This is a genomic window from Kaistia defluvii (assembly GCF_026343955.1).
GTDB lineage: Bacteria > Pseudomonadota > Alphaproteobacteria > Rhizobiales > Kaistiaceae > Kaistia > Kaistia defluvii.
Genome location: NZ_JAPKNI010000001.1, coordinates 344,191 through 397,731 on the forward strand (window position 1 = coordinate 344,191; position 53,541 = coordinate 397,731).

The following is a 53,541-nucleotide window of genomic DNA, read 5'->3' on the forward strand; positions in this document are numbered from 1 at the left end:
CTCGGCTCGAACGGCGCCTTTGCCGACAGGCTCTGGGAAAAGGGCGTCGATGTCACGCCGCTGCGTCCGGCCAATGTCGGCTTCCGGGCAAGCTGGTCCGACCTGTTCAGGACCCGCTTCGCCGGCACGCCGCTGAAGGCGCTCTCCATCGGCTTCCAGGACATCACGCTGCGCGGCGAAGCGATGGTGACGGCACATGGGCTGGAGGGCGGCCTCCTCTACGCGCTCTCGGCGCCCTTGCGCGACGCGATCGCCCGGGATGGCCAAGCGACGATCCATCTCGACCTCGCGCCGGGCCGCGGCGCGGCCGAGCTTTCGGCGCGGATCGCGGCGCAGAAGCCGGGCCAGTCGCTGTCCAACCTGCTGCGCAAGGCGGCGCATCTGCCGCCCGTCGCCATCAACCTGATGCGCGAAGGAAACGGCGCGGCGGCCTTGCCGCGCGACGCGGACGCGTTGGCCAGCCTGATCAAGGCCGTTCCGATCCGGCTCACCGGCACGGAAGGGCTCGAGCGCGCGATCTCCACCGCGGGAGGCGTTGCCTGGAGCGGTATCGATGACGGCATGATGCTGAAGGCGTTGCCCGGCGTGTTCGTCGCGGGCGAGATGATCGACTGGGAAGCGCCGACCGGCGGCTATCTGCTGCAGGCGAGCTTCGCCACGGGCATTGCCGCCGCCAGGGGCATTCTGGCGCGCCTGGACGCCATGCCGGCCAAGGCCTGAGGCTCAGCCTTCGTCGCGCAAAAGCCCGCGCAACTCCGCGACGCCGGCGGCGATGCGCGCATTCGTCTCCGCCTCCATGGCGCGGTAGCGATCGAGCACCATCCGGCCGACCGGCGTCAGCCGCGCGCTGCCCCCGCCGCCCGTGCCGCCCTTCTCGGTCTCGACCAGCGGATCGCGAAACGCCGTGTTCATCTCGCGAACCAGGCCCCAGACACGCTTGGGGCTCATGGCGAGCCGCGCCCCGGCGCCGGACAGCGAGCCGGTCTCCGCAATCGCCTCCAGCAGATCCGCCTTGCCCGGGCCGAGCGCAAAGCCCGGCTTGAGCACGAGGCGAAAACGAAGGCCTTCAGTCTGGTTGGGGAGTCTCATGCGGTTCTTAGGATTCCATCGGCACGGGACGCGCATTCTGGCGCATGCCCCGGCCGACCGTCGAGGGAGTTCCACGCCTATCCGCCGGATCGGCGCGCCCGGCCTTCTTTATCTTCCCCTCTCCCTCAGGGAGAGGTGAGAAAACGCCGCGTGAGAACTCCGGGCGCCGGCACGATACGGCGCCCGGAGTCCAAGTCAGTCCGACTGGCGGAAGCTGCGGATTCGGTCGAAGGCCACCGCGATGACGATGAAGCTGCCGACGAAAGCGCCCTGCCAGAAGGTCGAGATGCCCAGCAGGATCAGGCTGTTGCGGATGACCTCGATCAGCGCGGCGCCGACCACCGCGCCAAACGCGGTTCCGACGCCGCCGGCGAGATTCGCGCCGCCGATCACGGTTGCCGCGATCACGGTCAGTTCCATGCCGGTGCCGAGATTGGTGGTCACGCTGCCGAGCCAACCGGTCATCAGCACGCCGGCGATGCCCGCCGTCAGCGCCGAGATGACATAGACGCCCACCTTGATACGCTTCACCGGCACGCCGGTCAGCACCGCCGCCTGCTCATTGCCGCCAATGGCGAAGATGTGCCGCCCCCAGCCGGTCCAGCGGAACACGAAGCCGGCGATCAGCGCCATCACGGCCAGCACGATGAGCGGATTGGCGATGCCGAGCGTGGTGCCGCCGCCGAGTTGCAGCAGCAGCGCCTGGTCCGGGCCGAACTGGTAGACCATCTTGTTGTTGGACAGCACCAGCGCCATGCTTCGGGCCACCGAAAGCATGCCGAGCGTCACCACGAAGGGCGGCATCCCGACATAGGCGATCAGCACGCCATTGACGATACCGACGAGAATGGCGGCGACCAGCGCCAGCGCAATGCCAACCGCGAGCGGATAGCCGGCGCTCATCACCAGGCCGGTGACGATCGCCGAGAGGCAGAGCGTCGAGCCGACCGAAAGGTCGATGCCGCCGGAAATGATGACCACGGTCATGCCGATCGCGACGATGCCGACAAAGGCAAAGTTGCGCGTCACGTTGAACAAATTGTTCTTCGTCGCGAAGGTGTCGGTCATGAAGGTCAGCGCGATGCAGGCCAGCACCGCCGCCAGGAAAACCCAGAAGGTCTGGCGCGACAGCAGCCAGCTCAGCGTGCTGTGCGTCTGGTGATTGATGGTGTCGTCGAGCGAAACAGCCATTTGTAACGTCCTCCCTCTTCCTTTCGCTCGATGTCAGGCGCGCTCGAGCGCGCCGGTGATCAAGGCCGTCACCTCTTCCGGGGAACTGTCGGCGATCCGCTTGTCCGCCACTTTCGTGCCACGCCGCAGCACCACGATCTTGTCGCAGACGGAGAACACGTCCGGCATGCGGTGGCTGATCAGGATCACGGAGATGCCCTGGTCGCGCAGGCGCCGGATCAGGTTGAGCACCTCGGCAACCTGGCGCACGCTGATCGCCGCCGTGGGCTCGTCCATCAGCACGATCTTCGAATCGGAGAGCCGTGTGCGGGCGATCGCGACTGCCTGGCGCTGCCCGCCCGACATCTGCTTCACCAGGTCGCGCGGCCGCGTCTCCGACTTCAGTTCCTTGAACAGCGCCGCGGCGCGCTTGTACATCGTCGCGTAGTCGAGGATGCGGATCGGACCGAACCCGCGCTTCAGTTCGCGGCCGAGAAAGACGTTGGCCGCCGCCGTCAGATTGTTGCAGAGCGCGAGATCCTGATAGACGACCTCGATGCCGTTCTCGCGCGCCTCGACCGGCTTGTGGAAGTGGACCTCCCGGTCCAGCACCCGCATGGTGCCATGCGACGGCGGAAAATTGCCGGCGATGATCTTCACCAGCGTCGACTTGCCGGCGCCATTATCGCCCATGAGCCCGACGACTTCGCCGGGTCCGATGGTGAGCGAAACGTCGTTCAGGGCCTGAATCGCCCCGAAATGCTTCGATATGCCCTTGAGTTCCAGGACAGTCATCCCGGCGCTCCTCCCTGCAACGCGGGCCGTTGGCCGGCCCGTCATTTCCCTGATGTCCGGTGCGGCGACGCCGCCCGGGTCTCTTTTTACCCATATTGGCGCGCCCGACCGCCGTCAACTTTAACATCAGACAAATACCGGAACGATGCCGTAGAGGCAGACAAGCTCTATTTCGCCGACCTGGACCTACGGTCGAAAATTCGCCCACCCAGATAGTATACTGATATGAATATAGGCCTGCCACGCCACGCAACTGCATTGCAACAAATCTTCTCGCAACGCAGCATTGAACTTTCGTAGGATTAATCGGATTGACTTTGTTCGCTTTCGGAATTTAGTTGGTTGCGTCCGCCGATATGTCAGAGGGCCCCAACTCGTTCGCGCCTCGATGACCGGGAACACCCGGGATCGGGCAATGCGAGACTTGCGTCGGGTGGCGGACGACGGATTTCTATTGTCTCGGGAGGACAACAGCATGAAGAAGACACTCGCGATACTGTCGCTTGCCACAACCTGCCTGGCGCTGAGCCTGGGTGCGGCACGCGCGGAAGACAAGGTCCTTGCCATCGTTGTGAAGGGCCTCGACAACCCCTTCTTCGAGGAGATCAACAAGGGCTGCCAGAAGTGGAACGCCGAGAACCAGGGCAAGGGTTATACTTGCCTTTACACGGGTCCTGCTTCCAGCAACGATGAAGCCGGCGAAGTGCAGATCGTCGATGACCTGCTGACGAAGGGCGTCGCGGCGATTGCCATCTCGCCGTCCAACGCGCCGGCCATGGCCAATCTGCTGAAGCAGCGCGCGCCCACCATTCCCGTGATGACGGTCGATGCCGACCTGAACAAGGAAGATGCCGCGCTCCGCAAGGCCTATCTGGGGACCGACAACTACCTGATGGGCGTCAAGATGGCCGAGGAACTGCAGAAGCTCAAGAAGGGCGGCACCGTCTGCCTTCAGCTCGGCAACGTCGCCGCCGCCAACATCGCCGCCCGCGCCGCCGGCGTGCGCGACACGCTGGCGGGCGCCAAGGATGTCGACAAGCTGACCGGGCAGAACGGCTGGACCGAACCGGCGGGCTGCCCGCTGTTCACCAATGACCAGTCGGACCTTGCCAACCAGCAGATGAGCGACACCTTCACCGCCAATCCGAAGCTCGATGCCTTCGTGCTGGTCGGCGGCTGGGCCCAGTTCGCCCCGCAGGCCTATGCCCAGGTCACCGATGGCGTGATGGATCGGCTGAAGAGCAAGGACCTCGTGATCATCGCCGGCGACACGCTGCCGCCGCAGATCGACGCGCTCAAGGCGGGCCGCAGCATGGCACAGATCGGCCAGCGGCCGTTCGAAATGGGCTACAAGGCGCCGGACGCCATGATCAAGCTGATCAACGGCGAGCCGGTCGACGAGATCCTGTTCACGGGTCTCGATGTCTGCCTGCCGGAGAATGTCGATACCTGCCTGGCCAAGTAGGCCCGGACAGCCCGGACTAAGCCCGGACAGCCCGACGGACCGAGGCAGGCCCGGGGCATCGACCAACCACTTCAGGGGCGCCCTCGGCGCCCCTTTTCTATTCCGGCCTGGCCGCCGGACGTGCATCGCACGGCCCGAGGCTCTATATCGGGACGGGGACTGGCTTCAAGACGAGGATATCAGACGATGCGCCGTACCATTCTGGCTCTATCGCTCCTTCTGGCCGCGACACCGGCCTTCGCCTGCACCGAAGAGGAGCTTCAGGCCAAGTCCATTTCGCTCGCCGAACTGGTCAAGCAGATCACGACCAAGGATCCGAGCCAGGCGGCCGAATGGCGCAAGCGCCAGGTCGAGGTCGACCGCGTCGCCGAGCGGACCACGAGTTTCGACGAGATCTGCGCCGCCTATGACAAGGCGATCGCCGAGGCGCAGGCCCAGCAGTAAAACTCTCGCGAGCATGAGCCGGACTCATTCCCTTGGGTTGGACGAAGGTTCACTGTCGTCCCGCCCGGCGATCCGCCGGATCCGAGCCGGGCGATCGGGGCGTCCGCGCCCGAAGGGAGGACCTCATGGCTCACTATCTTCTGCAGGTCTCCTACGCCACCAACGCCGTCAAGGCGATGGTGGCCAATCCGCAGAACCGCGAAGACCCGGCCCGCAAGGTCGTGGAATCGATGGGCGGCAAGCTGCACGCCTTCTACTTCGCGTTGGGAGAATTCGATGTCGTGATGATCGCCGAATTCCCAGATAACGTGTCGGCAGCCGCCGTCTCGCTGGCCACCGGCGCGACAGGAGCCCTGTCGCGATTCGAAACGACAGCGTTGATGACCACGGCCGACGGGATGGAGGCGATGCGCAAGGCGAAGGCCGGTGCCTATTCGCCACCGGCCTGACGAAGCCGCCTTCCCGCAAGGCGGTCCGGCCCAGGCACGCGCGCGAACGGGCGCCCTTCATTCCTCAACATCGCACGGCTAGGGCAATCCAGCCGTGCGATCCGCACCGGATCAACCGGAGCGGCCCCGGCGTGGGGGGCTCAGCGCTGCGGCAGGCTGATGCGCGGCAGCGTTCCGTCGAAGACGAACGACACACCGGAAAGCATCATCGACCGCTGCGAAGTAACACTGTGATCGGCCCAGATGATCGGGCCGGCCCCGGCCTTGTTGGCAAGCAGAAAGCCGGCGACGAGCACGAATGCGACAGCTAGTCCAAACTGGAGATCCATCATTACCCCCGTTCTCTGCTAGGTGATTCTAGCACAAGTCGCGTGCCGCTGCGACACCCCCTGCCGAACGACGCGCTGCCATGTTATGGGTCCGCCTGGAAGGCTGCCCATGATCCGTATCAGTGACGACATCGCCCTCGACGACAGCGAGATCGAGGAGAGCTTCATCCGCTCTTCCGGACCGGGTGGGCAAAATGTGAACAAGGTGTCGAGCGCGGTTCAGCTGCGCTTCGATGCGCGGCGTTCGCGCGCGCTGCCCGATGCGGTCGCGGTGCGCCTGATGCGGCTTGCGGGGTCGAAGCTGACGCAGAACGGCGTCATCGTCATCACGGCCCAGCGCTTCCGCGATCAGGCCCGCAACCGCGCCGACGCGCTGGAGCGTCTGGTGGCGCTGATCCAGGAGGCCCTGATTCCGCCGACGCCGCGCCGCGCGACCAAGCCGACCCTGGCATCGAAGAAGCGTCGGCTGGAAGGCAAAGCCAAGCGTTCCGGCGTCAAGGCCATGCGCGGTGGCGTCAAGGTCGATTAGCCCTCGCCAAATCAGCCAAACCCGTGCAACATTTTGTCGCGGCCGCTGCTGCGGCACCATCACGGGGAGCGCCTCATGGGCATCATCTGGACCATCATCATCGGCTTTGTCGCCGGCGTCATCGCCAAGTTCATCACCCCCGGCAGCAATGAGCCAAGCGGCTTCATTCTGACAGTCATACTCGGCATCGCCGGCGCCTTCCTGGCGACCTATCTCGGCCAGGCCATCGGCTGGTACGGCCCCAACGACCAGGCCGGATTCATCGGCGCGATCGTCGGAGCAATCATCGTCCTGCTGATCTGGGGCTTCATCGTCAAGAAGCGCGCCTGACGGCACAACGGAAAGCCGGGCCTAGCGACCCCGGCTTTCCCATTCCGGACAATGATCGTGCACCGCCTTTGTCAGCGGGCAGTGACCGGTTGCGCCGCGATAGGCCAGATAGGAGCCGGTCGCCAGCGCCAGGACCGACAACAGCCGGTTCGGCCTCGGCTTGACCGCGGCCGCTGCCAGGATCAACCCGGCCACGACCGACACGATGCGACCTTCCGTCGAGACTTCCGGTACGACAACGGGGGGTTTTGCCCGAAACATGATTTTTCTCCGATTACTGACAGAGGTTGAACGCGCCAGTGCCCTACCCGTTCCAATGGAGCCACGATAGATGATCCGTGTGGGCATAGGCGGCTGGACGTTCGAGCCTTGGCGGGACAATTTCTACCCGGCCGGGCTGCCGCAGAAGCGCGAACTTGAATATGCCAGCTCCAAACTGACCTCGATCGAGATCAACGGCACCTATTACGGATCGCAGAAGCCGGAGAGCTTCCGCAAATGGGCCGAAGAGACGCCGGACGATTTCGTCTTCGCGCTGAAGGGGCCGCGCTTCGCCACCAACCGCCGGGTGCTCGCCGAGGCGGGCGAGTCGATCTCGCGCTTCTTCGCCAGCGGCGTCACCGAGCTCGGCCCCAAGCTCGGGCCGATCAACTGGCAGTTCATGGCGACCAAGAAATTCGACCCGGAGGATTTCGACGGCTTCCTCAAGCTGCTGCCGAAGACGGTCGACGGCATCGCCATCCGCCATGCGGTGGAAGTGCGGCACGAGAGCTTCCAGACGCCGGAATTTATCGCGCTGGCGCGCACGCATGGCGTCGCGGTGGTGGCAGCCGATTCTGACAAGCATCCCCAGATTGCCGACCCGACGGCCGACTTCGTCTATGCGCGCCTGCAAAACGCATCGGAAGAGGAAAAAATCGGCTATCCGGAGTCCGCGCTTTTCGAGTGGAAGAAGCGCGCCGAGCGCTGGGCGGACGGCGGCGTCCCCGACGACCTGCCGCGGCTCGCGGAGAAGCCGGCCAAGTCCGGCAAGCGCGACGTTTTCATCTACATGATCAATGGTTTCAAGCCGAAGGCCCCCTTCGCCGCCATGGCGCTGATCGAGAAACTAGGCTCCCCCTGAGTCAACTCGACGTCGCGGAATCACCTCCCGATTCAAGATCGGTTGCATTCGGTTGCAGCTATTTTGTGAACAATCCAGCGCCCAATTCTCGCCTTTTTCCGCTGTTGATAAACAACCAACGAAGCTTGTTTCGGTTTTGGGTGCAATCCGCGTCGGCGAACGCGAAAACGAAGAGATCCAGTGTGCAGGTAAAATTGCGTATCGCGGCCGTGACGGCCGCTCTCGTAGCCGCGGGTGCGGCCCTCTCCTTCGGGAGCCTTCCGGCCGAAGCCGGAACCCAGTGCGGGCGCGCCTCCTGGTACGCCCTCGGCGGCAAGACCGCCAACGGTGAACGCAACAACCCCAACGCCCTGACTGCCGCCCACCGCAAGCTGCCCTTCGGCACCCGCGTCCGGGTCGAAAACCTCAAGAACGGCAAATACGTCGTCGTCCGCATCAATGACCGAGGCCCCTTCACCGGAGGCCGCGTGATCGATGTCTCGCGCGCCGCGGCGCAGCAGCTCGGCATGGTCAAGTCCGGCACCGCCAAGGTCCGCCTCGTCGTCGACGGCGCCACCCTGAAGAATTCCTGCCCCGCCTGATCTCCGGAAGGCGCGGCCCCGCCGCCGATCGGCGCGAGCGAGCCTAGATCCCGTCCAGCGCAACGGCCTTCACCAGCGCGATGACGGCTAGGCCCGGGACCAGTTCCAGATCCCGCACCGCGTCGCGCGTAACCCGTGCCAGCATCGGCTCTCCCCCGACGCTGAGGCGGATGCCGACATCGTGGCCGCGCCCCTCGCCGATCGAGACGATCTCCGCCCTGAGGCGGTTTCGGACCGAGAGTCGGCCGGGCTCGCCCACGGCCAGCGTCACGTCACGGGCGCGAATGCGGATGCGCAGCCGCTTGCCGATCGGCGCATCGATCGAAGGCACGACCAGCGAGCCGGCCGGATGGTCGAGCCGGGTGACGCCGGCTTCCGGATCCTGCGCCAGCACGGTTGCCTCCAGCACGGCGCCGGCCTCCCACTCTCCGATCGCGTCGAGTCGCGCAAACACCTCGCCGACAGGCCCGATCGCCGCCACGCGCCCGGCTTCGATCAGCGCCACCGTATCGGCCAGTCGCGCCACTTCCTCGACCGAATGGCTGACATAGACGATCGGCAGTCTCTTGGCGTCGCGCAGCCGTTCGATGAAGGGCAGGATCTCGGCCTTGCGCTCGCGATCGAGCGCCGCCAGCGGCTCATCCATCAGCAGGCAGTCGGGGCTCGATAGCAGCGCCCGACCGATCGCCACGCGCTGCTTCTCGCCGCCCGAGAGATCCCGCGGCATCCGCGCCATCAGCGCGCCGATGCCGAGCAGGTCCACGACCTCGTCGAGACCGCCCCAGCGGCGGGCCTGCGGCGTCAGCCAGCGGCCATAGAGCAGGTTGGATCGCACCGAGAGATGCGGAAACAGCCGCCCCTCCTGGAAGACGTAGCCGATGCGCCGCTTTCCCGCCGGCACGAAGATCGAACGCTCGGTATCGACCAGCGTCCGCCCGTCGAGCACGATCCGGCCCTGGTCGGGTCGGGACAGACCCGCCACCAGGTTCACGAGCGAGGTCTTGCCCGAGCCCGAGCGGCCGAACAGCGCCGTGACACCCGGCCCTGTCTCCAGCGCGACATCGAGCGAGAACGGTCCCAGTTGCTGGCGGATGGCGATCGAGAGCGTCACGCCGCGCCTCCCCGCGTCACGCGGCGGGCGAGGAACTCGGACAGGACCAGCGCGGCCAGAGAGATGGCGATCGAGATCGCGGTCAGCCGCAGCGCCGCCGCATCGCCATCCGGCGTCTGGATCAGCGCGTAGATGGCGGAGGGCATCGTCTGCGTCTGGCCGGGAATGTTGGAGACGAAGGTGATGGTGGCACCGAACTCGCCCAGCGCGCGGGCAAAGGAAAGCACGACGCCGGCCAGGATGCCCGGCAGCGCCAGCGGCAGGGTGACCGTCAGAAAGACGAGCGCCCTGCCCGCGCCGAGCGTCGAGGCCGCCTGTTCGAGCTTATGGTCGATGCTCTCGATCGACAGGCGGATCGCCCGCACCATCAGCGGAAAGCCCATCACGCCGCAGGCGAGCGCGGCGCCGGTCCATCGGAAGGCGAAGACGAGGCCGAAGGTGTGCTCGAAAAACGCACCGAGTGGCCCCTTGCGGCCGAAGGCGAGCAGCAGCAGGTAGCCCGTGACGACGGGCGGCATCACCAGCGGCAGATGAACCAGGCCATCCAGCAAGGTACGGCCGAAGAAGCGCCCGCGCGCCAGCAGCATCGCCATGGCGATGCCGACCGGCAGGCTGACCAGCGTCGCCACGGACGACACCTTCAGGCTAAGGCCGATGGCGGTCCATTCTTCGGGAGAGAGAAAGCCGTTCATCCATCAGCCGCTTGGGGAATCGCCAATATGGAGACTAGGTCGCCCGCCGGGCGACATCCAGCCGTCTAGCTGCGTCCCTCGAGCCAGGTGAACCCCTGTGCCTCGAAGCTCGGGCGCGCATCCTGGGAAACCAGCCAGTCCAGAAAGGCCTTGGCATCCGGGCTGGTCGAGGCCGCGACGCGGGCGACCGGGTAGACGATCGCGGGATGGCTCGTCTCGGGGAAGATCCCCACCACCCTGACGCTGGGCTCGGCCTTGGCATCGGTGCCATAGACGATGCCGAACGGCGCCTCGCCCCTGGCGACAAAGGCGAGCGCGCTGCGGACATTGTCGGCCTGCGCGACCTTTGGGGCGACCGGATCCCAGACGTCGAGCGCGACCAGCGCCGCCTTGCCATATTTGCCGGCCGGCACCGAATCGATAGAGCCCATGGCAAGCTTTCCGTCCGGCCCCAGCGCGTCCGCCAGCGGGAAGCCCCTGGCGATCGTCAGCTCGGCGGCGGAATCCCTGGGTGCGACCAGAACCAGCGTATTGCCGAGCAGCGTCACGCGCGACGCCGGATCGATCTGCTCCTTCCGGGCCAGATAGTCCATCCAGTCGAGATCGGCGGAAAAGAAGATGTCGGCCGGCGCACCGGCTTCGATCTGCTTGGCGAGGTTGGACGAGCTCGCATAGCTGATAGCGACGTCCTTGCCGGTCCTGGCCTTGTAGGCGGCCGCGGCGCCGTCGAGCGCATTTTTCAGGCTTGCGGCGGCGAAGACGGTGACGTCGGCCGCCTGCGCGGTCGCGGCGGCGAACGGGGCAAGCAGCGGCGCGGCGAGAAAGACGAGGCTGCCGAGAAGGACAAGCCCGCGGCGGAGGCGATCGATCGACATGAGGAACTCCTGAAATCGGAGCGATATTTCTGCACGGAAATATCGCTCCGATCAACGCCCACGAACGGATCACCGCCATTGATGCCTGTCGCACGAATTGGAATTGGACGCGGCGCGCCCGGCGCGGCTAGCCTGATGCAAAGCAAAGAGGGATGATGATGGTCGCCGAATACACGCTCTATTCGATGCAGTTCTCGGGCAATTGCTACAAGCCGCGCCTTGCGATGCACGAACTCGGAATCCCCTTCCGGATCGTCGACTTCGTGAAGGGCAGCGGGCAGACGACGAGCCCGGAATTCCTGGCGCTCAACCCGAATGCCCAGGTGCCGCTGCTGATCCTGCCGGATGGCCGGCCCTTGGCCGAATCGAACGCCATGCTGCTGCATCTGGCCGAGGGCAGCGCGCTGATCCCTGTCGACGCTTACGATCGCGCCATCTGCTACCAGTGGCTGTTCTTCGAGCAGTACAGCCACGAGCCGGTGATCGCCGTGGCGCGCAACTGGCTGCACTACATCCCCGGCGGTCGCGAGACGATGGCGCATCGGATCGACGAATGGCAGGAGAAGGGCAACCGCGTCCTCGCCATCATGGAATCGTTCCTGGCGAAGCATGACTTTTTCGGCGGTCCGGCCTTCTCGGTCGCCGACATCGCGCTCTACGGCTACACCCATGTGGCCGAGGAAGCCGACTATGATCTCGGCCGCTATCCGGCGATCCGCGCCTGGCTCGCGCGCGTCGCGGCCAGGCCCCGGCATGTCGGACTCGACTGGCGGCCGTGACCCCGGTGACGGCGTTCACAGACAGGTTTGCCGGTCACCGTCTATGAACGGCTTTCACGGATTTTTAACCGTGATTCCAAGCCCTTACTTTCGACACGATATCTGTCGGGCAAAGCCACAATCCATCCGGATCAGCGCCGTAGTCGAGGCTCTGAATAGGGGCGTGGGACGGGCGAGGCTGACGGCGAGACCGACGGGAAAAGACGATGAACATGGACGACAAGAACAGGAGCTTCAGCGGAAGCCGTAGGCGCGAGCGGGCGACGCGCGGAGCCTTCTATCTCTGGATGGCGGCCTATGCTGCCGTCGTCGTGGCGATCGTTGCCGTCCATGCCATTGGCGGAGCAGCCCCCGCGCCGGACGCCGAACACACGCGGCAAGCGGCGCGGAGTGGCGTTTCGCTCGGTCCCGTCATCCCGGCAATCGCCCGCGCGGATGTGAACGGCTGATGCAACGGCGCCCCTCCCGACCGCATGAGCGCGTGCACGTCCGCCGGCCGATCGCCGGCGGCGAGCGGCGGCAGCACCACGACTCGTTCGAGATCGAACAATTCTGGCTGGCGGCCCCGCTTCGATCCTGTGAAAAATGACGCCGCCGGCGGCCGCGATCCGCGGGATGGCGATACACGCGATGCGGGTCCCTTCCCATTCTGCCCGGTTCGGTTATGGTCGCGCCGGATAGGGGAAGACAGATGCCGCTGACGACCGAACAACAAATGCTGATCGAGATGCGCGTGGCCAATGAAAGCCCGAGCACGGCCACCGCCTACCTGCTCTGGCTGTTTCTCTGGTTCGTCTCGGCCCACCGCTTCTACCTGGGGCGGCCGGGAACCGCGATACTGCAGATCCTCAGCTACTTCATCCTCATCGGCTTCATCTGGGTGCTCATCGATGCCTTCCTGATTCCTGGCATGATCCGGGAGCGCCAGAACGAGATTCGCCAGCGGATGATGGCCGGGATGTTCTGAACCGCGTCAGGGACGGTTCACGCGCCTCGCGGGAAATGCCGGCAGTCCGGAAGGGTCCGGCCAGGGCATCTGGACAATCCGGCGCGGGCGTCCTTAGCTACGCGCCCATTCCAAAACCCGGACGCCACGCCATGACCCACCCCGCGCTCGCCCCGAACCATGTCGCCGTCATCACCGGCGGCGCCTCCGGCATCGGCCTCGCCGCCGCCAGGAAGTTCCTGGCGATGGGCATGAAGGTCGCCATCGCCGACTATCGCCAGGATGCGCTCGACGCCGCCGCGGCCGAACTCGGCCCCGACGTTCTGGCGGTGCGTACCAACGTCGCCAGCCGCGACGATGTCGAGCGCCTGAAGGACGCGGTCTACCAGCGCTTCGGCAAGGTCAACGTGCTGATGAACAATGCCGGCACCGACGGCGCCGGCCCGGTGCTCGGATCGTTCGAGAACTGGGAGCGCGTGATCGGCACCAATCTGTTCGGCGTCGTGCACGGCATGCAGGTCTTCGTGCCCGAAATGCTGAAGGGCACCGAGCCGGGACTGGTGATCAACACCGGCTCCAAGCAGGGCATCACCACACCGCCGGGCGATGCAGGCTATAATGTCTCCAAGGCCGGCGTGAAGGTGGCAACCGAAGCGCTGGCGCATGAACTGCGCAACATCGAGGGCGCCCGGGTCACGGCGCATCTGCTGATCCCGGGCTTCGTCTGGTCCTATCTGACCAAGGGCGACCGCACCGAGAAGCCGGCTGCCGCCTGGACGCCGGAACAGACGGTCGACTTCATGCTCGCCTCGCTCGATCGCGGCGATTTCTACATCCTCTGCCCCGACAATGACGTCGATCGCGCCACCGACGAGAAGCGCATCCTCTGGGCCGCCGGCGACATCGTCGAGAACCGGCCGCCCCTTTCGCGCTGGCACAAGGACTTCGGCGACAAGTTCAAGGCGTTTCTGAAGGGGTGAGGCCGAGACCAGGCGCTGCATCCAGACAGGCAAGCCCCTCACCCACCCCTCTCCAGAAAGCGGGCGAGGGCTTTTCGGGCGGCGCCGCGCCAGAACGGCCGGGCTCGGCGAGCCCCCTCTCCCGCGCGCGGGACAGGGTTGGGGTGAGGGTCTTCCGTCTCCCCGCCACCCGAGCAACAAAAGAGCCCCCGCTCGACCGAGCGGGGGCTTTCTCATTCGTGCACTGCCGCAGCCTGGAGGCCGTCAGCCCTTGTTCTTGTTGTAGACGTCGAACACCACGGCGCCGAGCAGGACGAGGCCCTTGACCACCTGCTGCCAGTCGACGTTCACGCCCATGATGGACATGCCGTTGTTCATCACGCCCATGATGAAGCCGCCGACGACGGTGCTGATCACCTGGCCGACGCCGCCCATGGCCGACGCGCCGCCGATGAACACCGCCGCGATAACGTCGAGCTCGCTGCCAAGACCGGCGGCGGGCACGGCCTGGCCGAGGCGGGCCGCGATGATCAGGCCGCCCAGCGCCGACAGCACGCCCATGTTGATGAAGACGAGCAGGGTCAGGCGCTCGGTCTTGATGCCGGAGAGCTGCGCCGCCTTGATGTTGCCGCCCATCGCGTAGACGCGGCGACCGATCGTGGTGTGCCGCGTGATGAAGACGAAGATCGCGACGAGGATGCCCATCACCACCAGCACGATCGGGAAGCCGCGATAGACGGCGAACTGGTAGACGAAGAACAGCGCCAGCGCCGAGATCACGATCGTCTTGACCACGAACAGAGCGAAGGGCTCGGCCTCATAGCCGTGCTTCTCGCGCGTCCGGCGGGCGCGAAGCCCAGAGATGGCATAGGCGAGCACGGCGACGATGCCAAGCAGGAGCGTGGTCAGGTTGAGCGTGATGCCGCTGCCGAAAACCGTCTTGCCGGCGGCATTGACCGTCGGGGGGATCAGCACCCAGGTGCCGAGCACTTCCGGCAGGAAGCCCGAGCTCAGCGCCTTGAACGAATCCGGCAGCGGGCCGACCGACGAACCGCCGCCCAGGAGCCCCTGGCAAAGGCCGCGGAAGACCAGCATGCCGGCGAGCGTGACGATGAAGCTCGGTATGCGGTGATAGGCGATCCAGTAGCCCTGCGCCGCGCCGATCGCGCCGCCGACGACAAGGCAGAGGATGGCGACGACCAATGGGTTGGCGAAGAAACCGCCCAGCGGCCAGATCACCATCATCATCGCGGCGAGCGCGCCGATGAAGCCGGCGACCGAGCCGACGGAGAGATCGATATGGCCGGAGACGATGACGAGCAGCATGCCGAGCGCCATCACGATGATGAAGCTGTTCTGCTGCACGAGATTGCTGAGATTGACAGGCTTGAACAGCGTGCCGGTCGTCAGCTGGAAGAACACCATGATGGCGATCAGCGCCAGGATCAGCCCATATTCGCGCAGGTTCGAGACGAACGACGAAACGGGGACGCGGGTGCCGGCCGGGATATCCGTGGCGACGCCGGTCTGCGGGTTTGGAGCGATATCGGTGCTCATGCTGCTTTTCCTTCTCCGCGCACGATGGCGCGCATGATCTTTTCCTGGCTCGCCTCGCTCGCCGGCATCTCGCCGACGATCGCACCCTCGTTCATGACGTAGATGCGGTCGGAGATGCCAAGAAGTTCGGGCATTTCGGACGAGATGACGATGATCGCCCTGCCCTCGGCCGCCAGCCGCGCAATGATCGTGTAGATCTCATACTTGGCGCCGACATCGATGCCGCGCGTCGGCTCGTCGAGGATCAGCACTTCGGGATTGGCGAAGAGCCACTTGCTCAGCACCACCTTCTGCTGGTTGCCACCCGAGAGATTGCCGGTCTTCTGATAGACGCTGGGCGAGCGGATGTTGGTCTTGCTGCGATATTCGTTGGCGACGTCGAGTTCCCTGAGGTCGTTGATGACGCCGTTCGTCGAAACGCCCTTCAGATTGGCAATGGTGATGTTGTTCTTGATGTCTTCGATCAGGTTGAGGCCGAATACCTTGCGGTCCTCGGTGACATAGGCGAGACCCTGCTTGACCGCCTTGCCCACCGTCGAGACATCGACCGGCTTGCCGTGCAGTTCGACCTCGCCGGTGATCTTCCGGCCATAGCTGCGCCCGAACAGGCTCATGGCGAACTCGGTCCGCCCGGCGCCCATCAGGCCGGCGATGCCGACGACCTCGCCCTTGCGGACATTCAGGTTGATGTTCTTGATGACCTGACGATCCGCATGCAGCGGATGGTAGACCGACCAGTTCTTCACCTCGAAGAAGACCTCGCCGATCTTGGGATCGCGCGGCGGATAGCGGTCCTCGAGCGAGCGGCCCACCATGGAGGTGATGATCCGGTCCTCGCTGATCTCGCTGCGATCCAGCGTCTCGATCGTGCGCCCGTCGCGAATGACCGTGACGTGGTCGGCGACGCGGTTGATCTCGTTCAGCTTGTGCGAAATGATGATCGAGGTGATGCCCTCGCGCTTGAATTCCAGCAGCAGATCCAGCAGCGCCTGGCTGTCCTTCTCGGAAAGACTTGCCGTCGGCTCGTCCAGGATCAGCAGTTCGACTTCCTTGCTCAGCGCCTTGGCGATTTCCACCAGCTGCTGCTTGCCGGTGCCGATATTGGTAATCAGCGTATTCGGGTCCTCGCTGAGACCGACCTTCTTGAGCAGGGCGCGGGTGCGCTTCTCGTTCGCGCCCCAGTCGATCACGCCGAACTTCGCGTGCTCGTTGCCGAGGAAGATGTTCTCGGCGATCGACAGCATCGGAACCAGGGCCAGTTCCTGGTGGATGATGACGATGCCCTTCTCCTCGCTGTCGTGAATGCCCCTGAAGTGGCATTCCTGGCCGCGATAGATGATCTGGCCTTCGTAGTCGCCCGACGGATAGACTCCCGACAACACTTTCATCAGGGTCGACTTGCCGGCCCCGTTCTCGCCGCAGATGGCGTGGATTTCGCCTTCCTCGACCTTGAGATTGACGTTGGAGAGCGCCTTGACCCCTGGGAAGGTCTTGGTGATGTCGCGCATCTCGAGAATATAAGAAGGCATGGCGGACCGCTCCGGCGCAGGTATACCGACAAGGAGACGTTATCCCCTCGTCCGCGAGACGAGAAGGGGCCTCGCCTAAGCGAGGCCCCCAATCTGGATCGTAGGATTACTTGAGTTCGTCGGCCTTGATGTAGCCCGACTCAACCACGAGCTTCTCGTAGTTGGTCTTGTCGACTTCATGCGGGGTCAGCAGGATCGAGGGGACGACCTTGACGTCGTTGTTGTACGTCTTGGTGTCGAGGTTTTCCGGCTTGCCGCCCGAGAGGACCGTGTCGACGAGTTCGACGGTCGACTTGGCGAGGTCGCGGGTGTCCTTGAAGACGGTCGAGTACTGCTCGCCGGCGATGATCGCCTTGACCGAAGCGGTCTCGGCGTCCTGGCCGGTCACGATCGGCCAGGGCTGCTCGGCGGTGCCGTAGCCGACGCCACGCAGCGAAGCGATGATGCCGCGCGACAGGCCGTCATACGGCGACAGGATGCCGTCGACGCGCTTGCCGTCCGAGTAGTTGGCCGAGAGCAGGTTGTCCATGCGGGCCTGGGCGGTGGCGGCGAGCCAACGCAGCGTGCCGACCTTGTCCATGCCGACCTGGCCGGAGACGATCTTGATCGAGCCGTCATCGATCAGCGGCTGCAGGACCGACATGGCGCCGTCATAGAAGAAGAAGGCGTTGTTGTCGTCCGGCGAACCGCCGAACAGCTCGACGTTCCACGGCTTGGTGTCGGGGAAGCGTTCCTTGAGGCCCTTGACCAGCGAGGTCGCCTGGATGACGCCGACGCCGAAATTGTCGAAGGTCGTGTAGTAATCGACGTTCGGGGTCTTCTTGATCAGGCGGTCATAGGCGACGACGACGACACCGGCGTCGGCAGCCTTCTGCAGCGCGTCCGACAGCGTCGTGCCGTCGATCGAGGCGATGATCAGGGCCTTCGGGCCCTTGGTGATCTCGTTCTCGAGCTGGCTCAGCTGGTTCGGGATATCGTCCTGCGCGTATTGCAGGTCGACCGTGTAGCCCTTGGCCTCGAGCTGGGACTTGACGGCGTCGCCATCGTTGATCCAGCGCTGCGACGTCTTAGTCGGCATCAGAACGCCGATCAGGCCCTTGTCTTCGGCGTGCGCTGCCGGTGCGAACGCCAGCATGCTGACGGTAACTGCCGCGAGCGCGGACTTGAACAACTTCATTCGTCTTCTCCCTAATAGTACGACGTTTGCTCACGCGTGTCGCCAAGCCGCTTATGTCAGCAGGCTCCGTCTCCACGAACCTACGATCACAATGCCTTGCAACCTTCCGGTTGCGGTCGTTCGTCCACCCGCCCTACCGGGCCAGACTCCGCTCGGCACGACTTCGTATGATTTATTTCGGGCTCCAGTCAAACACGTTTTTTCGTGAACCTTCTCCGTTCTGCGCCGACGGTAAATTTGGCAGCAATTTCGCAGTGATGGCCAATGGTCGGATGAATTGGCGGAGAGCGCCGCGGCGTGCCCGTCGCCCAAGACGGCGCCCGGCTTTGTCGCGATCCGTCGAACTTCGCGGGGTCACGGGCCGTCAGACGGAACGTCGCGACGGGAAGTCCTGCCGGGGAAACCCAAGCTGCCAGGACGCAACATCCGTCGTCGACGCAATGCCAGCGTTGCCGCCCCGCCCTGTTGCTCCCGCAGCGCCCCCTCGCGCTGCGTGGAAAAAAGCGGCATCATCGCGATCCCGTTCTCTCGGGCCTCAGGGATCGCCGTCATGAGCACCTCGTATCTGCGTGCAGCGCTGCTCTTCCTCGCCATCGCCACGAGCCACGCTTCGGCCGAGACGCTGCCCTTGCCGGCAAACCTGATCGGCGCCGCGACGGACAGCGGCGAGGCCCTCCTGATCGGCGCCGAGGCTCGGGAAGCCTATTTCCCGCTTGCCGACAACTTCGTTACCCAGAAGACCCAGTCCTTCTGCGGTGTCGCCTCGATGGTGATGGTGCTGAATGCGGCCGGCGTGCCGGCACCCGACGTGCCGGAATACCGGCCCTACCGCACCTTCACACAGGACAACCTGCTCGATGAGCGAACCGATGCCGTCGTGAAGCGAACCACCATCCTGATGCAGGGCATGACGCTCGACCAGTTGGGAGGCGTACTCGCGACACAACCGCTGGGGGTCGTCGTGACCCATGCCGCCGACACGACCCTGGATGAATTTCGCACCGTCGCCCGCGACTATCTGGCGAAACCCGGGCATTTCGTCATCGTCAACTATCTGCGCAAGGCGATCGAGCAGGAGACGGGTGGGCACATCTCGCCGCTCGCCGCCTATGACGCGGAGGCGGACCGCTTCCTCATTCTCGATGTTGCCCGCTACAAATATCCGCCCGTCTGGGTGAAGGCGGCCGACCTCTATGGTGCCATGAACACGCCCGACGCCGACAATGACAACCGGACGCGGGGCTATGTGCTGGTGGCGAAGCCAGCCACGCCCTGACGACCCTGCCGCCGTCATGAAGGTCCAGCCGCTCTCGGCTAGGATGAGCCGTCTGATTCGCCCCGTCACTGGCAGGCCCGATCGTGCGGTTCATTGAAGTCTTCGAGTTCTGGCCCTTCCTCGACACCGTGGTCAGCCTGACGGCCGCCTTCATCTTCGGAACGGCCGTGGGCGCCGAGCGCCAGTATCGCCAGCGCACCGCCGGCCTGCGGACCAACGTGCTGGTCGCGGTCGGCGCGGCCGCCTTCGTCGATCTCTCCATGGCGATCACGGGCCCGACAGAAGCGGTGCGGGTCATCTCCTATGTCGTGTCCGGCGTCGGCTTTCTCGGCGCGGGCGCAATCATGCGCGAGGGCATGAATGTCCGTGGCCTCAACACAGCCGCGACGCTCTGGTGCGCGGCGGCGATCGGCGCCTGCGCCGGCGCCGACATGATCGCGCACGCGGCCCTGGTGACGCTGTTCGTCATCGCCGGCAACACGCTGCTGCGGCCGCTGGTCAACACCATCAACCGCATCCCGCTGAACGAGGAGGCATCCGAGGCGACCTATGAGGTGACGGTCACGGTTCGCGACAACGACCTGCCGCGTCTGCGCCCCCTCGTCGCCGACATGCTCGAAAAGGCACATTATCCGGCTGGCGATCTCGACGTCGTCGATCGCGGCGAAAACCTCGCCGAAATCGTCGCGACGCTGGTCAATACCGCCGTCAATGCAGCGGAGATGGACGCCGTAGCCCGCCGGATCGACAGCCTGCCCGGCGTCATTCACGCTTCCTGGTCGATCAGCACCAAGGACTGAGCCCCGCTCTTCGACCGGCCTCCGTCTGAACCCTCCCCCCGAGGGAGGGTCAAAACCGCGAAGCGGTTTTGGGGAGGGGTTCTTCGTGGAACCGCCGAGTGACTGGGCCATCCATCAGAGAGCAGACATCCGGCAAAGCGCCCCTCCCCGAAATCGCGAAGGGCGATTTCGACCCTCCCTCAAGGGGAGGGTTCAAAAAAGCAAATCCCTCACCACCACTGCATGGATGGAGCCCGCCTCTACCGGCGCTTCGGTCCCTTGCGGCCGGCGGAACTGCCGGCCCGGCCACCGACCGAACGCCCGCCCGGCCGATGGTTGGTCGTCATGGGGTCGGGACGCTGGGGCCGCTCGTGCTCGTCGGCGGCAACCGAGGTCATGTTCGAACTTGCGCCCATCTCGTCCAGATGCGGTTTTCGCGCCCGCGTCGCCACGGGAACCTCGGTGCGACCCACCGTCATCTCGTCGAGATCGTTCTTACGGGCCCGCGTCTTCGGCTCTCCCTTGGGTTCCGGCGGCAGATTGGCGGCGCTGCCATATTTGCGATCGCCGCGATAACCGCCGGTGCGATCGTCGATCGCCGACTGGCGCGCCAGCGGATCGTCGGCAATGGCGAGTTCCGTCTCCTTGAGGCGCTTGATCTCGTCGCGCAGGCGGGCGGCCGTCTCGAATTCGAGATTCATGGCGGCGTCGCGCATCTTCTTCTCGAGCGCGTCGAGATGCGTCTTCAGATTGTTGCCGACCAGCGCCGTATCGGCCAGGCCGGCATCGACGGTGACGTGATCCTGCTCGTAGACCGAAGACAGGATGTCGCCGATATCGCGCTTGATCGAAGCCGGCGTGATGCCGTGCTCGAGGTTGTAGGCGATCTGCTTTTCGCGGCGGCGCTCGGTCTCGCCCATCGCCCGCTCCATCGAGCCGGTGATGCGATCGGCATACAGGATGACCTTGCCGTCGACGTTGCGCGCCGCGCGGCCAATGGTCTGGATCAGCGAGGTCTCGGAGCGCAGGAAGCCTTCCTTGTCCGCATCCAGGATGGCGACGAGGCCGCATTCCGGAATGTCGAGGCCTTCGCGCAGCAGGTTGATGCCGATCAGCACGTCGAAGGCGCCGAGCCGCAGGTCGCGGATGATCTCGATGCGCTCCAGCGTCTCGACGTCGGAGTGCATGTAGCGGACGCGAACGCCGTTCTCGTGCAGATATTCCGTCAGGTCCTCGGCCATGCGCTTGGTCAAGGTCGTGACCAGCGTGCGATAGCCCTTCCTGGCGGTTTCGCGCACTTCGCCGAGCAGATCGTCGACCTGCGTCTTGGCCGTGCGGATCTCGACCGGCGGATCGATCAGCCCGGTCGGGCGGATAACCTGCTCGGTGAAGACACCGCCAGTCGCTTCCATCTCCCAGCTGCCGGGCGTTGCCGAGACGTGCACCGTCTGCGGACGCATCGCGTCCCATTCCTCGAAGCGCAGCGGTCGATTGTCCATGCAGGAAGGCAGGCGGAAGCCATATTCGGCCAGCGTCGCCTTGCGCCTGAAGTCGCCGCGATACATGCCGCCAATCTGCGGGATGGTGACATGGCTCTCGTCGGTGAAGACGAGAGCATTGTCCGGCAGATATTCGAACAGGGTCGGCGGCGGCTCGCCCGGCAGGCGTCCGGTCAGATAGCGCGAATAGTTCTCGATGCCGGCGCAGGCGCCGGTCGCCTCGATCATCTCGATGTCGAAACGGCAGCGCTGCTCCAGCCGCTGCGCTTCCAGCAGGCGGCCGGCGGCCTCCAACTCGGCCAAGCGCAGGCGCAGCTCATGCTTGATCGAGGCGATCGCCTGGTTAAGCGTCGGCTTCGGCGTCACATAGTGCGAGTTGGCGTAGACCTTGACGAATTTGAGCTCGGCCGTCTTCTGCCCGGTCAGGGGATCGAACTCGGTGATGCTCTCGACCTCGTCGCCGAACAGCGACAGACGCCAGGCGCGATCCTCCAAGTGGGCCGGGAAAATCTCGACGGTGTCGCCGCGCACCCGGAACGAGCCGCGCACGAAGTTCAGGTCCTGGCGCTTGTATTGCAGCGCCACCAGGTCGGCGAGCAACTGACGCTGGTTGAGCTTCTCGCCCAGCGTGATGCCGAAGGTCATCGCCGTATAGGTCTCGACGGAGCCGATACCGTAGATGCAGGAAACCGAGGCGACGATGATGACGTCGTCGCGCTCCAGCAGCGAACGCGTGGCCGAATGGCGCATGCGGTCGATCTGCTCGTTCACGGAGGATTCCTTCTCGATGAAGGTATCCGTGCGCGGCACATAGGCTTCCGGCTGGTAATAGTCGTAGTAGGAGACGAAATACTCGACGGCGTTATCCGGGAAGAACGACTTGAACTCGCCATAGAGCTGAGCCGCGAGTGTCTTGTTCGGCGCCAGGATCAGCGCGGGCCGCTGCGTCTCCTCGATGATCTTGGCCATGGTGAAGGTCTTGCCGGAGCCGGTGACGCCGAGCAGCACCTGGTCGCGTTCCTGCTCGGCGACGCCGGCCACCAGTTCGCGGATCGCGTTCGGCTGGTCGCCGCGCGGCTCGAAGGGCGATACGATCTTGAACGGTTGGCCACCTTCCGACTTCTCGGGCCGAGGCGGCCGGTGCGGCACCCAGGTCTTGTCCTGGATTTCGGGACGGCCGGTCTCGATCAGCGCCGAAAGCGCGGCGACCGTCGCCGTCACCGACGAGGCGGACATCGACTCCGCTTCCTCGAGGCTGATCTCCAGGCCGGAAACCGGGTTGAGACCGCTGGCCGCGCGCTCGCGCGCCGTCGCCGCCACGCCGATCGACGTGCCGCGCCCGGACTTGTGCGTGTCGCCTTCCGCCTTCTTGTCGGTCTTCTTGCCCTTTGCCTTGCGCCCGGCATCGACGGGAAGATCGACCAACTGCATGCGTTCGGGACGGGCGCGCGGGGCGCGCTTCGGCTTGGGAGCGATCGGCTCGGCATCCGCCGCGCGCGCGATCTCCTCCATCCAGTCGGCGATGTTGCCCGACAGGGGAGTACCTTCGAGCGGAGCCTGCGGCGCTTCGCCGAAGCCGGAAGTTTTGGGACGCTTGGCCATGGGTACGAAAGTAGAACGTCCGGATGCGAATTTGAAGAGGTCGGATGCAAAGTTTGCCGCTTCGGAATACCGGAGCGAGGCTGATATAGTTGCCCGATGCGCCTGAACGCCCTCCTCAATCTCGATATCCGCAGCTATGGCGGCGCCAGCGATCCGCATCGGCACGATTTCGCGCAGCTGGTCCTGCCGTTGAAGGGGACACTGGCCATCGACATCGCCGGGCGGGAGCAGCGACTCGATGCGTTTCGGGCCGCCTTCGTCGAAACCGGCGCGCCGCATTCGCAGGCAGGCGACCGCGCCAATCGCTCGCTGATAGTCGATCTCGACCTCGCCAGTATGGATCCGGATGTCGCCGACCGCCTCGTCGCCCGCCCTTTCCTGCCGCTGGCGCCGGCGGCGAACCGGCTGGTCGACTATATGAGTTTCGTGGCCGGCGGTGGCGGCGCGCGCGGCGACCAGCTCGAACACTGGCTGCCGCTGCTGCTCGATGCGCTGGTGCAGGCGCCTGCCCGGCCGCAATCGCGCCTGGCCGCCCTGCTCGGCCAGATCGAGGCGGCGCCCGGCCGTTCCTGGACCACCGAGGCGATGGCGGAGCGCACCGCGATGAGCGTCAGCCGCCTGCATGCGCTGTTCCGCAGCGAATTCGACACGACACCGGCGGCCTGGCTGTCGGAATTGCGCCTGAAGCGGGTGCGGGAATGGCTGGCGACATCGGATGCGTCCATCGCCGAACTCGCCCTTCGCGCCGGCTATTCCGACCAGAATGCGCTGACCCGCGCCATGCGCCGCGCCACCGGCCTGACACCGGCCGCCTATCGCCGTCAAAGCCGCGCGGAAGGCCCGCTCCGGTGACGGACGCCGCTCCGAACGCGCTTGGCGAGACCGGGCCTAAAATGCGATAGCTTCGGCCGAGAACCGCGCAGCCCGACATGACATCACCGGGTCTTTCCGGGAGATGATCGTGACCAGCGACGGCAGGATGTGGATTGGAGTGGGCTGCGGCGTCGCGGCCGGCGCGCTTTGGGGGCTTGTCTTCCTCGCGCCGCAGCTGGTGCGCGAATTCACGCCGCTGCAGCTCGCCGCCGCCCGCTATCTCGCCTATGGCCTGTTCGCGACCGCGCTGATCGCGCCGCGCTGGCGCCGGCTCACCCGCGGCCTCGGCGCGCGCGAATGGGGCGCGCTGGTCTGGCTCAGCCTGCTCGGCAACATCATTTATTACGTCCTGCTCGCCAGCGCCGTGCAGCTTGGCGGCATCGCCATGACCTCGCTGATCATCGGTTTCCTGCCGGTCGCGGTCACGCTGATCGGCAGCCGAGACCAGGGCGCGACGCCGTTGTTGCGGCTGGCGCCGTCGCTCGTACTCGGCACGGCGGGTATTCTCTGCATCGGCTGGCAATCGCTCGGCTCGATCGAGTCAGGCCTGCGGCCGGGCGGACTGGTCGGTCTTGCCTGCGCCATTGGCGCGCTGGCATCCTGGACGAGCTATGCCGTCGGCAATGCCCGCTGGCTGGTCCGCGTCCGGCATATATCGTCCTATGATTGGAACCTGCTGACCGGCGTGGTCACCGGCGGGCTGGCGCTGCTCCTGCTGCCGCCGGCGCTGCTGATCGGCGCGCAATCCCACGAAGCCGACGCATGGCTGCGCTTCGCCGGGGTCGCGGCCGGCGTCGCGTTCTGCGCCTCGATCATCGGCAATGCCTGCTGGAACTGGATGAGCCGACTGATGCCGCTGACCATGGTCGGCCAGATGATCCTGTTCGAGACGCTGTTCGCGCTGCTCTACGGCTTCCTGTGGGAACGCCGCCTGCCGACGACGCTGGAAAGCGTCGCCATCCTATTGGTGGTGGCGAGCGTGCTCGCCTGCGTCACCGCGCACCGCGCCCGCGAAGGCGACCGGCCGGCGGTCAGCCCGCCCTCGGCAGGCTCATGATCTGCTCGTAGAGATGGCGCGGGATGCGGACGCCATGCGCCAGGCTGCGCGCCCGCGCCTCGTAGCGCCGCAGCGAGGGTAGTCGCGCGCCCTGGTCGGCAATGGCCGAGAACAGCCGCTCGCTGCTCGCCTGGTTGTCGCGCGTGCCGCCGAGGATCTTCGGATCGAAGGCGATCAGGATCTCGCCATGCGCCGGCGCCGCCTTGACGCCATCGTCGAACTCCATCGACTCAAGGCTGGTCATGTCGGCGATCAGCGGCCCGGCCAGCAGCTCGATCATCGTCGAGAGCGCCGAGCCCTTGTGTCCGCCGAAGGTCAGCATCGCGCCGTCGAGCGCCGCTGCCGCATCGGTGGTCGGATTGCCGTCCGCGTCGATCGCCCAGCCCGGCTGCAAAGGCTTTCCGGACATCTTGTGCAGCGAGATGTCGCCGCGCGCGATCGCGCTGGTGGCGAAATCGAACACATAGGGGTTCTGCCCTTCGCGGGGCCAGCCGAAGGCGATCGGGTTGGTGCCGAGCGCTCCCTTGGTGCCGCCCGCAGGCGCGACCCAGCTATGGCTCGGCGTCATGGCGATGGCGACCAGTCCCTGCGCCGTCAGCATCTCGATCTCGGGCCAGAGCGCCGAGAAGTGGAAGCAATGATTGATCGCCAGCACGGCGACACCGATCGACTTGGCCTTCTCCACGAAAGTCGGCAATGCCGCCTCGAAGGCTGGCAGCGAGAAACCGAAACCGGCGTCGACCTTGGTCACCGCCGCCGTGGTGTTCTCGACAACCGGCGCGGCGGCTCGATTGAAGCGCGGATGGTTGATGGTCTGGACGCATCCCGGCAGCCGGAACAGGCCGTGCGAATGACACTCGTCGCGCTGTCCCTCGGTGATGACGCGGGCGACCGGCCTCGCCTGGGCTTCGCTGAGCCCGGCCGCGATCAGCACGGCCTTCGAAAGTTCGAACACCTGGTCGAGCCCGAGGGCGACCGTGTCGCCGGAATGTGCCTGTTTCAAATCGTGCCATCCTGCCCAATATCGCGTTGCTGCCTGTCTACCAGCGCCCCGGAGCGCCGACAACGTGACGGCCGGGAAGCCACGTCGGGCCGAATGGGGAAAATTGCATCGCCCCCTGTCGATCTCGCCGCCTGTCGTCCGTCGTGTTGCCAGAAGCCGGAGCTGCCCGGCTCGCCAAGGCACCCGATCCGGAGGAACTCGCCATGCGGTTCATGATCCTCGTCAAGGCCAACAAGGACACGGAAGCCGGCGTCATGCCGGAAGAAAAGCGGATTGCCGAGATGACGGCCTATCACGAAGAACTCGCCCGGGCCGGAGCGCTGCTTGATGCCTCCGGCCTCCAGCCGTCCTCCAGGGGCGCGCGGATCCTCTTTTCCGCCCGCGGCCAGCGCTCGGTCATCGACGGCCCGTTCGCGGAAGCGAAGGAACTGATCGCCGGCTACACGATCATCGAGGTCAAGTCGCGCGACGAGGCGATCGAATGGGCGAAGCGGATGCCGAACCCCGCCGGCGACGGCAAGGAAGGTGAGATCGAGTTGCGGCAGCTGTTTGAACTCGAGGATTTCGAACCGAGCGAGGCGATCGATCGCCTCCGCCAGATGGAAGCGGGCGCAAGGCCCGCTTGAGCTTTCCCGCAACACCCCACCACCCAGAACAGGACAAGACCATGCGCTTCATGATGCTGATGATCCCCAGGGGCTACGAGACCGCGACGCCCGGCACCATGCCGGAGGCCGCCGCCGTGGCCCAGATGATGAAATACAACCAGGCCCTGCAGGACGCCGGCATCCTGCTCTCCTGCGACGGCCTGCATCCGCCCTCCATGGGCGCTCGGGTCACCTTTCAGGGCGGCAAGCCCAGGGTCAGCGACGGCCCGTTTGCCGAGGCCAAGGAGGTGCTCGGCGGCTACTGGATGATCAACGTCAAATCGCGCGCCGAAGCGATCGAATGGGCGAGCCGCTGCCCGGCCGGCGACAACGAGATCATCGAGGTCCGCCAGGTCCAGGAAATGGAGGACTTCCCCGCCGACGTGCAGGAAGCCGCCGCCGGCTTCGAGACCATGCAGGGGAACTCGGCCCGGCGCTAGCCTGCGCCGGCCGGGAGACCATCATGCTCAAGTTCCTTCTCGTCGCGGCGATCATTCTGGTCGTCGCGATCCTCACGGTCCTCGCTTATGCCGCGACGCGTCCCGGCCGCCTGCGCGTCGAGCGGCAGGTGCGCATCCAGGCACCGGCGGCCGCGATCTTACGCTGATCAACGATTTCCATCGCTGGGCCGAATGGTCGCCCTATGAGACGAGCGACCCGACCATGAAGCGAAGCTTCGATGGCGCACCGGCCGGCAAGGGCGCGGTCTACCAGTGGAGCGGGGACGGCAAGGCCGGCGCCGGACGGATGGAGATCGCCGACACCGCGCCGCCTTCCCTCGTCCGCATTCGCCTCGACTTCACCAGGCCGATGCGGGCCAGCAACCTCGCCGAATTCACGCTGGAGCCGGATGGCGACGCCACGCGCGTGCGCTGGAGCATGGAGGGCCCGACGCCGTTCATCGGCAAGCTGTTCGGAATATTCGTCGACATGGACAATCTGATCGGCCGCGATTTCGCGACCGGCCTGGCCAATCTCAGGATGGCGACGGAGGGGAGATAGGTCTTCGCGCCTCCTGTCTTGCGTCTGCGGGCGGGACGTGGCCTGATCCGCAGCCGTGACACGTACCGAAACCCATCAGGCGATCAGCGCAGTCTGGCGGATCGAGCAGGCAAAGCTCGTCGCCAGCCTTGCGCGCATGCTGCGCGACATCAGCCAGGCCGAGGAGCTGGCGCAGGATGCGCTGGTGGCGGCGCTGGAACGCTGGCCGGAAACCGGCATTCCCGACAATCCCGGCGCCTGGCTGATGGCGACCGCCAAGCGGCGCGCCATCGACCGCATCCGCCACCGCAAGCTGGCCGACGAGAAGCACGCCGAGATCGGCTATATCAGCGATCTCGACCAGGACAGCGTCGTCGATGCACTCGAGGCGCGGCTCGACGACGACATTGGCGACGACCTGCTGAAGCTGGTCTTCACGGCCTGCCATCCGATCCTCTCCGCCGAGGCGCGCGTCGCGCTGACGCTGCGGCTGATCGGCGGGCTCTCCACGGGCGAGATCGCCCGCGCCTTCTTCGTGCCCGAGCCGACCGTCGCGCAGCGCATCGTGCGGGCCAAGCGCACGCTTGCCGACGCCAACGTGCCCTATGAAGTGCCGCGCGGTGAGGACCGGGCGAAACGGCTCGCCTCGGTGATCGAGGTCATCTACCTGATCTTCAACGAGGGCTATTCGGCCACCGCCGGCGAGGACTGGATCCGCCCGCAGCTGGCTGACGAGGCGGTGCGGCTCGGCCGCATCCTGGCCGGCCTCGCGCCGAACGAGCCGGACGTGCATGGTCTCGTCGCGCTGATGGAAATCCAGGCTTCGCGCTTCGCCGCCAGGGTCGGCCCGAACGGCGAACCGGTGCTGCTGATGGATCAGAACCGCGCGCGCTGGGATCACCTGCTGATCCGTCGCGGCCTCGCGGCGCTGGCGCGCGCCGAGGCACTCGGGCCCCGCGGCACCTATACGCTGCAGGCGGCGATCGCGGCCTGCCACGCCCGCGCGCCGACCGCCGCGCAGACCGATTGGGGCCGCATCGCCAGCCTCTACGCCGAACTGGCCCGGATAGCGCCCTCGCCCGTCGTGGAGCTGAACCGCGCCGTCGCCGTCGCCATGGCCGAAGGGCCGGCGGCGGGCCTCGCCCTTGTCGAATCGCTGGCGAACGAGCCAGTGCTCGCCACCTCGCATTTGCTGCCGGGCGTGCGCGCCGATCTGCTGATGAAGCTCGGCCGCCTCGCCGAGGCGCAGGCCGATTTCGAACGCGCCGCCGCCCTCACCCGCAACATGCGCGAGCGCCAGCTTCTGCTCGAACGCGCCGCCACCTGTGCCAAGGACATCGCCGTCTGAGCCTGGCCCTCGCCCGCCCTTGCGCCGGAAGCCGACACGCCGTAGGGAGCACGCCAGAGCACAGGGAGGATCGGATGACCGACACGGACGCTGGCGGGGCTCTTGCCAACCGCATCGAGGCGCTGGAAATCCGCATCGCCTATCAGGACGAAACGATCGAGGACCTGAACAGCGCGATCACCGCGCAGTGGAAGCAGCTCGATTTCCTTACCCGCAAGATTTCCCAGCTGACCGACCAGTTGCGCGAAACGACCGAACAGATCGGCCGCCCCGGCCTGCCCGAGCCCCCGCCGCCGCATTATTGAGTGGCCGCTCGGGACATTGAAGGGTGAACAGCCCCATCTCACCTCTCCCTCAGCGAGAGGTGAGATCGCCGTGCCCCGTTATGGAAGGTCCTCTACAGCGTGTAAGGGGCGTCAGGTGACGTAGGCGACGATCCAGAGCGCCAGCGCAATGGCGATCCCGTCCTCGATCAGCGCGATCGGCAGGTCCTTGCCGCCCGTCGCCGCGACGAGGCTTCTCCGCGCCTCATAGCCGCCCAGCGTGCCGATCACGGCGCCGATCGCGCCGGCAATCAGACCGGCAACCCAGACCCCACCGGCAAATCCGATCGCCGCGCCGCAAACGGCGCCCATGAAGATCCGGGTCGCAAACTGGACGGGCACCTTGCGGCTCGGCGTCGACGGCAACTGGTCGGTGACCAGTTCGGCAACGGCGAGCAGGGTGAGGATCAGCAGCGCCAGCCAGTGGCTCAGGAAGGAGAGCCAGCTGCCATCGAGGTTGATCCAGCCAAGATAGGCGGCCCAGGCGACCGCGGCCGGCGCGGTCATGGCGCGCAGACCCGCGACGACGCCGATCAGAAGTGCCAGAACGTAAATGAACATGCTGTCCCCCTTCGTTGCCCACAACCATAGGTGCGGGATTTCCGGTAGCCTTGGCCAGAAAAATCGTCAACGTCGGAAAGAAATCATCCGGCTTCCGCCGGTGATGCCACGCCCCGATCAAGCTCACGCGGACGCGCATGAAAAAGCCGGCAAGAATGCCGGCCTCCTGGTTTCAAGCGGCTGCCTCGGCGCCCTCTTTCCGCCGCTGGCGGATCGGGTTCGGCAGTTCGATCTCGACCTCCAGCGTCGAGACCGCATCACCGCGCTGCATTTTCACCTGGACCTTGTCGGCCGGGATGTCGACGTGGCGGGCGATCACGCCGAGGATCTCTTCCCGGAGCTTGGCGATCAGGTCGCTGGCTCCTGCCGAGACCCGTTCGTGCTGCAGCAGGATCTGCAGCCGGTCGCGAGCCACCGGCGCGGACGAACGTGACGGCTTGAAGAAATTGAAAATCGTCATGCAGCCCTCCGACCGAAAAGCTTGCTCATGAAGCCGCGCCGCTCCGCCGGAACGACCATCGGGATGTTCTCGCCCTCGAGGCGGCGGGCCGCGTCGAGATAGGCGCGCGCCGGGGCGCTGTCGGTGTCGACCAGCGTGACCGGGCAGCCGACGTTGGACGCGTTGAGGACGGCCTCGCTTTCAGGGATGATGCCGAGCAGCGGGATCGACAGGATCTCGAGAACGTCCTCGACCTTCAGCATCTGGCCGCGCTCGGCCCGGGCTGCGTCGTAGCGGGTGAGCAGGAGATGCTTCTCCATGTACTCGCCCTTCTCCGCCTTGACCGTCTTCGAATCCAGCATGCCGATGATGCGATCGGAATCGCGCACCGACGAGACTTCGGGATTGGTGACGACGATGGCGACATCCGCATGGCGCATGGCCAGCATGGCGCCGCGCTCGATGCCGGCCGGGCTGTCGCAGACGACCCAGTCGAAATGGCCGCGCAGCTCTTCCATGACGCGCGTGACACCCTCTTCGGTGAGCGCATCCTTGTCGCGGGTCTGCGAAGCCGGCAGCACATAGAGCGTGTCGAGCCGCTTGTCGCGGATCAGCGCCTGCTGCAGCTTGGCTTCGCCCTGCACCACGTTGATGAGGTCGTAGACCACGCGGCGCTCGGCGCCCATGACGAGGTCGAGATTGCGCAGGCCGACATCGAAATCGACGACGGCGACCCGCTGGCCGGACAGGGCCAGTGCAGCGCCGATGGCGGCGGTGGACGTCGTCTTGCCCACCCCGCCCTTGCCCGATGTCACAACGAGAACCTGAGACATTGCTTGTGCTCCTTGCTGGCTCAGGCCAGCGCCGCCATGTTCATCTTGTCATTTGCGAGCCAGGCCTGGACCGATCGGCCGCGAAGGCTCGCATCCAGGTCATCCGCAGTCTGGTAGAGGCCGTCGATGGCGATCAGCTCGGCCTCGAATTTCTGGCAGAAGATCCGCGCCCCGGCATTGCCGGTCGACCCGGCGATCGCGCGTCCGCGCAGCGTGCCGTAGATATGGATCGAGTTGCCGGCGATGATCTCCGCGCCCGAGGCGACGGAGCCGACCACGGTCACGTCGCCCTGCGGGAAGATGATCGACTGGCCGGAACGGACCGGCGTCTCGATCAGCAGCGACGGGACCGCACGGTCCACGAAGCTGTTCTTGGGTGGCTCGGCGGACGGCTTGTGCAGGATTTCGGTCTGCTTGCCACCACTGACGGATGGCGGCATGCCGAAGCCGAGCCAGGACGGATCGGCGCCCTCGACCCCCATCACCTTGATCTCGCGTTCGTATAGCATGGCGATCAGCTCTGCGAAGTCGCGCTTGGTGATGGCGAGGCCGGTGACGTCGAGAATGACGGGGCGACTGGCGAAGTAGCCCTCGGAACGTTTGGAAAGCTTGTCGAGTTCGGCCAGCCAGTCGGCCAGCGGAAGCTCGGGCGCCAGGACGGTAGCGAGGAAGGACCTTCCCCGGAACCGGATTGCTGCGCGTTGTTTGGAAGCGGGAGTAGCCACGGTCGCTCTTTGCCTTCTGTTAAGCAATGTGTGCGACACGCTGGTTAACGAGTGGTTAACCACGCCGGGCCCGTTAAGGGTTTGCAGGGCAAAAGTGAGGAATTCCGAAGGGGTTAGGGCGCGCAAAAAAATTCGAGTTGCAGGCGCCGGCCCCATCAACACCAACGCGAAAAGCCGCTCGTTTCCTGCGTTTTCCTGCCGGTCGCTGCGTCATCCCGCAGCGCGCGGATTCCACCGGAAGCAGCCACCCGGCGAATCGCACGGAGGCCCCGAATCGTCCCCGCGTTAACGATTGTCGCGACGCTTCGAAGCATCAACATCCCGCCCCAAGCCTATGGGACGACGGCCGTTTCCGCCTTCGCGGCCAGCGCCCTCCGGACCTCCGGCACGACCTTGGTCCCGAAAAGCTCGATCGACTTCATCATCTTGTCATGCGGCAGCGTGCCGACGCTGAACTGGATCAGGAAGCGGTCATGGTCGAACAGTTCGTGCTGGTAGAGGATCTTTTCGGCCACCTCGGACGGGCTGCCCACGAACAGCGCGCCATGCAGGCGGCGCTGCGCCTCGAACTGGCCTCGCGTCGTCGGCGGCCAGCCGCGCTCCTTGCCGAGCTTGGTCATCACAGCGGCGAAGGGCGGATAGGCGATGTCGGCCGCGTCTTGCGAATTCTCGGCGATGAAACCGTGCGAATTGATGCCGACGCGCAGATGGGTCGCGTCGCTGCCGGATTCCTTTGCGGCGCGATGGTAGAGATCGACCAGCGGCTGAAAATGCGCCGGGTTGCCGCCGATGATCGCGATCGCCAGCGGCAGCCCGAGCACCGCCGCGCGCACGACCGATTGCGGCGTGCCGCCGACCGCGATCCAGACCGGCAGGGGATCCTGGACGGGACGCGGATAGACGCCGAGATCGTGGATCGCGGCGCGATGGCCGCCGGGCCAGTTCACCCGCTCGCCGTCGCGCAGCTTGAGCAGCAGGTCGAGGTTTTCCGAAAACAGCGCGTCATAGTCGCCAAGGTCGTAGCCGAACAGCGGGAAGGATTCGATGAACGAGCCGCGCCCGGCCATGATCTCGGCGCGCCCGTTGGACACGAGGTCGAGCGTGGAGAAGCGCTGGAAGACGCGCACCGGATCATCGGAGGAGAGAACCGTAACGGCGCTGGAAAGGCGGATCGTCTTCGTCCGCGCGGCGCCGGCCGCCAGGATCACGTCGGGAGCGGAGACCAGATAGTCGGGCCGGTGATGCTCGCCGAGACCGAAGACGTCGAGGCCGACCTGGTCGGCCAGTTCGATTTCCTCGATCAGATTGCGCACGCGCTGCACCGGATCGAGCCGGGCACCCGTGATCGGGTCGGGCATATTGTCGCCGAAGGTGTAGATGCCGAATTCCATTTGGGTCACCTCTTGGGGCGGTTTGAAGCAGAACGGCCCGGATCGCCGCAGATATGGCGACATGCCCGTCGCTTGTCAGCCCCGACGCAGGAAGACGCATCGTCAACCGGTACGAGCATCGCGCTGCCGGAGGGCGGCGGTCTCGACGGCTTTCGGTTGCCGCTCGGGCCGGCATCGCCTAAATGACAGGCTCCCCAATCGGCTGAAAGTCGCATGATGGCTGAACTAGAGAAGACCGCCGAGAAAAAGAAGTCGTCCAAGGACGGTCTCGGCGGCACCATCCGCGTCTTCGCCGAAGCGCTGATCATCGCGCTCATCGTGCGGACCTTCCTGTTCCAGCCCTTCGAGATTCCGTCGGGCTCGCTGATCCCGACGCTGGAGATCGGCGACTATCTGTTCGTCTCGAAATATTCCTACGGCTATTCCCGCTACTCTTTCCCCTTCGGCATGGGACCGTTCGAGGGCCGCATCTGGGGCTCGGAACCGAACCAGGGCGACATCGTCGTCTTCAAGGGACCGAAGGACAATTCGACCGATTTCATCAAGCGGGTCATCGGCAAGCCCGGCGACACGGTGCAGATGATCGACGGCCGGCTCTACATCAACGACAAGATGGTCGAGCGCCAGCCGATCGAGCCCTACGAGACCAAGGACTTCTTCGGCAACACCATCTCCGCGCCGCGCTACGAAGAGACGCTGCCGAGCGGGGTCAAGCACCAGATCATCGAGATCGAGGGCGATCGCGGTTCGTTCGACAACACGCCGAAATATGAAGTTCCACCCGGCCACCTCTTCATGATGGGCGACAACCGCGACAACTCCGCGGATTCGCGCGACATGCAGTCGATGGGCTTCGTGCCCAACGAGAACGTCGAGGGCAAGGCGCGCTGGGTGTTCTTCTCGATCGCCGACGGCGCACGCGTCTGGGAATTCTGGAAGTGGCCGTGGTCGATCCGCTGGAACCGGCTCTTCACCTCCATCACCTGACCGGCTCTGCGGGGATCATCCCCGCGCCTCACTGAACGTGCGTTGCAAAATGCAATGGCCGACGATTTGTGCATTGCAAAATGCGCCGGTCGGCAGTCATTGTCCTGACCATCGCCTTCGCAGCCGCACCGCCCTTCACCGCCGGACTTCCCGATGCCGATCGCCCTCTTCGCCCTGGCCATTGCCTCGTTCGGCATCGGCACGACTGAATTCGTCATCATGGGCCTGCTGCCGGAAGTGGCGGCCGATCTCGGCGTCTCGATCCCGAGCGCGGGGCTGCTGATCACCGGCTATGCGATCGGCGTCGTCATCGGCGGGCCGATCATCGTGCTCGCCACCGCACGATTGCCGCGCAAGATCACGCTGGTCGGGTTGGCCATGCTGTTCGTGGTCGGCAATGTCTTCTGCGCCGTCGCGCCCACCTACGGGCTGCTGATGGCGGCGCGCGTGTTTACCGCCTTCGGCCACGGCGCGTTCTTCGGCATCAGCGCCGTCGTCGCGGGCACGCTGGTGCCGCGCAACCAGCGCGCCCAGGCCATGGCGCTGGTGTTCGCCGGCCTGACGCTCGCCAACATTTTCGGCGTCCCGGGCGGCACCGCGCTGGGACAGTTCGCCGGCTGGCGCGCCACCTTCTGGGCGGTCGTGGCGATCGGCCTCGTCTCGGTCGCGGCCATCCTCGCCTGGGTTCCCTCTGACCGGGGCGCCTCCGCCCCGCCCAGTCTCATGCGCGAATTCGCCGTGTTCAAGCGCCTGCAGGTCTGGCTGGCCATGGCCGTGAGCGTGCTGTCGGCGGCTGCCACCTTCGCCTGCTTCACCTATATCGCACCGATCCTGCAGACCGTGACCGGCCTGGCGCCGCATCAGGTCACCTGGGTGCTGCTGCTGTTCGGCGTCGGCATCACGATCGGCAATCTGATCGGCGGTCGACTGGCGGACTGGAAGTTGATGCCGACGATCCTCGGCGCCCTTACCGCGTTGATCGTCGTGCTGGCGCAGTTCAGCTATTCCAGTCACTCCGTCATTGGCGCCTGCATCAGCGTGTTCGTCTGGGGCTGCGTGATGTTCATCCTGATCGCGCCGCTGCAGATGCGCGTGATCGAATGCGCCGGCGAGGCGCCCAACCTGGCTTCCACGCTGAATCAGGGTGCGTTCAATGTTGGCAATGCCGGCGGCGCGTGGGTAGGCGGACTCGCCATCACGATGGGCGCGACCTATGACAAGCTGCCTCTGGTGGGCGCGGCCCTGACCATAGCGGCCTTGCTGGTGGCGTTCGCGTCGTGGCAACTCAGCAGAAAACAGCCGCAGACAGGACCCGCCGCCTGAGGCCAGGTCAATCGGGTGCCTCTGATGCGACGTCAGGCGGCGCGATCGAAGCCTGCGCGGATCGAATCCGGGATCACGTTCCCGGACCCAGCCTGGGCGGGCCGGGCGTTGCAGCTCGAAACCGCGACATCTTCCCGAACCGGGTCGTTTCCAAAAGCCGCACTCGGCAACATGATCGCAATCCAGACTGCCGCCGCCGCCAGAAGATTATCCGCGCTGAACGCTGACATCATCGATCTCCGCCCTGCCCTGCGAACACGATAGATATAATCGTGAGATATAATGCGATCCGCTCGATTTTGTTCCCTCTCGCGACGTCAAATTTTCGTCAAGGGCGCATCCGGCGTTTCGCCTCCGCACTATGCAGTCTTCATGCCAGCTGAATGACACGCCGGCTTGCCGTTCAGGGCCGGGTCCGGCCCTGTGGATGCCGATTGTTCCGCCCGCCCTCCCTTGCAGGACGAAGGGCGGACCGGTCGACTGCCGCAACGCAACACGGCTGATCTACAAAGCCATGCTTACCGTCAGTCGAACATATAGAATAATAGCAATCCGGGGCACAGTCTTCCCAAGCAACTAGCCGCCTTACGTATGGGAATGCAGGGCATTGATTTTCTGCGAATGCTGAAGCATATTTCGCCCTGCACGGGCAAAGGACCCGACGGAGACTGGAACAAGGCGCGTCGGATGCTAAGTCATTCGCGAAGCGGCCAGCGCAAGCGACCGCACGATATCGATAAGACGCAGAGACCTTTCCCCGACAACCTGAGTGCCTGAAGTGTGCTGGCCGAGCGGAGCGGCCGGCAGAGTGAAGAGAACGGGAAAGGAACAGCGATGCGACAGACTGGTACAGTCAAATTTTTCAATGCGTCGAAGGGATTCGGCTTCATCACCCCGGATGATGGCGGCAAGGATGTGTTCGTGCACGTCACGGCTGTCGAACGTTCCGGGATTTCGAACATGAACGATGGCATGCGGATCACATTCGAGACCGAGCCGGACAAGCGCGGCAAGGGCCCCAAGGCCGTGGATCTCCAGCCGGGCTAGTATTTTCGCCATCGCGACAGGCTCGAGAAAGCCGCCGGCCAGCCCGGCGGCTTTTGTACGTCTGGAGAACCGCCAAGGCCCCACCTGCCCGAGCGTCCACAATTCCGACACCGCAGTGGAGGAAAAGTCATCGCGAAATTTCTTAGGCTGCCTATATACTGATCCTCAATGAAGATTCGCGCTGCTCTGCCTGGCGCCGCCGTTGAGAACGAAATGGAGACCGGTTTTTCCGCACGAGGCGGAACGGTTCTTGCTCAACCGGAGGGCTGGCTCTGAAGATCTGCTTACGGCAGTCGTTTTGTTGCGTTGCGTTTTCCCCGATCAAGCGCGAGGGTCGGCCATGAGCCTCATCGACTTCGAAACCGAAGACCGGCAGTCCAATCCGGTGGATATGATCGAGCACATCGCAGGGCTCAATGATTGGAGCTTCGAGCGATCCGGCGACGACGAGATCACCATCTCCATCGCCGGCGGTTGGTGCGATTATCACGTCTCCTTCTCCTGGATGGAGGACATGGAGGCGGTGCATCTGGCCTGCGCCTTCGACCTGAAGGTGACCGACCCGCGCAAGACCGAAGTCATGCGCCTGCTCTCCCTGGTGAACGAGCAACTCTGGATCGGCCATTTCGACCTCTGGAGCAAGGAAGGCGTCGTCATGTATCGGCAGACGCTGCTGCTGGCCGGCGGCGCGGAACCCAATAGCCGCCAGGTAGAGGGACTGCTCGAGAACGCGATCGAAAGCTGCGAGCGCTACTACCAGGCCTTCCAGTTCGTCGTCTGGGCCGGCAAGTCCGCCGCCGAAGCGCTCGAGACCGTCCTGTTCGAAACGGTCGGCGAGGCCTGATCGAGGCCGGCGCGCGGACACGGCGCGCCGCCCTTTCTCTTCCGTGGTCTCCGGCCCGGTCGTGAAGTCCGTCGCCTGAAGCAGCGGCCCGGGTTGGCCCGGCGGCGCATAGGGCCTTTCGCGCGGGCGCGGCGCGCCGTACAGACACATCGTCGCCATTCACGAACGAGCGCTTCCGTATGTCCCTCTCCGCCCTCACATCCTCCTCCCCCATCGTCCTCATCGGCGCCGGCAAGATGGGCGGCGCGCTGCTGACCGGCTGGCTTGCCTCCGGCCTGGATCCGAAGGCGGTCATCGTCGTCGACCCGAAGCCACCGGAGGAGACGCTGGCGTTGCTGGCCGCGCATGGCATCGCGCACGAGACCCGCGCGCCCGCGGGCGTCACGGCGCGCGTGCTGCTGCTGGCGGTCAAGCCGCAGATGATGGGCACCGCGCTTCCCGCCGTGCGCAACCTGATCGGTCCCGGCACGGTGACGATCTCGATTGCCGCCGGCACCACGATCGCGACGCTCGAAGCCGCCCTTGGCGGCGCCATCGTCCGCACCATGCCGAACACGCCGGCCCAGGTGGGACGCGGCATGACCGGAGCCTTCGCCAATCCGGCCGTAACGACAGAGGATCGCGACCTGGTCGGCGCCCTGCTGGCGGCGGTCGGCGAATTCGGCTGGGTCGAGACGGAGAGCCTGATCGATACCGTGACGGCGGTATCCGGGTCCGGCCCCGCCTATGTCTTCCTGCTCGTCGAGTGCCTCACCCAGGCCGGCATCGAGGCCGGTTTCACGCCGGAACTCGCCGCCCGCTTTGCGCGGCAGACGATCGTGGGCGCCGGCGAACTGCTCAGGCAATCGCCGCTGCCGGCCGACATCCTGCGCAAGAACGTGACGTCCCCCGGCGGCACCACGGCGGCGGCGCTGAACGTGCTGATGGCCGAGGACGGCATCGAGCCCATTCTGGTTCGCGCCGTCGCGGCCGCCAAGCAACGCGCCGAGGAACTGGCCGGCTGATCAGCCTCGTCTCCGCCACAAGGCATCCCTAGATAGAGGGAATAGAGGAGATTGCATCATGCCGAACGAGACGAAGCCCCAGATCGTCGACGCGTTGCTCGGTCTGCTGGCCAGCAAGCCCTATGCCGAAATCGGCCTTGGCGATATCGCGGCGCGAGCCGGGCTTTCGCTGGGAGAACTGCGAGAGGCTTACGACGGCAAGATCGACATCCTCGCCGACTTCATGCGCCGCATCGATCGCGCCGTGCTCGACGCGACCGAGACGCCCTCGACCGACGAGTCGGGTCGCGACCGGCTGTTCGATCTGATCATGAAGCGCCTCGACGAGATGGCACCGTATCGCGCCGCGATCGGGCATCTGGCCGAATCCGCCCGGCGCGATCCGGCCCTGGCGCTGTGCCTCAACCGCGTCGCCCTCGGCAGCGCCCGCTTCATGCTGGCGGGGGCCGGCATCTCGACCGATGGGCTGCGCGGCGCGGCGCGGACGCAGGGCTTCGTGCTGATGATATCGCGCGTCCTGCCGGTATGGCTGAAGGACGAGGATCCTGACCTGTCGAAGACGATGGCGGCCCTCGACCGCGCGCTGGAGCATGCGGAGACGTGGTCGCGCCGCACCGACCGGGCCGCAGGCCTCGTCTGCCGCGTCGCCAACCGGCTTCATCGCCATCGCCCCGAACGCAGGCCGAGCGAACCGAAGCCGGACACAGCCCAGCCGGCCGCTTGACCGGACGGCCCGTCGTGCTACCCCGTGAGCAGACAGCCAACGGAGAGACGACATGGACGCGCCCGCCCCGAAGACGATCAGCTTCGACGATTTCCTCAAGGTGGATATCCGGGTCGGAACCATCGTCGAAGCCAGCCCCTTCCCGGAGGCGCGCAAGCCGGCGATCAAACTGGTCATCGACTTTGGCCCGGAGATCGGCCGCAAGAAGTCCTCGGCCCAGATCACCAAATATTACCAGCCGGCCGAGCTCATCGGCCGTCAAGTCATGGCGGTCGTGAACTTTCCGCCGCGCCAGATCGGCCCCTTCATGTCGGAGGTTCTTACCCTTGGCATGCCGGACGCCGATGGCGACGTGGTGCTGACCGCCGTCGAGCGGGCTGTGCCGGATGGTGGCCGCCTGTTCTAGGGCCCGTTGGACGGTGTGTTCACCCTCGCGCGGCTATCGATCCGGGTCCCGAATGACTAGCTATCGGGTTCAACCAGAGGTCGCCACGCCATGAGCCAAGCCGAAACCGAACTCCCCTTCTCCCTGACCCGTCCGATCCATATCGCCGAGGTCGGCCTCAAGGCGCATGACGTCGAGAAGGTCGCCGACTACTATCGCGACGTCCTCGGCCTGGAGACGATCTCGAGCGCGGGCGGGACCGTCACGCTCGGGGCCGGCGGCGTGCCGTTCCTGGTGATCGAGCCGCATCCGCGCGGCACGAGCGACGATACCCGGCAGGCGGGCCTGTTCCATACCGCCTTCCTGATGCCGACCCGCGCCGATCTCGGACGCTGGATCCTGCATGCGAGCGAGAAGCGCCTGCCTGTCGACGGCATGGCGGATCATCTGGTGAGCGAGGCGTTCTACCTGACCGACCCCGAAGGCAATGGCGTCGAGATCTATTCCGACCGCCCGACCGACGAATGGGTCTGGGAAGGCCCGCATGTGCGCATGGCGACCGATCCGCTCGACGTCAATGCGATCGTCGCTGCGCTTGGGGAGCAGCCCTCGCCGTGGAAGGGCGCGCCGGAATTCCTGCGCATCGGCCATGTGCATCTGCGCGTCGGTGATGCGCCCGTGGCCGCGAACTGGTGGAAGTCGGAGGTCGGCCTCGACGAGGTGACGACGATGCCGAGCGCCTCCTTCCTGTCGTCCGGCGGCTACCACCACCATATCGGCGCCAACCACTGGCAGAGCCGGGGCGCGGGCCAGCGCGATTCCGAGCGCAATGGCCTCGCCTATGTGACGCTGGCCGGTTCGGGGATCTCGGCCGAGCGCGAACTGCTTGACCCCTGGGGTACCCGGATCCGCCTTCAGCCGGGCGCCTGAGCCCCGATCAGGCCGGAATGCGAACGGTGGCGCGCAAGCCGCCGCCCGGCGCATCGGACAGCGTGACATCGCCGCCATGGAAGCGCGCGATGTCACGGGCGATCGGCAGGCCGAGGCCGGTTCCGCTTTCGTCGAGGTTGCGCGCTTCGTCGAGCCGGTAGAACGGGCGGAACACCGCCTCGCGCTCCGCCTCGTCGATGCCGGGCCCGTCGTCATCGACATGGATGACGAGCCAGCCGTCGACATGCGAGCCGTGCAGTTCGATGCGATCCCCGTGCCGGCAGGCATTCATCACCAGATTGGACAGGCAGCGCTTGAAATCGTTGGGGCGGATGCTGACGATCGGGTCGCCGTGGAAATCCTGCGAAACGTCGTGCCCCACCCGACGGGCATTCTCCGCCACCTCCGCCAGCAGCGTCGCGATATTGGTCGCCGCCGTCGGCTCGTCCGCGTCATCGCGGGCAAACGCCAGATAGCCCTCCAGCATGCGCTGCATGTCATCGACGTCGCGGCGCATAGCGCGGATATCGGGCGTTTCGCGCAGCAGCGCCAATTGCAGGCGGAAGCGGGTGAGCACGGTGCGCAGGTCGTGGCTGACGCCGGCCAGCATCGTCGTGCGCTGTTCCATCTGCCGCTCGATGCGGTTGCGCATTTCCATGAAGGCGGCGCTGGCGCGCCGTACCTCGCGTGCGCCGCGCGGATTGAAATCCGCCATTTCGCGGCCCATGCCGAAATTCTCGGCCGCATCGGCGAGCTGCTGGATCGGGCGGATCTGGTTGCGCAGGAAGGCGATCGCGATCGTCAGCAGCACCAGGCTGGTGCCGACCATCCAGAAGATGAAGATCTCGGAATTGGAGGCATAGGTCTGGCTGCGACGAGCCAGCACGCGCAGCACCTTGTCGCCGAGCTGGATGCGGATCTCGACAAGGTTGGATCGCCCGACCGTGTCGATCCAGTAGGGCTTGTTGATCTGGCGGCCGATCTCGCGCGACAGCGCGCTGTCGAGCAGCGAGAAGAACGGCTTCGGCGCCGCCGGCGGCAGCGGCTCGTTGGGAATGACCGAAATGGTCAGGCCGAGCCGGTCCTGGGCGATGCGGATGATCTGGGTGAAATTGGGATCGGCGGGGTAGGTGTCGATCAGGTCGACGATCGCCGCGATATCGCGCACGGTCGCGGCGGAGAGGCGCTGCGTCACCGTCTGCCAGTGCCGCTCCATGAAGACGAAGGCAACCACCGACTGCAGAATAACGATCGGGGTGATGATGATGATCAGCGCGCGGGCATAGAGCCCCTTCGGCATCGCCGCCGCCATCCGCTTGCCGAGGAAGCGATAGGGCACCAGCAGAACGTCGAGGACAGGTCGCGCGCGGCGCGCGAGCCGGCGCGTCGAATTGGCAGCCGGCGATCGGGCCAGGCGACGCAGCGCGACGACGGCCGGCCACTCGGCCCAGCCGCCAGTCACGCGACGCCTCGGAACGGAAGGCGGAAGCTTGTCCATCAGCGCCGCCCCCGGGCAGCGACAGCCGACTGGCGGGATGGCCTCACGCTTCTGTCACCAGACGGTAGCCGATGCCCCGCACCGTCTGCAGGAAGAGCGGGTTGGCGGGATCGACCTCTATCTTGCGGCGGAGCCGGTTGATCTGCACGTCGATGGTGCGCTCGCCGGCCGGTTCGTCCTCGGCCAGCAGCGACAGGCGCGGCACGGTTTCGTTCGGCGTCTCGGCGAAGACGGCCATGATCTGGCGCTCGCGATCCGTCAGCCGGATCGTCTCCTGGCCGCGCCGCAACTCGCGCCGGGCGATGTGGAAGGTGAAGGGACCGAAGCGGACCTGCTCGATCAGCGGCGCCGCGGTGGCGGTGCCGCGCTTCAGGATCGCGTTGATCCGCAGCAGCAATTCCCGCGGTTCGAACGGCTTGCCGAGATAGTCGTCGGCGCCGAGTTCCAGCCCCTTGATGCGGCTCTCGATCTCGGTGCGCGCGGTCAGCATGAGGATCGGCACCTCCATCGTCTCGCGCAGGCTGCGGAGAAGCTCGAGCCCGGTCTCGCCCGGCATCATCACGTCGACGACAAGCAGATCGAAGGCAAGACCGCCGAGCCGGCCGCGCGCCTCGGCGGCGTTGGCCGCGACGTCGACGCGAAAGCCGTTGTCGTTCAGGTAGCGGGACAGAAGCGTGCGAATGCGCGCATCATCGTCGATGACGAGAAGATGCGGCGCATCATCGGCCAGGGGGGCGGTTGCCAAATCGCTCATCGTGCATACTCCACGCGCATCACTGCTCGATCATCTGAGCGACCTTATCCCGTTCGGACGGATCGATCATCAGCCGAAGGAAGCGCTCGGCCGCGAGGCGCCCTTCCGGACCCAAAGGCTCCAGCGCGGTACGGATGCGTTCCGCCTGCGGTTCGGTGAGACGCTGGTCGAGCGCCCTGCCCTTGGCGGTCGGATAAAGCAGCCGCTGCCGGCGGTCGACGGGCCCCGGCACCTGCTCGATATAGCCGGTATCGATCAGTTGCTTGAGCACGCGCCCCAGGCTCTGCTTGGTGATCTTCAGTATGTCCAGCAGGTCGGCGACGCGCATGCCCGGATGGCGGTTGACGAAGTGGACGACACGATGATGGGCGCGACCGAACTGGAACTTCGCCAGCACGACGTCCGGATCGGAGACGAAGTCCCGATAGGCGTAGAAGAGCAACTCGATCAGCACCAGTTCGGGCTGTTCCTGGATCGAAAGAGGCGTTTTGACGGACTCGTCGCGCTGCACGGATGCCGGTCCCTTCGAATCGGTCGCGAAATTTATGTCAGCCATATTGACATATTTTGGTTCGATTGTTACCTGATGAGTGGCCGCGACGAAATGATCGAACGCGCCAGCCGTTTCCCTTCCCGCGATACCCTCTCGCGCGATCGCGTTTCGACCGGCACTTTACCGACTGTTTCAAGGCGGCGCAAAAAAGTCGTTGCTGGAACTGGCTTTACTTTGCCCAACCGGCGCGAGAAATAGGCACGACAATCAACGCCAACAGGGCGCGGCCGCAGCCGGCGGCCGATATGGAGTGAGGAAAATGAGCGCGGTCCCCTTCGACCAGAAAGATGGTTGGATCTGGATGAACGGATCCTTCGTTCCGTGGAAGGACGCGAAGATTCACGTACTCACCCATGGCCTGCACTATGCCAGCGCCGTGTTCGAAGGTGAGCGCGCCTATAACGGCACCATCTTCAAGCTGCGCGAGCACACCGAGCGGCTGTTCCATTCGGCCGAAATCCTCAATTTCAAGATCCCCTACACGATCGAGGAGATCGACGAGGCCTCGAAGGCGACGCTCGCCAAGAACGGCCTGGTCGACGGCTATCTGCGCCCCATCGCCTGGCGCGGCAGCGAAGCCATGGGCGTCTCGGCCCAGAAGAACAAGATCAACGTCGCCATCGCCGCTTGGGAATGGCCGTCCTACTTCACCCCTGCCGAGCGCCTGAAGGGCATCCGTCTCGACTGGGCGAAGTATCGCCGTCCCGATCCGCGCACCGCTCCGTCGCTGGCCAAGGCGTCGGGTCTGTACATGATCTGCACGATCTCCAAGCATGCCGCCGAAGCCCGCGGCTATGCCGATGCGCTGATGCTGGACTGGGAAGGCAATGTCGCGGAATCGACCGGCGCCAACGTGTTCTTCGTCAAGGATGGCGTCATCCACACGCCGCTGGCCGACCGCTTCCTGAATGGCATCACCCGCCAGACGGTGATCGGCCTTGCCAAGTCGCACGGTCTTGAAGTGATCGAGCGCCGGATCGCCCCGGAAGAGCTTTCGAGCTTCAGCGAGTGCTGGCTCTGCGGCACCGCTGCTGAAGTCACACCCGTCTCCGAGATCGGCGAGCACAAGTTCACGCCGGGCAAGATCAGCGCGGACCTGATGCAGGCCTATACGGACCTCGTCCAGGGCGCCAAGGTCCTCGCCTGATCCGGGCTCGCGGATTCCTCGAGAAACAAGAAAACGGCCGGAGATTTCTCCGGCCGTTTTTCTTTGTGTGCATGTCAGACGGCCTGGGCGCCAAGCTCGGCCCGCCAGTGCTGGCAGCGCTCCTTCAGGATCGCATTGCGGATATAGGCAGATTCCTCCGGCTCCAGCCGCTCGAGCACGTCGAGGCGGAAGGCGTCGGCGCCATGCCGGTTCCAGGCAGCCTGCAGGCTTGACGCCGTGCAACTGCCATGTCCGAGCGTGAACCAGAGACGGTTCTGGATCGCATCGAGATTGGGCGCCCTGCCGACCCAGGTGTCGCCCGTCGCGGCGCAGCGGACGGCATAGATGCCCACGCTGTCTTCCCGCTTCTTGTAGGCGGAAATGGCCGCCTTCCGCTCGTCGCGCTGCATCTATCCGCTCCCCGGATCGCCTTGATGAGAACGGCCACGATCGAGCAGCCGCATAGCGCGGCTTTCTACCCGGGCAATATTCCGATGTCAAATATTACCCGGGTTAAAATAGGCGCGCCAACATGGCTGGCCGGTTTATCGTTCTTCCGTCGAGGGCGCGGCGACGATATGGCCCTGGGTCAGCACCGCCAGCTTGGCTTCCAGTTCGGCGACCCGCGCCGTCAGCGCCTCGTTCTCGCTGCGCGCCTTTTGCGCCATTTCGCGAACGACATCGAACTCATCGCGCTTGACGAAGTCCATATCGGCAAACAGGCGCTCGGCCTGATGCTTCATCACGGTCTCGGCTTCGCGCTTGACGCCCTGCGCCATGCCGGCGGCATCGGTCATCAACTTGGCGAATTCGTCGAACAGCCGGTTCGGGGTCGTGTTCATGGGCAGCCTCCGGAGGTAACGGTATCTCTCTTCTAGTATGGTTGCGTGCCCCCTGGCGAACAAGGTGTCGAGGGGTCGCGCACGCCCGGGCTTGACCCTTCCCCCCGGATCAGCGCACCAATGCCGCCCGACCGACCGCCGGAGCCCCTTGATGCTGTTCGCCCTGCCCTTCCCGGCCATCGACCCGACCCTGATCCAGATCGGCCCGTTCGCGATCCGCTGGTACGCACTCGCCTATATCGTCGGCATCCTGATCGGCTGGTGGTACGCCAAGCGCCTCGTCAACAATGCCAGGCTCTGGGGGCCGGCCGGCGCGCCGATGAAGCCGATCGACATCGACGACTTCGTGGTCTGGGCGACCATCGGCATCATCGTCGGCGGACGGGCGGGCTACGTTCTCTTCTACGACCTGCCGATGTTCCTGGCCGCCCCCTGGCAGATCTTCCAGGTGTGGAATGGTGGCATGTCCTTCCATGGCGGCTTCCTCGGCACCGTCATCGCCATGATCCTGTTCGCGCGCTCACGCAAGATCCCGACCTGGTCGCTGATCGACGTCGTCGCGCCTTCCGTCACCTTCGGCCTGCTGTTCGGCCGCATCGCCAATTTCATCAATGGCGAGCTCTGGGGCCGTCCGACAGACGTCGCCTGGGCGATCATCTTCCCGAATGCCGACAGCCAGCCGCGCCATCCGAGCCAGCTTTACGAGGCCCTGCTCGAGGGGCTCGTCCTCTTTCTGGTGCTGCGCTTCTTCACCCACAAGCAGTTGCGCCTGCGCCAGCCCGGCTTCATCTCGGCGATCTTCGCCATCGGCTATGGCCTGGCTCGCATCTTCTCGGAATTCTTCCGCGAGCCGGACATCCAGATCGGCTACTTCTCCGGCGGCCTCACCATGGGCATGCTTCTGTCGCTGCCGCTGGTCATTGCCGGCATCATCCTGCTCGTCATCGCCTCGCGCCGCCCGGTCGCCGCTGCATGACGCCGCTGGCCGAAAAGCTGGTCCATCGCATCGAGAATTTCGGCCCGATCACCATCGCCGACTATATGGCCGCCTGCCTGGGCGACCCCGAGTTCGGCTATTACACGACGCGCGAACCGTTCGGATCCGCCGGCGATTTCGTCACCGCGCCGGAAGTGAGCCAGATGTTCGGCGAACTGATCGGGCTGTGGGCGGTGGAAACCTGGCAGCGGATGGGCAGCCCCGCCGCCTTCGTCCTGGCGGAGATCGGCCCCGGCCGAGGCACGCTCATGACCGACGCCCTGCGCGCGGCGAAGATCGCGCCCGACTTCGAAGATGCCGCGACCATCGTCCTCGTCGAGACGAGCCAACGGCTGCGCGCCATCCAGGCCGATGCGCTGGCCGGACACGCCATCGACTGGATCGAACACGTCGACGCGCTACCGGAAGGCCCAGCGATCGTCGTCGCCAACGAACTCTTCGACGCGCTGCCGGTCCGGCAGTTCCTCCGCACGGCGGATGGCTGGGCGGAACGGATGGTCGGAGTCAGCAACGGCCGGCTCGCCTTCGGCCTCCGAGCGAATGCGCATTTCGACGGCGCGGACGACCGGGCGCCGGAAGGCTCGCTGGTCGAGACCGCCACGATCTCGGCGGCGATCATGGCGACGCTCGCCGCCCGGCTGCAACGGTCCGGCGGCGCCTTCCTAGCGATCGACTATGGCCATGCCGAATCCGGCTTTGGCGACACCCTGCAGGCGCTCCGCAGCCATGCCTTCGACGATCCGCTGGCCCATCCCGGCGAAGCGGACCTCACCGTGCATGTCGACTTCGCAGCCCTCGCACGCACCGCCGAGGCAAACGGCGCCCGCGCCTCGACCATTTGGACGCAAGGCGATTTCCTGCTCGCGCTCGGCCTGCTCGAACGCGCCGGACGGCTCGGCGCCGGCAAGGACGGCCCCACGCAGGACGCGATCCGCGCCGCCGTCGAGCGTCTGGCCGGCCCGGACGCGATGGGCTCCCTGTTCAAGGTGCTGTGCGTGACGGGCGGCGATCTCGCCGCTCCGCCTTTCGGATGACATCGATTCGTCGGATCAAGCCCTACCCTTCCCGCCTCGCAGGAGACACGCCATGAAGATCACCGCCGACGCCCTTTCCGCCCTTCCGGGCATCCGGCATGGCTTCTTCACGCGGCAGGACGGCGTCTCGGAAGGCATCTATGCGAGCCTGAATTGCGGCGTCGGCTCGGCCGACGAGCGAGCGCATGTGCTGGAGAACCGGGCCCGCGTTGCGGCGGATCTGGGCGTTGCGGCCGACCGGCTAGCCACCCCCTACCAGGTGCACAGCCCCGACGTCGTCACCGTGGATATGGTCTGGCCGGCCGGCGAAGGTCCGAAGGCGGACGCCGTCGTCACCAACCGCCCGGGCATTGCCATCGGCGTCGGAACGGCCGATTGCGGCCCGGTCCTGTTCGCCGATGGCGAGGCTGGCGTCGTCGGCGCGGCACATGCAGGCTGGAAGGGCGCCTTCACCGGCGTGCTGGAGGCAACCGTCGCCGCGATGGAGAGCCTGGGCGCGCGCCGGGAGCGAATCGTCGCCGTGCTGGGGCCGACGATCTCGCAATCCGCGTATGAAGTCGGGCCGGAATTCCGCGCCCGCTTCCTCGAGTCCGACGAGGCCCATGACGCGTTCTTCACCCCGTCGGGGCGCGCGGGGCACCACCAGTTCGACCTGCCGGCCTTTATCGGCATGCGCCTGCGGGCTGCCGGGCTTGGCACGGTCAATGACCTGGCGCTCTGCACCTATGCCGATCCAGCCCGTTTCTTCTCCTATCGACGCACGACACATGCCGGCGAGCCCGATTACGGACGCCTGCTTCATGCGATCACCATCGCCGCATGAGCCACCGCCACGGCTCTCCAATCACGCAACTCCCGAAACCGCTTCTGGACCGCGTATTAAATTGCCGCTAGACAGGCTCCAGGGGGTCCTGACGACCGCGCCGGAAGGACGATCGCCATGATGGTGAAGGGAAATCGGCTGCTCGCATGCGCCGCCATCCTGTTGGCCGCGTTTGCTTTGGCAGCCTGCAACAGCACGTTGAGCTCCGGCTCGTCGTCCAGTTCGGCGCCGGCCTCCGCGCCCACGACGCCAGCTCTGCCGGCGGTGCCTCTCGCCAACGCCAAATTCTCGTTTGCACCCGTGACGGGCGCTCCCGGCAACATCCTCAGCAAGCTTTCATCGCAGTTGGGCCAGGAAGCCTTGGCGCAAAACGTCGCGCTCGTCCCCTCGGGCGATCCGCAGGCAAGCTACGTGGTCAAGGGCTATCTCTCCGCCGTCGGCGACTCCACCGGCACGATCCTCGTCTATGTCTGGGACGTGCTCGACGCGAGCGGACGTCGCGTCCACCGGATCTCCGGCCAGGAAACCTCGGCCAATGGGTCGCAGGACCCGTGGCAGGGCGTCGATGACGCCACCATCTCGAATGTCGCGCGTCGCACGGTCGCTGCGATCGTCGCCTGGGGATCGGGAGCCTGACCGCGACCACGCCTTCCAATCGGCGCTTGCCGCCCGCGCGCGAATCGCGTTTGCAGTGCGGCAGCGCAGTTGGTACAACGCGCCGCCTGAATGAACGGCCTCCTCGCGGGGCCGGCTCGCCCTATACCTCCTCACGTCGGGACACGAGACCTTGAAGCTGGTTGCCGGAAACTCCAACCGGGTGCTCGCCGAGGCGATCGCCACCTATCTCGAAATCCCGCTGGCGAAGTGCTCGGTTCGTCGTTTCGCGGACGAGGAAATCTTCGTCGAGATCCAGGAAAACGTGCGCGGCGAGGACGTCTTCGTCGTCCAGTCGACCAGTTTCCCGGCCAACGACCACCTGATGGAACTGCTAATCATCATCGATGCGCTGCGCCGTTCTTCCGCGCGCCGCATCACGGCGGTCCTGCCCTATTTCGGTTACGCCCGCCAGGACCGCAAGGCCGGCCCGCGCACCCCGATCTCCGCCAAGCTGGTCGCCAACCTGATCACCCATGCCGGCGCCGATCGCGTCCTGACCCTCGATCTCCATGCCGGCCAGATCCAGGGCTTCTTCGACATCCCGACCGACAATCTGTTCGCGGTTCCCGTCATCACCCGTGACATCAAGGAACATTACGAACTCGAGAATGTCATGGTCGTGTCGCCCGACGTCGGCGGCGTGGTGCGCGCCCGCGCGCTGGCCAAGCGCATCGATGCGCCGCTCGCCATCGTCGACAAGCGCCGCGAGCGGCCCGGTGAATCCGAGGTCATGAACATCATCGGCAATGTCGAGGGACGCGACTGCATCCTGTTCGACGACATCGTCGATTCCGGCGGCACGCTGTGCAACGCCGCCGAGGCGCTGCTGGCCCAGGGCGCGAAGTCGGTCGTCGCCTACATCACCCATGGCGTGCTGTCGGGCGGCGCGGTCGCCCGCATCAGCAATTCCATGCTGAAGGAGCTGGTGATCACCGACTCGATCCAGCCGACGGAAGCCGTCCAGAAAGCGCCGAACATCCGCGTCACCTCGATCTCGACCCTGATCGGCGAAGCGATCAACCGCACCGCCAGCGAGAAGTCGGTCTCGAGCCTGTTTATCTGACAGGTCCCGCCCCAGGCGGAGCAGGCATGAAAAGGCCCGGATGCCAGTCAGGCAATCCGGGCCTTTTTTTTGATTTTTGGGTCTCGCCGGTTCGTAGCGGCGGGCAAGGGGCCCAGCCTGCTTCCGTTGCTTCAGGGAGCGCCTGGCCCAATCGAGCGGCGCCTTGCGGCCCCGTCCCTACCGGGCGCCGTCCATGCCGACGAGCGCGACCTTGGCATAGCCGACGTCGCGCAGCTTGTTCATCAGTTCCATGACGTCGCCATAGGCCACCTTGCGATCGGCGCGGAGATAGAGCCGCTCTTCGCGATTGCCCTTGGTCAACGCGTCGAGCGCCGGACCAAGTCCCTCGGCGGCGATCGGATCGTTGCCGAGAACCAACGACAGGTCCGGCTTCAGCGACAGGAAGATCGGCTTGTCGGTGCGGGGCGCCGCCTTGGCGTTGGAGCGCGGCAGGTCGACGGGCGCATCGACGGTCGCCAGCGGCGCGGCGACCATGAACACGATCAGCAGCACCAGCATCACGTCGATGAAAGGCGTGACGTTGATTTCGCTGTTCTCGACCAGTTCGTCGTCGTGATGGGTGAGCTTGCCTGCCATGGCTCCCCTCACTCCGCCGCGGCGAGGCGCGAAGGGCCCCGTGCGTCGGCCCGGTCCAGATCGCGCGAAACCAGGCGCATCGTCTCGGCCGAGACGTCGGCGATCACGGCCTTGTTGCCGGCAATGATGCGGGCGAACACATTGTAGAACAGTACGGCCGGGATGGCGGCGACCAGGCCGATTGCGGTCGCGAACAGCGCTTCGGCGATGCCGGGGGCGACGACGGCGAGATTGGTCGTGTTGGCCTGGCTGATGCCGATGAACGAATTCATGATGCCCCATACCGTGCCGAACAGGCCGATGAAGGGCGAAAGCGAGCCGACCGTCGCGAGAACTGCCGTGCCGCGGATCATCTCGCGTCCCGCGCCGGACTCGATCCGCTCGAAGCGCGAGGCGACGCGTTCCTTGATGCCTTCGGCCGAAAGCCCGGCCGACAGCGACACCTCCTCGACGGCGGCCTGCACCAGCCTGGCGGCCGGGTCCTTGCGCCGTCCGACCTGCGCTTCCGCCTCGGACAGCGTGCGCGAGCGTGCGACCCGCTCGCCGAGCGCCCGGGTCTTGTGGCGCAGCGCGGCGAGTTCCAGCGTCTTGGACAGGAAGATCGCCCAGGTCAGGATGGAGGCGGCGATCAGAACGCCGATGACGCCCTTCACGACGATATCGGCGTTGGTGAACATGCCGATCGGCGACAGATCATGCGGCAGGGTCGAGCGATCGACGCCAGGTTCGCCCGCCGGCGCCTCGACCGAATCCGGCAGGTCGGGTTCCGGAACGATGGCCTGCGCCGGCGCCGGGCCTGTCGAAGGGGCGATCACGGCCGGCGCCTCGGCGGCCTGACCGAACGCCACCGTGCTGCCGATGGGGATCGACAGCGCGACGATGGCGACCCAGAGGGCCGCCCCCCGACAAAGAATAGCAAGCATGGCGCCACGTACCGTTTTAAAGATGAGTATGACACTCCGAATAACGCACGGACCCGGCCGACGCAACCCGCGCGCTCCCTGGGACCGCGCGGCGGGGCGCTGCTTCCGGACTTCCCGCCCCGAGGCCAGCGTTTCCGCCGCTTCCGCCGCAGCGCGCTTGTTCGATCGGACTCCCTCGTCTATAAGGACGCCGGCCGCGCCGACACCCCTGGAGGCACCGCGGCCTTTTTCTGTTTCACACAAGGAGAATACCGATGAGCAATACTTACGAGCTCACGGCCTCTGTCCGCAACCGCGTGGGCAAGGGGGCCGCCCGGGCGTCGCGTCGCGAAGGCAAGATTCCGGCCGTCATCTACGGCAACAAGCAGGCTCCGCTGGCGATCGAACTGAACCACAAAGAGATCTTCATGAAGCTCCACGCTGGTGGCTTCCTGACGACCGTGGCCACGATCGACGTCAACGGCGAGAAGATCAGCGTGATCCCGCGCGACTACGCGCTGCACCCCGTTACCGATCAGCCGGTCCACGTCGATTTCCTGCGCGTCTCCGCTGGCTCGACCCTGCACGTCCAGATCCCCGTGCAGTTCATCAACGAAGAAAAGTCGCCGGGCCTGAAGCGCGGTGGTGTGCTGAACATCGTTCGTCACGAGATCGAGGCAACGGTTCCCGCCGATGCGATTCCCGATCACATCGTCGTCGACCTGACCGGTCTCGAGATCAACGACTCGATCCACATCTCGGCCGTCCAGCTTCCGGCTGGCGTCGCCCCGGTCATCTCCGAGCGCGACTTCACGATCGCTACGATCGCCGCTCCGGCTGGCCTGAAGAGCGAAGAGGGCGAAGCCGCAGCGGCTGAAGCTCCCGCGGCCAAGGCGTAAGCTTCGGTCTGATGTCCGGTTTAGCGCGGGGGAAGCACGATGCTCCTCATTGTCGGTCTCGGTAACCCGGGCAGCCAGTACGCGCTCAACCGGCACAATATCGGCTTCATGGCGGCGGATGCGATTCACCGCCGCCATGGCTTCAGCCCCTGGCGCTCCCGCTTCCAGGCGCTGGTCTCCGAGGGCACGCTCGCGGGGCGCAAGACGCTCCTGATGAAGCCCCAGACCTACATGAACGAAAGCGGCCGCGCCGTCGGCGAGGCCGCCCGGTTTCACAAGATTCCCAACGCCGATATCGTCGTCATGCATGACGAGCTCGACCTGCCCGCGGCCAAGATCCGGATGAAGACCGGCGGCGGCCATGGCGGCCATAACGGACTGCGCTCGATCTCGGCGCATGTCGGCGAGGACTATCGGCGGCTGCGGCTGGGCATCGGCCATCCGGGTTCCAAGGAACTCGTGCACGGCTATGTGCTGCATGATTTCGCCAAGGTCGACGGCGAGTGGATCAACCTGCTGCTCGACGCCGTGGCCGACAATGCCGCGCTGCTGGCCGACGGCAAGGACGCCACCTTCGCCAACCGGCTGCATCGCAGCCTCGAGCCCGACAAGCCCGCGAAGGCGCCGAAGGGCGACAAGCCGGCCAAGCCCGATGCGGCCGCCAGGCCAGCCCGGGCTCCCAAGGTCGAGGCGACGGCTTCCGCTGGCGCGTCGGACACACCATCTTCACCAGCTTCGTCGCCGGCCGGTGGGCCGTTCGCGGCGGGGCTGAAGCGCCTCTTCGGCGTCAAGGACGAGTAAGGAACATCATGGGCTTCAAATGCGGGATCGTCGGCCTGCCGAATGTCGGCAAGTCGACCCTTTTCAACGCGCTGACCAAGACGGCGGCGGCGCAGGCCGCGAATTATCCGTTCTGCACCATCGAGCCGAATACCGGCGAGGTCGCGGTTCCCGACCCGCGGCTCGACAAGCTGGCCGCGGTCGGCAAGTCGCAGCAGATCGTGCCCACCCGCCTGACCTTCGTCGACATTGCCGGCCTCGTGCGCGGCGCCTCGAAGGGTGAAGGCCTCGGCAACCAGTTCCTCGCCAATATCCGCGAGGTCGACGCCATCGCCCATGTTCTGCGCTGCTTCGAGGATGGCGACATCACCCATGTCGAAGGCCGCATCGATCCGGTCTCGGATGCCGAGACGGTCGAGACCGAACTGATGCTCTCCGATCTCGACAGCCTTGAGCGCCGCGTCACGCCGCTGCGCAAGCGGGCT

At 65.6% G+C, this 53,541-nt stretch carries 65 protein-coding genes (2 of these 65 cut by a window edge); 39 read left to right on the top strand and 26 right to left on the bottom strand.

Annotated features, from left to right (window positions below):
• Positions 1-720, top strand: partial view of a BaiN/RdsA family NAD(P)/FAD-dependent oxidoreductase gene (locus OSH10_RS01520; protein ID WP_266329699.1) — the 3' portion only. The gene continues 531 nt to the left of window position 1, outside the view; 720 of the gene's 1,251 nt are visible here — the last part of the coding sequence; its start codon lies beyond the left edge, outside the window; the stop codon is at positions 718-720.
• Between the two features lie 3 nt (positions 721-723).
• Here the strand turns inward: OSH10_RS01520 and OSH10_RS01525 are convergent, their stop codons facing one another.
• The 3 genes from OSH10_RS01525 to OSH10_RS01535 form a co-directional block, all read right to left on the bottom strand.
• A complete protein-coding gene (locus OSH10_RS01525) occupies positions 724-1,089 on the bottom strand; it encodes a winged helix-turn-helix domain-containing protein (protein ID WP_266329700.1) in 366 nt (121 codons plus the stop codon).
• Between the two features lie 195 nt (positions 1,090-1,284).
• Positions 1,285-2,280: an ABC transporter permease gene (locus OSH10_RS01530; protein WP_266329701.1), complete on the bottom strand. Its 996-nt coding sequence runs from the start codon at positions 2,278-2,280 to the stop codon at positions 1,285-1,287.
• 33 nt (positions 2,281-2,313) lie between these two features.
• On the bottom strand, positions 2,314-3,054 hold the full coding sequence (locus OSH10_RS01535) for an ATP-binding cassette domain-containing protein (protein ID WP_266329702.1): 741 nt from the start codon (positions 3,052-3,054) through the stop codon (positions 2,314-2,316).
• A 475-nt stretch (positions 3,055-3,529) separates the two neighbouring features.
• On the opposite strand from OSH10_RS01535, the gene OSH10_RS01540 reads away from it, so the two are divergent.
• From OSH10_RS01540 to OSH10_RS01550, 3 genes are all read left to right on the top strand, one after another.
• Complete coding sequence (locus OSH10_RS01540; RefSeq protein ID WP_266329703.1) at positions 3,530-4,519, top strand: substrate-binding domain-containing protein; 990 nt, start codon at positions 3,530-3,532, stop codon at positions 4,517-4,519.
• Between the two features lie 186 nt (positions 4,520-4,705).
• Positions 4,706-4,963, top strand: a complete 258-nt coding sequence (locus OSH10_RS01545; protein ID WP_266329704.1) for a hypothetical protein — start codon at positions 4,706-4,708, stop codon at positions 4,961-4,963.
• Positions 4,964-5,088: 125 nt separating this feature from the next.
• The gene (locus tag OSH10_RS01550; protein WP_266329705.1) at positions 5,089-5,412 is read left to right on the top strand and encodes a GYD domain-containing protein; all 324 of its coding nucleotides are present in this window, start codon (positions 5,089-5,091) and stop codon (positions 5,410-5,412) included.
• Positions 5,413-5,552: 140 nt separating this feature from the next.
• Here the strand turns inward: OSH10_RS01550 and OSH10_RS01555 are convergent, their stop codons facing one another.
• The gene (locus tag OSH10_RS01555) at positions 5,553-5,744 is read right to left on the bottom strand and encodes a hypothetical protein (protein WP_266329706.1); all 192 of its coding nucleotides are present in this window, start codon (positions 5,742-5,744) and stop codon (positions 5,553-5,555) included.
• 106 nt (positions 5,745-5,850) lie between these two features.
• Here OSH10_RS01555 and arfB point away from each other — a divergent pair, with 106 nt between their 5' ends.
• Positions 5,851-6,270, top strand: coding sequence for an alternative ribosome rescue aminoacyl-tRNA hydrolase ArfB (gene arfB, locus OSH10_RS01560; protein WP_266329707.1), 420 nt, complete (start codon positions 5,851-5,853; stop codon positions 6,268-6,270).
• Between the two features lie 75 nt (positions 6,271-6,345).
• Entirely contained in the window at positions 6,346-6,600 is a 255-nt protein-coding gene (locus tag OSH10_RS01565; protein ID WP_266329708.1) for a GlsB/YeaQ/YmgE family stress response membrane protein, read from the top strand.
• A gap of 21 nt (positions 6,601-6,621) precedes the next feature.
• On the opposite strand, the gene OSH10_RS01570 is transcribed toward OSH10_RS01565, so the two are convergent.
• Complete coding sequence (locus OSH10_RS01570; protein WP_266329709.1) at positions 6,622-6,861, bottom strand: YgaP family membrane protein; 240 nt, start codon at positions 6,859-6,861, stop codon at positions 6,622-6,624.
• 70 nt (positions 6,862-6,931) lie between these two features.
• Between OSH10_RS01570 and OSH10_RS01575 the strand changes: the two genes are divergently transcribed.
• Positions 6,932-7,723, top strand: coding sequence for a DUF72 domain-containing protein (locus tag OSH10_RS01575; RefSeq protein WP_266329710.1), 792 nt, complete (start codon positions 6,932-6,934; stop codon positions 7,721-7,723).
• Between the two features lie 200 nt (positions 7,724-7,923).
• Positions 7,924-8,304 carry a septal ring lytic transglycosylase RlpA family protein gene (locus OSH10_RS01580; protein WP_407660664.1) on the top strand — a complete coding sequence of 127 codons (381 nt, stop codon included), beginning with the start codon at positions 7,924-7,926 and terminating at the stop codon, positions 8,302-8,304.
• A 43-nt stretch (positions 8,305-8,347) separates the two neighbouring features.
• Here OSH10_RS01580 and modC read toward each other — a convergent pair whose 3' ends face one another.
• The 3 genes from modC to modA all read right to left on the bottom strand — a co-directional run bounded on the left by modC (position 8,348) and on the right by modA (position 10,982).
• On the bottom strand, positions 8,348-9,415 hold the full coding sequence (gene modC, locus OSH10_RS01585) for a molybdenum ABC transporter ATP-binding protein (RefSeq protein WP_266329713.1): 1,068 nt from the start codon (positions 9,413-9,415) through the stop codon (positions 8,348-8,350).
• Positions 9,412-10,107 (bottom strand): molybdate ABC transporter permease subunit, encoded by a 696-nt coding sequence (gene modB, locus OSH10_RS01590; protein ID WP_266329715.1) that lies wholly within the window; start codon positions 10,105-10,107, stop codon positions 9,412-9,414. Before modB ends, modC begins: the two co-directional genes overlap by 4 nt.
• Positions 10,108-10,172: 65 nt before the next feature.
• Positions 10,173-10,982, bottom strand: a complete 810-nt coding sequence (gene modA, locus OSH10_RS01595; protein WP_266329716.1) for a molybdate ABC transporter substrate-binding protein — start codon at positions 10,980-10,982, stop codon at positions 10,173-10,175.
• A 158-nt stretch (positions 10,983-11,140) separates the two neighbouring features.
• Between modA and OSH10_RS01600 the strand changes: the two genes are divergently transcribed.
• The 4 genes from OSH10_RS01600 (at position 11,141) to OSH10_RS01615 (ending at position 13,687) form a co-directional block, all read left to right on the top strand.
• Positions 11,141-11,761 carry a glutathione S-transferase family protein gene (locus OSH10_RS01600; RefSeq protein ID WP_266330357.1) on the top strand — a complete coding sequence of 207 codons (621 nt, stop codon included), beginning with the start codon at positions 11,141-11,143 and terminating at the stop codon, positions 11,759-11,761.
• A gap of 206 nt (positions 11,762-11,967) precedes the next feature.
• Entirely contained in the window at positions 11,968-12,210 is a 243-nt protein-coding gene (locus OSH10_RS01605) for a hypothetical protein (protein ID WP_266329717.1), read from the top strand.
• Positions 12,211-12,452: 242 nt separating this feature from the next.
• Entirely contained in the window at positions 12,453-12,728 is a 276-nt protein-coding gene (locus OSH10_RS01610) for a TM2 domain-containing protein (RefSeq protein ID WP_266329718.1), read from the top strand.
• Between the two features lie 131 nt (positions 12,729-12,859).
• A complete protein-coding gene (locus OSH10_RS01615; protein ID WP_266329719.1) occupies positions 12,860-13,687 on the top strand; it encodes an SDR family NAD(P)-dependent oxidoreductase in 828 nt (275 codons plus the stop codon).
• Between the two features lie 243 nt (positions 13,688-13,930).
• Here OSH10_RS01615 and mmsB read toward each other — a convergent pair whose 3' ends face one another.
• The 3 genes from mmsB to chvE all read right to left on the bottom strand — a co-directional run bounded on the left by mmsB (position 13,931) and on the right by chvE (position 17,929).
• A complete protein-coding gene (mmsB, locus tag OSH10_RS01620; protein WP_266329720.1) occupies positions 13,931-15,223 on the bottom strand; it encodes a multiple monosaccharide ABC transporter permease in 1,293 nt (430 codons plus the stop codon).
• On the bottom strand, positions 15,220-16,752 hold the full coding sequence (gene mmsA, locus OSH10_RS01625) for a multiple monosaccharide ABC transporter ATP-binding protein (protein ID WP_266329721.1): 1,533 nt from the start codon (positions 16,750-16,752) through the stop codon (positions 15,220-15,222). The genes mmsB and mmsA overlap by 4 nt, the downstream gene beginning before the upstream one ends.
• Before the next feature lie 106 nt (positions 16,753-16,858).
• The gene (gene chvE, locus OSH10_RS01630) at positions 16,859-17,929 is read right to left on the bottom strand and encodes a multiple monosaccharide ABC transporter substrate-binding protein (RefSeq protein ID WP_266329723.1); all 1,071 of its coding nucleotides are present in this window, start codon (positions 17,927-17,929) and stop codon (positions 16,859-16,861) included.
• A 550-nt stretch (positions 17,930-18,479) separates the two neighbouring features.
• Here chvE and OSH10_RS01635 point away from each other — a divergent pair.
• Both OSH10_RS01635 and OSH10_RS01640 read left to right on the top strand, forming a co-directional pair.
• The gene (locus OSH10_RS01635) at positions 18,480-19,205 is read left to right on the top strand and encodes a phytochelatin synthase family protein (RefSeq protein ID WP_266329724.1); all 726 of its coding nucleotides are present in this window, start codon (positions 18,480-18,482) and stop codon (positions 19,203-19,205) included.
• Between the two features lie 83 nt (positions 19,206-19,288).
• Complete coding sequence (locus tag OSH10_RS01640; protein ID WP_266329726.1) at positions 19,289-20,005, top strand: MgtC/SapB family protein; 717 nt, start codon at positions 19,289-19,291, stop codon at positions 20,003-20,005.
• A gap of 239 nt (positions 20,006-20,244) precedes the next feature.
• On the opposite strand, the gene uvrB is transcribed toward OSH10_RS01640, so the two are convergent.
• On the bottom strand, positions 20,245-23,085 hold the full coding sequence (uvrB, locus tag OSH10_RS01645) for an excinuclease ABC subunit UvrB (RefSeq protein WP_266329728.1): 2,841 nt from the start codon (positions 23,083-23,085) through the stop codon (positions 20,245-20,247).
• 96 nt (positions 23,086-23,181) lie between these two features.
• Here uvrB and OSH10_RS01650 point away from each other — a divergent pair, with 96 nt between their 5' ends.
• Positions 23,182-23,937, top strand: a complete 756-nt coding sequence (locus OSH10_RS01650; protein WP_266329729.1) for a helix-turn-helix domain-containing protein — start codon at positions 23,182-23,184, stop codon at positions 23,935-23,937.
• Between the two features lie 109 nt (positions 23,938-24,046).
• On the top strand, positions 24,047-25,015 hold the full coding sequence (locus OSH10_RS01655) for a DMT family transporter (RefSeq protein ID WP_266329730.1): 969 nt from the start codon (positions 24,047-24,049) through the stop codon (positions 25,013-25,015).
• Here the strand turns inward: OSH10_RS01655 and OSH10_RS01660 are convergent.
• Positions 24,990-26,018 carry an Ldh family oxidoreductase gene (locus OSH10_RS01660; RefSeq protein WP_266329732.1) on the bottom strand — a complete coding sequence of 343 codons (1,029 nt, stop codon included), beginning with the start codon at positions 26,016-26,018 and terminating at the stop codon, positions 24,990-24,992. The two genes, OSH10_RS01655 and OSH10_RS01660, sit on opposite strands and share 26 nt — an antisense overlap.
• Before the next feature lie 203 nt (positions 26,019-26,221).
• On the opposite strand from OSH10_RS01660, the gene OSH10_RS01665 reads away from it, so the two are divergent.
• From OSH10_RS01665 to OSH10_RS01685, 6 genes are all read left to right on the top strand, one after another.
• Positions 26,222-26,644 (top strand): YciI family protein, encoded by a 423-nt coding sequence (locus OSH10_RS01665; protein ID WP_266329733.1) that lies wholly within the window; start codon positions 26,222-26,224, stop codon positions 26,642-26,644.
• Positions 26,645-26,685: 41 nt separating this feature from the next.
• Positions 26,686-27,105 carry a YciI family protein gene (locus OSH10_RS01670; RefSeq protein WP_266329734.1) on the top strand — a complete coding sequence of 140 codons (420 nt, stop codon included), beginning with the start codon at positions 26,686-26,688 and terminating at the stop codon, positions 27,103-27,105.
• Positions 27,106-27,128: 23 nt separating this feature from the next.
• Positions 27,129-27,272 carry a hypothetical protein gene (locus tag OSH10_RS22895; protein WP_323181537.1) on the top strand — a complete coding sequence of 48 codons (144 nt, stop codon included), beginning with the start codon at positions 27,129-27,131 and terminating at the stop codon, positions 27,270-27,272.
• Between the two features lie 56 nt (positions 27,273-27,328).
• Complete coding sequence (locus OSH10_RS22900) at positions 27,329-27,667, top strand: SRPBCC family protein (RefSeq protein ID WP_323181538.1); 339 nt, start codon at positions 27,329-27,331, stop codon at positions 27,665-27,667.
• 55 nt (positions 27,668-27,722) lie between these two features.
• Positions 27,723-28,994 carry an RNA polymerase sigma factor gene (locus OSH10_RS01680; protein WP_266329735.1) on the top strand — a complete coding sequence of 424 codons (1,272 nt, stop codon included), beginning with the start codon at positions 27,723-27,725 and terminating at the stop codon, positions 28,992-28,994.
• Positions 28,995-29,068: 74 nt separating this feature from the next.
• Entirely contained in the window at positions 29,069-29,299 is a 231-nt protein-coding gene (locus OSH10_RS01685) for a SlyX family protein (RefSeq protein ID WP_266329736.1), read from the top strand.
• Positions 29,300-29,410: 111 nt separating this feature from the next.
• Here OSH10_RS01685 and OSH10_RS01690 read toward each other — a convergent pair whose 3' ends face one another.
• From OSH10_RS01690 to OSH10_RS01710, 5 genes are all read right to left on the bottom strand, one after another.
• On the bottom strand, positions 29,411-29,878 hold the full coding sequence (locus OSH10_RS01690) for a DUF4126 family protein (protein WP_266329737.1): 468 nt from the start codon (positions 29,876-29,878) through the stop codon (positions 29,411-29,413).
• 172 nt (positions 29,879-30,050) lie between these two features.
• Positions 30,051-30,338 (bottom strand): cell division topological specificity factor MinE, encoded by a 288-nt coding sequence (minE, locus tag OSH10_RS01695; protein ID WP_266329738.1) that lies wholly within the window; start codon positions 30,336-30,338, stop codon positions 30,051-30,053.
• Positions 30,335-31,150, bottom strand: coding sequence for a septum site-determining protein MinD (gene minD / locus OSH10_RS01700; protein ID WP_266329739.1), 816 nt, complete (start codon positions 31,148-31,150; stop codon positions 30,335-30,337). Before minD ends, minE begins: the two co-directional genes overlap by 4 nt.
• A gap of 20 nt (positions 31,151-31,170) precedes the next feature.
• The gene (gene minC / locus OSH10_RS01705) at positions 31,171-31,875 is read right to left on the bottom strand and encodes a septum site-determining protein MinC (RefSeq protein WP_266329741.1); all 705 of its coding nucleotides are present in this window, start codon (positions 31,873-31,875) and stop codon (positions 31,171-31,173) included.
• A gap of 332 nt (positions 31,876-32,207) precedes the next feature.
• Positions 32,208-33,266, bottom strand: coding sequence for an LLM class flavin-dependent oxidoreductase (locus OSH10_RS01710; protein ID WP_266329743.1), 1,059 nt, complete (start codon positions 33,264-33,266; stop codon positions 32,208-32,210).
• A gap of 213 nt (positions 33,267-33,479) precedes the next feature.
• On the opposite strand from OSH10_RS01710, the gene lepB reads away from it, so the two are divergent.
• Positions 33,480-34,253 carry a signal peptidase I gene (lepB, locus tag OSH10_RS01715; protein ID WP_266329744.1) on the top strand — a complete coding sequence of 258 codons (774 nt, stop codon included), beginning with the start codon at positions 33,480-33,482 and terminating at the stop codon, positions 34,251-34,253.
• Positions 34,254-34,406: 153 nt separating this feature from the next.
• Positions 34,407-35,576: an MFS transporter gene (locus OSH10_RS01720; RefSeq protein WP_266329745.1), complete on the top strand. Its 1,170-nt coding sequence runs from the start codon at positions 34,407-34,409 to the stop codon at positions 35,574-35,576.
• A gap of 32 nt (positions 35,577-35,608) precedes the next feature.
• Here the strand turns inward: OSH10_RS01720 and OSH10_RS01725 are convergent, their stop codons facing one another.
• On the bottom strand, positions 35,609-35,806 hold the full coding sequence (locus tag OSH10_RS01725; RefSeq protein ID WP_266329746.1) for a hypothetical protein: 198 nt from the start codon (positions 35,804-35,806) through the stop codon (positions 35,609-35,611).
• 604 nt (positions 35,807-36,410) lie between these two features.
• Between OSH10_RS01725 and OSH10_RS01730 the strand changes: the two genes are divergently transcribed.
• The 6 genes from OSH10_RS01730 to OSH10_RS01755 all read left to right on the top strand — a co-directional run bounded on the left by OSH10_RS01730 (position 36,411) and on the right by OSH10_RS01755 (position 40,510).
• On the top strand, positions 36,411-36,623 hold the full coding sequence (locus tag OSH10_RS01730; RefSeq protein WP_266330359.1) for a cold-shock protein: 213 nt from the start codon (positions 36,411-36,413) through the stop codon (positions 36,621-36,623).
• 340 nt (positions 36,624-36,963) lie between these two features.
• Positions 36,964-37,467, top strand: a complete 504-nt coding sequence (locus OSH10_RS01735; protein ID WP_266329747.1) for a type III secretion system chaperone family protein — start codon at positions 36,964-36,966, stop codon at positions 37,465-37,467.
• 179 nt (positions 37,468-37,646) lie between these two features.
• Positions 37,647-38,471: a pyrroline-5-carboxylate reductase gene (proC, locus tag OSH10_RS01740; RefSeq protein WP_266329748.1), complete on the top strand. Its 825-nt coding sequence runs from the start codon at positions 37,647-37,649 to the stop codon at positions 38,469-38,471.
• A gap of 58 nt (positions 38,472-38,529) precedes the next feature.
• Positions 38,530-39,195 carry a TetR/AcrR family transcriptional regulator gene (locus OSH10_RS01745; RefSeq protein ID WP_266329749.1) on the top strand — a complete coding sequence of 222 codons (666 nt, stop codon included), beginning with the start codon at positions 38,530-38,532 and terminating at the stop codon, positions 39,193-39,195.
• 52 nt (positions 39,196-39,247) lie between these two features.
• Complete coding sequence (locus OSH10_RS01750) at positions 39,248-39,601, top strand: tRNA-binding protein (RefSeq protein WP_266329750.1); 354 nt, start codon at positions 39,248-39,250, stop codon at positions 39,599-39,601.
• A gap of 90 nt (positions 39,602-39,691) precedes the next feature.
• A complete protein-coding gene (locus OSH10_RS01755) occupies positions 39,692-40,510 on the top strand; it encodes a VOC family protein (protein ID WP_266329751.1) in 819 nt (272 codons plus the stop codon).
• Positions 40,511-40,517: 7 nt separating this feature from the next.
• On the opposite strand, the gene OSH10_RS01760 is transcribed toward OSH10_RS01755, so the two are convergent.
• The 3 genes from OSH10_RS01760 to OSH10_RS01770 form a co-directional block, all read right to left on the bottom strand.
• Positions 40,518-41,822 carry an ATP-binding protein gene (locus OSH10_RS01760; protein WP_266330360.1) on the bottom strand — a complete coding sequence of 435 codons (1,305 nt, stop codon included), beginning with the start codon at positions 41,820-41,822 and terminating at the stop codon, positions 40,518-40,520.
• Between the two features lie 229 nt (positions 41,823-42,051).
• The gene (locus OSH10_RS01765) at positions 42,052-42,762 is read right to left on the bottom strand and encodes a response regulator (protein ID WP_266329752.1); all 711 of its coding nucleotides are present in this window, start codon (positions 42,760-42,762) and stop codon (positions 42,052-42,054) included.
• Between the two features lie 19 nt (positions 42,763-42,781).
• A complete protein-coding gene (locus OSH10_RS01770; RefSeq protein ID WP_266329754.1) occupies positions 42,782-43,318 on the bottom strand; it encodes a MarR family winged helix-turn-helix transcriptional regulator in 537 nt (178 codons plus the stop codon).
• A 256-nt stretch (positions 43,319-43,574) separates the two neighbouring features.
• Between OSH10_RS01770 and OSH10_RS01775 the strand changes: the two genes are divergently transcribed.
• Complete coding sequence (locus OSH10_RS01775) at positions 43,575-44,462, top strand: branched-chain amino acid aminotransferase (protein WP_266329755.1); 888 nt, start codon at positions 43,575-43,577, stop codon at positions 44,460-44,462.
• 74 nt (positions 44,463-44,536) lie between these two features.
• Here the strand turns inward: OSH10_RS01775 and OSH10_RS01780 are convergent, their stop codons facing one another.
• On the bottom strand, positions 44,537-44,872 hold the full coding sequence (locus tag OSH10_RS01780) for a GIY-YIG nuclease family protein (protein ID WP_266329757.1): 336 nt from the start codon (positions 44,870-44,872) through the stop codon (positions 44,537-44,539).
• Between the two features lie 135 nt (positions 44,873-45,007).
• Positions 45,008-45,304 (bottom strand): accessory factor UbiK family protein, encoded by a 297-nt coding sequence (locus OSH10_RS01785; protein WP_266329758.1) that lies wholly within the window; start codon positions 45,302-45,304, stop codon positions 45,008-45,010.
• Positions 45,305-45,455: 151 nt separating this feature from the next.
• On the opposite strand from OSH10_RS01785, the gene lgt reads away from it, so the two are divergent.
• The 5 genes from lgt (at position 45,456) to OSH10_RS01810 (ending at position 49,878) form a co-directional block, all read left to right on the top strand.
• Positions 45,456-46,280: a prolipoprotein diacylglyceryl transferase gene (gene lgt, locus OSH10_RS01790; RefSeq protein WP_266329759.1), complete on the top strand. Its 825-nt coding sequence runs from the start codon at positions 45,456-45,458 to the stop codon at positions 46,278-46,280.
• Positions 46,277-47,335, top strand: coding sequence for a class I SAM-dependent methyltransferase (locus OSH10_RS01795; protein WP_266329760.1), 1,059 nt, complete (start codon positions 46,277-46,279; stop codon positions 47,333-47,335). The genes lgt and OSH10_RS01795 overlap by 4 nt, the downstream gene beginning before the upstream one ends.
• Before the next feature lie 52 nt (positions 47,336-47,387).
• Positions 47,388-48,158, top strand: coding sequence for a peptidoglycan editing factor PgeF (gene pgeF, locus OSH10_RS01800; RefSeq protein WP_266329761.1), 771 nt, complete (start codon positions 47,388-47,390; stop codon positions 48,156-48,158).
• 117 nt (positions 48,159-48,275) lie between these two features.
• Positions 48,276-48,794 carry a hypothetical protein gene (locus OSH10_RS01805; protein ID WP_266329762.1) on the top strand — a complete coding sequence of 173 codons (519 nt, stop codon included), beginning with the start codon at positions 48,276-48,278 and terminating at the stop codon, positions 48,792-48,794.
• A 151-nt stretch (positions 48,795-48,945) separates the two neighbouring features.
• Complete coding sequence (locus OSH10_RS01810; RefSeq protein ID WP_266329763.1) at positions 48,946-49,878, top strand: ribose-phosphate pyrophosphokinase; 933 nt, start codon at positions 48,946-48,948, stop codon at positions 49,876-49,878.
• A gap of 177 nt (positions 49,879-50,055) precedes the next feature.
• On the opposite strand, the gene exbD is transcribed toward OSH10_RS01810, so the two are convergent.
• Together exbD and exbB are read right to left on the bottom strand one after the other, a co-directional pair.
• A complete protein-coding gene (exbD, locus tag OSH10_RS01815; protein ID WP_266329765.1) occupies positions 50,056-50,475 on the bottom strand; it encodes a TonB system transport protein ExbD in 420 nt (139 codons plus the stop codon).
• 8 nt (positions 50,476-50,483) lie between these two features.
• Positions 50,484-51,398, bottom strand: coding sequence for a tonB-system energizer ExbB (exbB, locus tag OSH10_RS01820; protein ID WP_266329766.1), 915 nt, complete (start codon positions 51,396-51,398; stop codon positions 50,484-50,486).
• A gap of 254 nt (positions 51,399-51,652) precedes the next feature.
• Between exbB and OSH10_RS01825 the strand changes: the two genes are divergently transcribed.
• The 3 genes in view from OSH10_RS01825 to ychF are tightly spaced (at most 39 nt apart) and all read left to right on the top strand, a layout consistent with a single transcriptional unit that may run on beyond the window.
• Positions 51,653-52,276: a 50S ribosomal protein L25/general stress protein Ctc gene (locus OSH10_RS01825; protein WP_266329767.1), complete on the top strand. Its 624-nt coding sequence runs from the start codon at positions 51,653-51,655 to the stop codon at positions 52,274-52,276.
• A 39-nt stretch (positions 52,277-52,315) separates the two neighbouring features.
• Positions 52,316-53,077, top strand: a complete 762-nt coding sequence (pth, locus tag OSH10_RS01830) for an aminoacyl-tRNA hydrolase (protein ID WP_266329768.1) — start codon at positions 52,316-52,318, stop codon at positions 53,075-53,077.
• Positions 53,078-53,085: 8 nt separating this feature from the next.
• Positions 53,086-53,541, top strand: partial view of a redox-regulated ATPase YchF gene (ychF, locus tag OSH10_RS01835; protein ID WP_266329769.1) — the start only. 639 nt of this gene lie beyond the right edge of the window; 456 of the gene's 1,095 nt are visible here — the first part of the coding sequence; it begins with the start codon at positions 53,086-53,088; the stop codon falls past the right edge of the window.

Coding starts and splice junctions, on each gene's coding strand:
- lepB (WP_266329744.1), top strand. CDS start 33,480: ATGATGGCTGAACTAGAGAAGACCGCCGAGAAAAAGAAGTCGTCCAAG.
- OSH10_RS01555 (WP_266329706.1), bottom strand. CDS start 5,744: ATGATGGATCTCCAGTTTGGACTAGCTGTCGCATTCGTGCTCGTCGCC.
- OSH10_RS01785 (WP_266329758.1), bottom strand. CDS start 45,304: ATGAACACGACCCCGAACCGGCTGTTCGACGAATTCGCCAAGTTGATG.
- proC (WP_266329748.1), top strand. CDS start 37,647: ATGTCCCTCTCCGCCCTCACATCCTCCTCCCCCATCGTCCTCATCGGC.
- arfB (WP_266329707.1), top strand. CDS start 5,851: ATGATCCGTATCAGTGACGACATCGCCCTCGACGACAGCGAGATCGAG.
- lgt (WP_266329759.1), top strand. CDS start 45,456: ATGCTGTTCGCCCTGCCCTTCCCGGCCATCGACCCGACCCTGATCCAG.
- OSH10_RS01805 (WP_266329762.1), top strand. CDS start 48,276: ATGATGGTGAAGGGAAATCGGCTGCTCGCATGCGCCGCCATCCTGTTG.
- chvE (WP_266329723.1), bottom strand. CDS start 17,929: ATGAAGTTGTTCAAGTCCGCGCTCGCGGCAGTTACCGTCAGCATGCTG.
- OSH10_RS22900 (WP_323181538.1), top strand. CDS start 27,329: ATGAAGCGAAGCTTCGATGGCGCACCGGCCGGCAAGGGCGCGGTCTAC.
- OSH10_RS01570 (WP_266329709.1), bottom strand. CDS start 6,861: ATGTTTCGGGCAAAACCCCCCGTTGTCGTACCGGAAGTCTCGACGGAA.
- OSH10_RS01545 (WP_266329704.1), top strand. CDS start 4,706: ATGCGCCGTACCATTCTGGCTCTATCGCTCCTTCTGGCCGCGACACCG.
- OSH10_RS01530 (WP_266329701.1), bottom strand. CDS start 2,280: ATGGCTGTTTCGCTCGACGACACCATCAATCACCAGACGCACAGCACG.
- modB (WP_266329715.1), bottom strand. CDS start 10,107: ATGAACGGCTTTCTCTCTCCCGAAGAATGGACCGCCATCGGCCTTAGC.
- OSH10_RS01755 (WP_266329751.1), top strand. CDS start 39,692: ATGAGCCAAGCCGAAACCGAACTCCCCTTCTCCCTGACCCGTCCGATC.
- OSH10_RS01685 (WP_266329736.1), top strand. CDS start 29,069: ATGACCGACACGGACGCTGGCGGGGCTCTTGCCAACCGCATCGAGGCG.
- OSH10_RS01550 (WP_266329705.1), top strand. CDS start 5,089: ATGGCTCACTATCTTCTGCAGGTCTCCTACGCCACCAACGCCGTCAAG.
- mmsB (WP_266329720.1), bottom strand. CDS start 15,223: ATGAGCACCGATATCGCTCCAAACCCGCAGACCGGCGTCGCCACGGAT.
- pgeF (WP_266329761.1), top strand. CDS start 47,388: ATGAAGATCACCGCCGACGCCCTTTCCGCCCTTCCGGGCATCCGGCAT.
- OSH10_RS01760 (WP_266330360.1), bottom strand. CDS start 41,822: ATGGCGGCGGCGATGCCGAAGGGGCTCTATGCCCGCGCGCTGATCATC.
- OSH10_RS01665 (WP_266329733.1), top strand. CDS start 26,222: ATGCGGTTCATGATCCTCGTCAAGGCCAACAAGGACACGGAAGCCGGC.
- exbB (WP_266329766.1), bottom strand. CDS start 51,398: ATGCTTGCTATTCTTTGTCGGGGGGCGGCCCTCTGGGTCGCCATCGTC.
- modA (WP_266329716.1), bottom strand. CDS start 10,982: ATGTCGATCGATCGCCTCCGCCGCGGGCTTGTCCTTCTCGGCAGCCTC.
- OSH10_RS01650 (WP_266329729.1), top strand. CDS start 23,182: ATGCGCCTGAACGCCCTCCTCAATCTCGATATCCGCAGCTATGGCGGC.
- OSH10_RS01600 (WP_266330357.1), top strand. CDS start 11,141: ATGGTCGCCGAATACACGCTCTATTCGATGCAGTTCTCGGGCAATTGC.
- OSH10_RS01525 (WP_266329700.1), bottom strand. CDS start 1,089: ATGAGACTCCCCAACCAGACTGAAGGCCTTCGTTTTCGCCTCGTGCTC.
- OSH10_RS01745 (WP_266329749.1), top strand. CDS start 38,530: ATGCCGAACGAGACGAAGCCCCAGATCGTCGACGCGTTGCTCGGTCTG.
- OSH10_RS01735 (WP_266329747.1), top strand. CDS start 36,964: ATGAGCCTCATCGACTTCGAAACCGAAGACCGGCAGTCCAATCCGGTG.
- OSH10_RS01710 (WP_266329743.1), bottom strand. CDS start 33,266: ATGGAATTCGGCATCTACACCTTCGGCGACAATATGCCCGACCCGATC.
- OSH10_RS01770 (WP_266329754.1), bottom strand. CDS start 43,318: ATGGCTGACATAAATTTCGCGACCGATTCGAAGGGACCGGCATCCGTG.
- OSH10_RS01725 (WP_266329746.1), bottom strand. CDS start 35,806: ATGTCAGCGTTCAGCGCGGATAATCTTCTGGCGGCGGCGGCAGTCTGG.
- minE (WP_266329738.1), bottom strand. CDS start 30,338: ATGACGATTTTCAATTTCTTCAAGCCGTCACGTTCGTCCGCGCCGGTG.
- OSH10_RS22895 (WP_323181537.1), top strand. CDS start 27,129: ATGCTCAAGTTCCTTCTCGTCGCGGCGATCATTCTGGTCGTCGCGATC.
- OSH10_RS01775 (WP_266329755.1), top strand. CDS start 43,575: ATGAGCGCGGTCCCCTTCGACCAGAAAGATGGTTGGATCTGGATGAAC.
- OSH10_RS01795 (WP_266329760.1), top strand. CDS start 46,277: ATGACGCCGCTGGCCGAAAAGCTGGTCCATCGCATCGAGAATTTCGGC.
- mmsA (WP_266329721.1), bottom strand. CDS start 16,752: ATGCCTTCTTATATTCTCGAGATGCGCGACATCACCAAGACCTTCCCA.
- OSH10_RS01535 (WP_266329702.1), bottom strand. CDS start 3,054: ATGACTGTCCTGGAACTCAAGGGCATATCGAAGCATTTCGGGGCGATT.
- OSH10_RS01575 (WP_266329710.1), top strand. CDS start 6,932: ATGATCCGTGTGGGCATAGGCGGCTGGACGTTCGAGCCTTGGCGGGAC.
- OSH10_RS01605 (WP_266329717.1), top strand. CDS start 11,968: ATGAACATGGACGACAAGAACAGGAGCTTCAGCGGAAGCCGTAGGCGC.
- OSH10_RS01780 (WP_266329757.1), bottom strand. CDS start 44,872: ATGCAGCGCGACGAGCGGAAGGCGGCCATTTCCGCCTACAAGAAGCGG.
- uvrB (WP_266329728.1), bottom strand. CDS start 23,085: ATGGCCAAGCGTCCCAAAACTTCCGGCTTCGGCGAAGCGCCGCAGGCT.
- OSH10_RS01750 (WP_266329750.1), top strand. CDS start 39,248: ATGGACGCGCCCGCCCCGAAGACGATCAGCTTCGACGATTTCCTCAAG.
- OSH10_RS01730 (WP_266330359.1), top strand. CDS start 36,411: ATGCGACAGACTGGTACAGTCAAATTTTTCAATGCGTCGAAGGGATTC.
- OSH10_RS01565 (WP_266329708.1), top strand. CDS start 6,346: ATGGGCATCATCTGGACCATCATCATCGGCTTTGTCGCCGGCGTCATC.
- exbD (WP_266329765.1), bottom strand. CDS start 50,475: ATGGCAGGCAAGCTCACCCATCACGACGACGAACTGGTCGAGAACAGC.
- OSH10_RS01690 (WP_266329737.1), bottom strand. CDS start 29,878: ATGTTCATTTACGTTCTGGCACTTCTGATCGGCGTCGTCGCGGGTCTG.
- OSH10_RS01615 (WP_266329719.1), top strand. CDS start 12,860: ATGACCCACCCCGCGCTCGCCCCGAACCATGTCGCCGTCATCACCGGC.
- OSH10_RS01540 (WP_266329703.1), top strand. CDS start 3,530: ATGAAGAAGACACTCGCGATACTGTCGCTTGCCACAACCTGCCTGGCG.
- OSH10_RS01670 (WP_266329734.1), top strand. CDS start 26,686: ATGCGCTTCATGATGCTGATGATCCCCAGGGGCTACGAGACCGCGACG.
- OSH10_RS01720 (WP_266329745.1), top strand. CDS start 34,407: ATGCCGATCGCCCTCTTCGCCCTGGCCATTGCCTCGTTCGGCATCGGC.
- minD (WP_266329739.1), bottom strand. CDS start 31,150: ATGTCTCAGGTTCTCGTTGTGACATCGGGCAAGGGCGGGGTGGGCAAG.
- OSH10_RS01825 (WP_266329767.1), top strand. CDS start 51,653: ATGAGCAATACTTACGAGCTCACGGCCTCTGTCCGCAACCGCGTGGGC.
- OSH10_RS01610 (WP_266329718.1), top strand. CDS start 12,453: ATGCCGCTGACGACCGAACAACAAATGCTGATCGAGATGCGCGTGGCC.
- OSH10_RS01765 (WP_266329752.1), bottom strand. CDS start 42,762: ATGAGCGATTTGGCAACCGCCCCCCTGGCCGATGATGCGCCGCATCTT.
- OSH10_RS01635 (WP_266329724.1), top strand. CDS start 18,480: ATGAGCACCTCGTATCTGCGTGCAGCGCTGCTCTTCCTCGCCATCGCC.
- pth (WP_266329768.1), top strand. CDS start 52,316: ATGCTCCTCATTGTCGGTCTCGGTAACCCGGGCAGCCAGTACGCGCTC.